Genomic DNA, 54,947 nt, shown 5'->3' on the forward strand with positions numbered 1-54,947 from the left:
TGCTTTCCGACCACAAGATGTACAGAAGCGACTCTTACAGGTAAAGCCTACATATCTGACTTCATTACATGTCGGACAACAAAATTTGCTATATCCTTCACTCATATCTTTACAAGTTAGCATCTTTTTTACTTCTGACAATACTGTTGGCCTAATTGGGTATTTTTCTTTAAACTCTCCCCATTTATCTTCAAATATTTGTTTTATTATTCCAGTAGCCATAAACAACTCACCCCACTACATAATAACATTTATCCACATACCTAGCAATCTATACTTTCCTAAGCAACAAAAAAAGAAGGGAAGCCCCCTTCTTAATTACCACAGATTCTCTTCCACAACTTTTCTAAAGGACTATCCCCTTTAATAGCTACCCCTAACTCTGGATCCTTAGGAATGATCAGTAAACCCAATTGTTTCCTTTTCCCAAAAAGGGGAGCTTGAACATGTCTATGTCTTCCATTGTTATCTATAACTTCGAATTTAATATATGTGGAAACATCTACTAATAGCTCTTTAAAATGTTCTTCATTCTCCACAAAAACTCCATTTACCCTTGTTATGATATAACCAGGCTGGATTCCCATTTTTTCAGCCACCGAATTAGGTAATACCGCCAATACCTTAACACCTTCATCGGGTGCTGTAAATAATGGCTCTCCTTGCAATTCTTTATTTATAGAAGTGACAATAAGAAATTCATGGGCCAATGGTGCAAATAAAACGGGAATAAAGGTAAAATAAGGAAAATATGCCGCCCCTACTGCAAGGATAATTAACATTATACTATAAAATGCTAATTTAAATGCAGTTTTTTTAGATTTTTCCCTAGGATTAGTAGATATGGCAAGATCACTATATCCTAAGGCAGCCATTACCGGTAAAGTGGCATACATTAGTTGATAACCTTGAGGAATAGTTATATTAGCTTTGATAAGGGGCCACCAATCAGGCATTGCTATAGTAGTTCCTGCCACTTCATCAGGTAAGAAACTCATAGCCATTAGGACAACAATCGGAACTGGCCAAAATCTCACTAAACTGTAACCACCGACAAATTGATCTTTAATTTTGACAAATACTGGAGTCGTCCCCTTTGCTCCACTTAAGTAAATCAAGATACTTTCAACAAGGTGTAAAATTCCCACCACTGCCATTAAGGCAGCTAGGTTGATATTAACAAAGGTATTAACAACAGAAGGTAAACTTTCCACAGGGAATATATGCAATATCCCCCGTACAAATAACACTAAGACACCGACGATTCCTCCGGCATAAGAAAAGCACATATAGCGGGGACTGTACAATAGTAACAACAGTGCCACTGGCCAGACAAAAAGGATACCGGTGGAATTTATATCGACACCTACAAAAACCAATATAATACTACCTAACAAACCTCCAATTAAACCATATCCAAAGGATGTTAAAGTCTGCTTAAAAGGTCTAGTAATACTAATCCCAAAGATATTTATTTCCATCATCATTTGTTTTTTATATTGCCTTTTAACTAATAACAGGACAATAAATATCGGTATAAGGAAACCATAGGGAAGACTATTGACCATTGTTTGTAAAATTAATTTAATTATCTCGATAAATGGAAACATTTTCTCTCTCCCATCACCTTTCTTTTCACCCTATACTTCTATTTGAAAAACTCAATTGCTTTTTGCAATTGTAAATCCCTTTCCCTTTGAAGTTCTGCAAAGACAGCATTAATCTTTTCTCCTGTTTGTCTATCTACTATACCTGTAGCTGGAAGGCCGTTAGCCCTTTGGAATTTTATTACCCCTTCTTTAGTTTTCTCTGTGAAATTAGGGTCATCTCTGTCTTCCCCATAACCTAAATAATACAATATTTTATGGAGAATTACCACATCTAAACCGCTGCTCCCTACTTCTAACCGACCTTTATAAACGAAATTTGAAAATCTAGCTTCTGGTGGCTGTTCCACTTCAATATGGGGAGAAACACCAACACCATCAATTACTGCTCCACTTGGGGTAAAATATTTTTGAACAGTAAGTTTTACTGCACTACCATCCCTTAAATCAATCAATGTTTGAACAGAACCTTTTCCAAAGGTCTTCTGACCTATTAAAGTTCCTGCCTCCCTATCCTTTAAAGCTCCTGCTAAGATTTCTGAAGCACTGGCACTAAATTCATCAATTAATACCACTACTTCAAAGTCCCGTTCTTTTAAATTTGAAGTATAAGTGCGAACCCTATTACCATGTTTATCTTCCATATAAACCACTTCACCTTCGGGAACTAAAAGCTGGGCAATATTAACCACAACATTGAGGTATCCTCCAGGGTTGCCCCTTAGATCAATGATTAAGTTTTCCATTCCCTGTTCCCTTAAACTTCTTAAAGCTTTAGCAAAATCTTCATCTGCTCCTTCTGCAAATCTGGTAAGTTTAATATAACCTAATCCTTCTTGAAGAAGTTCATATTTCACCGCTGTAGTTGTAATAATACCCCGAATAATAGAAACTCTGATAATGTCTGGCAACCCTTCTCTAATAATTCCCAATACCACTTCAGTATCAGGCTCACCCCGAATTAAATCCACTGTCTCAGATAAACTTAAGCCTTCGACACTTTTACCATCAACTTCTACAATAATATCACCAGGTAAAAGACCAGCCTTTTGTCCCGGACTTCCATCCATAGGTGTTACAACAGTTACCCTTCCGTTATTCATGGTAACTTCAACACCTATCCCCCCATAACTCCTTCCAGAACGGATCTGCATATCTTCAATATCCCTTGGCGTAAGGTATTCGCTGTAAGGATCCCCTAATGCAGATATAATCTCACGGTAAACATGATTTTCTATCTTTTCCCACTGATAATCATTAAAATAATAATCATTTATTATATGTATTATTCTGTTTAGCTTTTCTACGAATTGGGGACTAGAATTATTCCCGAAATCATCTGCTAAACTTTTTGAACCGATATTATACCCTACTACAAAAAAGAAAAAATTAGTTATAAACAATAACACTACTAATGCTGTTAAAATCCTAGTTTTTTTCACTATTATCACCCCGCCAGATTATTATGCCCTCTAAGACACCTAACTTTTAATATATTATATATTATTATTCGCTAAAGATTAATATTTCCCTTTTTAAAAGAAAAATAAAAAGGCAAGTTTTTGTGATAAATCACAATCCTTGCCCTTATTTATAACTTTAGTAGAAAAGGAGTGGATTAACCCTTTGTCCGTTTACCCTAATCTCAAAGTGTAAATGGGGTCCTGTGGAGTTTCCAGTACTGCCGACAGTACCAATTCTCTGTCCCTTTTGAACAGTATCTCCTGCTTTTACAAATACATCATGGAGGTGGGCATATACAGTGACATGGCCGTTATCATGGTAAATAACTACATATCTACCATATCCGCCACCTTCCCTATTGCCTAAAAATCCTCTATCAGTGGGGGCTCCTGACCTGCCTACAGCTATTATTACCTCTCCTCCATCGGCAGCCACTACATCTGCTGGTCTACCTATGTAGTTAGGAGAAGCTGGCCATCTGTTATGGGGTATACCAATGTCCACTCCCCAGTGCATGCCACCCCATCTAGGACCAAAGTGGGAGGTTATCCAAGCATATCCGAATTCTGGTACTGGCCATGCGTATTTTCCAGTGGTTTGCCCAGTATTTTGCTGTTGTCTCTTTCTTATCTCTTCTTCCATCTTCTTAATTTCTGCTTCTATTTCCTTAAGAGCTTCTTCCATTTGTTTGATATATGAATCTAGTCTATGCATCTGACTCTGTAATTTTCTGGCCAATGCATTTTGTTCTGCCATATTTTTTTCTATTTGAACTTGGACATCAAGGGCTTCTTCTTTTAATATTATAAGCCTTTGTCTCCTATTGACCTGTTCAATTCTCTCTTCTTCTAAAAAAGCTTTTTTCTCCTTAATTTCCTCTACTAAACGGACGTCATCTTCTATCATAGTCCTTAGGAAATTAAATCTTGTAATGAAATCTGAAAAGTTTGTCGCAGAAAGGAGAACTTCTAAATAACCAACACTTCCCCTTTGATAAAGGGCCCTCATCCTAGCTTCAAAATAGGCAGTTTGTTCTTCTAAATATCTTTCTGTTTCAGCAATTTCCTGTTCTTTTAACTGAATAAGAAGTTCAGTATTTTTGATTTCAGTATTAATTGAATCAACCCGTCTTCTTTGCTGGACTAATTCTTCTTCAATTTGGGCAATATTCCTTTGAATTTCCCTGATATTATCTTCTAGCTCTTTCTTTTCCCTTTCAGCCTCATTAATACCCCTCTGGACTTCCTTCAATTCATCCCTTTTTTCATCAAGTTGATTAGCCCAAGCTGGTAAAATAGCTGATAATGTTAGTATTAAAGAAAGTGCGATTATTAATATGACCTTTAGTTTCCCCATAGAAAACAATCTCCTCCTTCCCTTTTTTTATAATTTACACTTTCAAAAATCTCCTTAGTGAAATTCCACTACCTAAAGCACCTAAACCTAAACCAAGAACTGTTAAATACCTCACTAAAATAGGGAAAATTTGGTCAAGGGTAAGCAATGGAATTGTTATCATACTTTCAGGAATATTATTATAAACTGTTTCTAATGCATAGTTGTAGCCATAGTATAGGATTAATAAAGAAATACCTGTTCCAATTGCCCCTAACAATAATCCTTCAATAATAAATGGCCAGCGGATAAACCAATCTGTTGCACCAACGAATTTCATTATTGTGATTTCTTTCCTTCTCGCATAAACTGTAAGTTTAATTGTATTTGAAATTAAAAATACTGCCATAATAAACATAATAGTCATAAAGCTAAAACCAATCCACTGTATTAAATTTAGAGCGGTAAAGAGTTTTTCTACAACTTCTTGGCCATATTGGACATTATCAACAAAAGGTATATTTTCAATCCTTTGAGCAATATCTCCAACCTGTTCAGGATCTTCTAATGCTATCTCAAAACTTGCCGGCAAAGGATTTCTTTCATCAAAACCAGCAGTTATATCTTCATATTCCCCTAATATTTCCCGCAAACGTTGAAGGGCCTCTTCTTTAGAAACATAGCGGATTTCTTTTATACCTCGAATGGTTAACAGTTCATCCCTTACTAAATCTATATGTTGTTCTTCAGCTTCTAAATCCAGGTATGCAACAATTTCAACTTGGGACTTTAATTCATCAATCATCACTTGTAAATTACTATTGAAAATTATAAAAATACCTAAGACTAATAATGTGGCAAAGGTCACTCCTGCAGAAGCTATGGTCATCCAGCGATTTTTGGAAACCCCTAAGACAGCCTCTTTTGTAAAATAGAGGGCATTTCTAAAAATCATTGTTATAACCTCCCTTAACATCATCTCTGACTATTTTTCCATTTTTTACTCCGATTACCCTGTGGCGATATCTATCAACTATATCTCTGGCATGGGTGGCCATAACAATTGTAGTTCCCCTTAAATTAACTTTATTAAGTAAAGACATAATTTCTTCAGATGTTTCAGGGTCGAGATTACCCGTTGGTTCATCACAAACTAGTAAAGAGGGTTGGTTTACCAAAGCTCTGGCAATAGAAACCCGCTGCTGTTCTCCCCCTGATAATTGATGGGGATAATTTTTAATTTTATCTTGTAATCCAACAAATTCTAGGACTTGTAAGACTTTCTTTTTAATTTCCCGGCTCGGTGTATTAATTACCCTTAAGGCAAAGGCAACATTATCATAAACATTTTTTTCTGATAGCAAACGGAAATCTTGGAAAACAACTCCCATCTGCCTTCTCAGATATGGAATTTCCCTGTCTTTCATCATAGTGACATTGCGATTAAACATAAATAGCTGACCTTTTTTAATATCAACTTCTTTATAGATTGCTTTAAGTAAAGAGGATTTCCCTGCACCACTAGGTCCTACAATATATACAAATTCACCTTTATCTATTTTTAAATTAACATCTGTTAATGCATAAGTACCATTGGGATAACATATTGAAACATTTTGAAAAATTATCACAAAATTTCACTCCTCATTCTAAGTATATTTGGTGTAACTAAAAAATTGCTGCGTCAATTAAAGATAGAGGATCAATAAATTCTTTTTGACATTTATTATTTCGACACATTTCCTGTAATTCCTCTATAATAATTTTCAATTCAGCAATTTTTTTCTATATAAATATTAAAGCATTGAATTTCTTCCTTTACAATGGTAAAATCTTCTCAAGATTGTCACCAAAATACTATCTCCTGAGTTGACAATCCACCTTTCATAACTTATACTTTTGATACAATCTTAGTTTTCTTTTATGCTGGAAGTTTTTTTCTGATATATTTTGTGAACAGAGGTGCTATTGATGGATATCACTATAAAAGTACTAAAGATCCTATTAGAAAATCCCCACAAAAGACTATCTGGTCAATACATAAGTGAAAAATTAGGAGTTAGTAGAAACGCCGTTTGGAAAGCTGTAGAAATACTACGTAAAGAAGGTTACCAGATCGATGGGGTAACTAACAAAGGATATTCCTTAAAAAAAATCCCAACTGATATAAACAGCTATTACTTAGAACTTTCTTTAGGTAGTTTTTGGCAAAGGGTTATTGTAGAAAAAGAAGTCGAATCAACTAATAAGTTAATGAAAGAACTAGGAAATTCTTTGCCAGATAAAAGTGTGTTAATTGCCTCAAGACAATGGGGTGGCATCGGAAGATTAGGTAGGTCTTGGTCATCCCCAGAAGGGGGCCTGTGGTTTTCCCTTTTACTGAAACCCCAACTACCAATGGAAGAATTGCCCTTAATAACCTTGACGATGGCTGCTGCTATGTGGGAAGGACTATATAATCATCTAGGTATTGAGGTAAAAATCAAGTGGCCTAATGATATCATCTGGGATGGAAAAAAACTGGCCGGCATTTTAACGGGTGTGAAAGGGGATATGGATAAAGTAGATTACCTCATTGTTGGAATAGGGATAAATGTAAATAACCCTATACATCCTGAACTGAAAGGTATAGGGTTATCTCTAAAGGATGTAGTCAAAAAAGAAGTAAATCTTAACTATTTACTGATAGAAATTTTAAATTGTATCCAAAAATATTACCAGTTATTTTTAACTGACAAAAGGGAAGATATTTTAATCATAAACAAAGAACAGTCCACACTTTTAGGAAAAAGAATTATAATTTCTAGCTTTAAAGGAAAAGAAGAAGGTTTTGCCAAAGATATCGGCAATGATGGCAGCCTAATTATTGAAGATGACAATAAACAGATTAGGAAGGTGTTTAGTGGTGATGTTTCCCTCAAAGAATGGTATAAAAATTCTAATACTAACTAGCTTCTTTGCAATTTTAACGTATATAGGGGCATTAATTCAAGTTCCTATGTATCCTGCTCCCATAAGTTTACAAACCCTTTTTGTAATGTTTGCTGGACTCCTTTTAGGTAGCAAATATGGCGTGTTAAGTCAATTACTCTATATTTTTTTAGGTCTTTTAGGACTTCCTATCTTTACCGGAGGTGGAGGAATAGGCTATGTTCTAACTCCAACCTTTGGGTTTATCATCGGTTTCCTTCCTTTAGCCTATTTTTCAGGATTTGCTAAGGGAAATAATTTTAAGGTTATTTCAATGTTATTATTAGGGAATCTAATTCTCTACTGTATTGGAATTACCTATCTTTGGTTTATATTAAACAAAATAGCTGGTAATGATTTAAGTTTAATCACCCTTTTAAAAGGAATGACCATTTACCTCCCTGGTGACCTATTGAAAATTTTTATTACAATTCCTATAGCATTAAAGATTAGAAAAAGACTTAATATATAAACTAAAGGAGGCGAATCTGCCTCCTTGTCTTATTTTCTACCTATAACTTTTTTTACTTTTTCTACAATATTATCTGGAGTTAAACGGTATTTTTTAAGTAAAGCATCGGGAGTTCCCGATTCACCGAAAGTATCCTCAACTCCGACAAATTCTACTGGTACTGGTTGATGTTGAGCTAATACTTCACAAACAGCACTACCTAATCCACCAAAAATGTTGTGTTCTTCTGCAGTAACAACGGCACCGGTTTTTGCTGCCGATTTAATCAGCAAATCTTTATCAATAGGCTTGATAGTATGGATATTAATTACTTCTACACTAATCCCTTCTTTTTCTAAAATTTCTGCCCCTTCTAAACTTTGACTTACCATTATTCCTGTAGCAACTATTGTTACATCATTACCTTCTTTTAAAACTACACCTTTTCCAATTTGGAAATTATAAGTTTCATCATTGATCACAGGAACTCCAGCTCTACCTAATCTTATGTATACAGGCCCTTCCATTTCTGCAGCAGCTTTTACCGCCTTTTCAGTTTCTGGACCATCGGCTGGAACTATTACAGTCATATTGGGTATAGCTCGCATTAAAGCTATATCTTCTAAAGCTTGATGGGTTGCTCCATCTTCACCAACTGTTAAACCAGCATGGGTAGCAGCTATTTTAACATTTAATTTAGGATAAGCAATTGAATTCCTTATTTGATCATAGGCCCTGCCAGTAGCAAAAATTGCAAAGGTAGAAGTAAAGGGAATTTTACCTGCTGTAGCTAACCCCGCAGCTGTTCCCATTAAATCAGCTTCTGCTATCCCTACGTTAAAAAATCTTTCAGGAAACTCTTTATAAAAATTTGCGGTTTTCGTAGATTTTGATAAATCAGCATCTAATACCACAATATCTTTATTATTCCTTCCTAACTCCACTAAAGCCTTACCATATGCATCCCTAGTAGCTATTTTAGTCATCTATCTTACCTCCTTACTCTAGTTCTTTTAAGGCTTGTTGCAATTGTTCTTCACTAGGTGCTGTGCCATGCCACTCTGCTTTGTTTTCCATAAAGGAAACCCCTTTACCTTTTACAGTTTTAGCAATGATTATTGAAGGTTTGCCTTTAGTATTTTTAGCATTTTCGATAGCTGCCAATATTTCATCATAATTATGGCCATCGATAACCTGTACATGCCAGTTAAAAGCTTCCCATTTTTTATCTAGTGGTGTTACACCCATTACATCTTCAACATCACCATCAATTTGTAGACCATTGTAATCTAAGAAAGCAATAACATTATCTAACTTGTAATGGGCAGCAGTCATGGCAGCTTCCCACACTTGTCCTTCTTGAACTTCTCCATCACCTAGCAATACGTAAACATAATATGGGCTGTTATCTAACTTCCCTGCTAAAGCCATACCATTGGCTACTGATAACCCTTGCCCAAGAGAACCTGAAGTCATATCCACTCCAGGGATAGCTTTCATATCGGGATGACCTTGTAATAATGAATCGATTTTTCTAAAACCTTTCATTTCTTCCTTAGGGAAAAAGCCCCGCTCTGCTAAAACACCATAAAGAACTGGTGAGGCATGGCCTTTACTTAACACAAAGCGATCCCTATCTTTTTTGTGTGGATTTTGAGGATCAATGTTCATTACATGGAAATATAGAGCTGTTAGAATTTCTACAGCTGATAATGAACCTCCTGGATGACCAGATTTCCCTGCAGTAACCATTTCTAAGATATTTCTCCTCACTTGTTTAGCAATTACCTTTAGATTTTCCACAATTTTTACCTCCTTTAAAAATTATTCTATACTGGAAAAACCTTCACCTAAAGCTTCAGTGACATCACTAACAACTACAAATGCTTTCTTATCTACTTCATAGACGATTTCCTTAAGTTTAGCAATTTCCATTTGACTTACTACACAAAAAAGGATATCCCTTTTTTCACCGGTATAAACTCCTTTACCTTTTAAGCTTGTGGCGCCTCGGTTTAATTTATACAAAATAGCTTCACTAATTTCTTGGGGGTTATTAGAAATGATGTAAGCCATCTTAGAAACCCTAAAACCTTGTTGTGTCAAATCAATTACTTTACCGGTTACATAAACAGAAATTAGTGCATACATGGCAAGTTCTGCATTAAATACCATTCCAGCAAAAGCAATTACTAAAAAGTCAATAATTAAAATTGATTGTCCTACAGTGAAACCAAAAAATTTGTTTAATAGCTGCCCAGCTAAAGCCGTTCCCCCTGTAGATCCACCGGCTCTAAATATAATGCCTAAACCTACTCCCATCAATACGCCTCCGAAGATGGTAGCTAATAAAAGGTCTTCGGTAAAAACAGGGGTCCATTCTGTAAAAGCGATCAATGCAGGTAATAAATAAGTTCCCACTAAACTTTTTACACCAAACTTTTTACCTAAATAAACGACCCCAGCAATAAATAGGGGAATATTCACAACTACTATAGTGATACTTACCGGTAAACCGAATAAGTAATAAAGGACTGTTGCTAAACCACTTACTCCCCCTGCAGCTATTTTATTGGGGATAAGTAAACCATTTAAACTTATTGCCATTATAAAGCATCCGATTACTATCATCGTATACTCTTTAATTAAACGCATTATTTCACCCCTTATCTTACTATTTTTCCTGTAATATTTAAGTAACCTTCTTTTACATCAATATTTTCTATTTGAATACTAGTTAATTGTCCAAAATCTAACCTAAATTCATAACCCTTTAGAAAATCTATTACTTGTTGTTCAAATCCAGGTAGGTTAATTATTACCTCTTGAACCTCGAAAAACACTTCATTATTAGCTTTTACTTCAAAAAAACCTTTAATACTAGCTTCTAATGTTATAAAAAAGAGATTTACAGGTAATGAAATACTTCCTTGACCTTCTGAAAGAATAATATTTAATTCGCTACCCCAATTGTTTTTAATATAATAATTTAATTCTTCTTCACTAACTATCCCAGAAAATCTAAAGTCACCGCTATTTAAACCTAAGTCACTGAATGTAATAAATAGTTTTTCAAAGGTTAGGCCTGCATTATATTCCTCAATAACAATATTACCGGTTAATTCCCCTTTAAGCAAGGATAGAATAAAAGGTCTTGGGGAAGTAATAATTATTTGATAATCCTCAACACCTACTTTACCAAGTTCCTTCCCTGTATAAAGGTCCAATAAATAAGGTGTAGCTATTTCTAAAACAACTAGTAATAAAAGACAAAGGATTATTAAACTTAAAAATATTTTTTTATACATTTTTTTCTACCACCAAACTTTTTAAATAACCGTCAATAAACTTATCGATATCTCCATCTAAAACCCCTTGGGCGTTGGCCACTTCAACATTTGTTCTGTGATCTTTAACCAAACTATAGGGATGGAAGACATAAGTTCTTATTTGACTTCCCCAGCCTATTTCCTTTTGCTCTCCCCTTATTTTCTCTAACTCCTTTTGCTGTTCTAACCGCTGCTTTTCCGCCAATTTTGCAGCCAGAATTTTTAAAGCTGCGGCTTTATTGGAGTGTTGGGATCTTTCATTTTGACATTGTACTACTATCCCTGTAGGAAGGTGGGTAATCCTAACGGCAGAGTCAGTTTTATTAACATGCTGACCTCCCGCTCCACTGGCTCTATAAGTATCTACTTTGATTTCATCAGGGGATATCTTTATTTCTTCTCCCTCTTCCATTTCCGGCAAAACATCTACCGAGGCAAAGGAAGTGTGCCTTCTGCCAGAAGAATCAAAGGGAGATATTCTAATTAATCGATGGACACCCTTTTCCCCTTTTAGATATCCAAAGGCATTTTTCCCTTTAACTAATATTGTAACACTTTTAAGTCCAGCTTCTATATCTGGTAAATAATCTAAAATTTCTACGGTATAACCTCTTTTTTCTGCCCATCTCGTATACATCCTATAAAGCATCTGGGCCCAATCATAAGACTCCAATCCACCTGCTCCAGGGTGTAGTGATAAAATAGCATTATTACCGTCATATTTCCCAGACAATAATAGGCTTAATTCTAGATTTTCTAAGTCTTTTTCTAAACCTTGAACACTTTCTTCTAACTCTCTAAGGAGCTGGGGATCTTCTTCTAATTCTAACAAATCTAGGAGTTCTTTACCGGTTGTTAGGATTCCCTCAAGTTTTGTAAATTTATTAACAACATCTTTTAATTCCGATATTTTACTTAATATTTGAGAGGATTTTTCCCTATCTTCCCAAAAATCCGGTCGAGCCATTTCTTCTTCTAAACGGAGAATTTCCTCCTTCTTACCCTCTACATCAAAGGGAAACACCCAATTCTACTAGTCTATTCTCCATTTCCCGAAATTTACTTTTCAGTTCTGGAAACATTTTTATCACACTCCTTAAACAAATTCAGTGGCTAATGGAACCATTAGCCACAGCATTTTTTGTATTTCTTGCCACTTCCACATGGACAAGGATCGTTTCTCCCCACTTTATTAGTTTTAACAGGGGTTTGTTTTACATTACTTTCTGAACCGGCAGCAGAAGTTTCCTTAGCTACTGCCACCGCCCGTCTTACTGGTGTGGAAGTTATCTGAACCCTAAAGATCAATCTAGCCACTTCTTCTTGAATACTTTCTATCATTGCTTGGAACATATTATATGCTTCAAATTTATACTCAATTAACGGATCCTTTTGACCAAAGGCCCGCAAACCAATGCCTTGCCTTAAATCATCCATAGCACTGATTTGGTCCATCCACTTTCTGTCAACTGTCCTTAAGACAATTACCCTTTCTAGCTCTTCCATCAGTTCTTTTAACTCTTCTTTCCGTTTCCGGTAGTTTTCTCTAACCTTTTCTTTAAAGAGTTCTAAAATTTCTTCCCTGTGTAAACCCTGTAAATTCTCTAAAGAAACATCATCTGGAAGTAAATAAGTGGATTCAGCATATTCAAGTAATCCCTTTAAATCGTAGTCTTCAGGGTATAATTCTTCATGGGCAAAAAGATCTACAGATCTTTCGATTACTTTATCGATCATGCCGATAATTTTATCTTCTAATTTCTCTCCAAGGAGTACTTCTTTCCTTTGTCTGTAAATTACTTCCCTTTGTTGATTCATTACATCGTCATATTGAAGAACATGCTTCCTTATATCAAAGTTTCTAGCTTCTACCCTTTTTTGAGCATTTTCAATTGTTTTACTGAGGAGAGGATGTTCAATTGGAGTATTATCATCCATCCCCAATTTATCCATCATCCCCATAATTTTCTCTGAACCAAAAAGTCGCATCAAATCGTCTTCAAGGGAGATATAAAATTGGGATACCCCTGGGTCTCCTTGACGACCAGCCCTACCCCTTAACTGATTGTCAATCCTTCTAGACTCATGCCTTTCGGTACCTATAATGTAAAGTCCACCTAACTCCTTTACACCTTCCCCAAGGACAATATCGGTACCCCTACCAGCCATATTGGTAGCAATAGTGACAGCCCCCCTTTGTCCCGCTTGGGCAACAATTTCCGCTTCCTTTTCATGATATTTTGCATTTAACACAGTATGGGGAATACCCTTCCTCTTTAACATTTCAGAAAGGAGTTCAGACTTTTCTATACTTATGGTACCAACAAGGACAGGCTGTCCTTTGCGATAACATTCTTCAACTTGCCTAATTACAGCTTGAAATTTACCTTTTTCTGTACGATAAACAACATCAGGTAAATCTATTCTAATCATTGGCAAATTAGTAGGAATAACTACTACATCTAAACCGTAAATTTTACGAAACTCTTCTTCTTCTGTTAAAGCAGTACCGGTCATTCCTGCTAGTTTTTTATACATTCTGAAGTAATTTTGATAAGTGATTGAAGCTAAAGTTTGACTTTCCCTTTCAATTTTAACCCCTTCTTTAGCTTCAATAGCTTGGTGTAAACCATTGCTATACCTTCTACCGTGCATTAAACGGCCGGTAAATTCATCGACAATTATAACTTGATTGTTTTGTACTACATAATCCCTATCCCGTTTCATTAATACATGGGCTCTCAGGGCTTGGTTGATATGATGGGATATTTCCATATTTTCATCATCATAAAGGTTTTCAATACCTAACTGTTTTTCTACTTCTCTAATACCCTCTTCAGTGAGGACTACAGTATTAGCCTTTTCATCTACAGAATAATGGACTTCATTTTTTAGTTTAGGTATTAATTTAGCATAACGGTAGTACATACTGATATCTTGTTCTACTTGTCCTGAGATAATTAATGGAGTCCTTGCTTCATCTATTAAGATACTATCTACTTCGTCAATAATTGCATAGTGAAGATCCCTTTGTACAAGGTCTTCTTTGTATAATGCCATATTATCCCTTAAATAATCAAAGCCAAATTCATTATTAGTACCATAGGTAATATCACAGGCATAGGCTTCTCTTCTTTCACTAGAGCTCATGCCATGGACAATTAATCCTACTTTTAGCCCTAAAAATTCATAGATTTTACCCATCCACTGACTGTCCCTAGTGGCAAGGTAGTCATTGACAGTAACTACATGGACACCTTTTCCTTCTAGGGCATTTAAATAGGCCGGTAAAGTGGCAACTAAAGTTTTACCTTCACCGGTTTTCATTTCCGCTATTCTACCTTGATGTAGTACAATACCACCTAGTATTTGTACATCAAAGTGGCGCATACCTAAGGTTCTAACTGCCCCTTCCCTGACTACAGCAAAGGCTTCTGGCAAAATATCATCAAGGGTTTCCCCTTTTGCCAATCTATCTTTAAACTCAGCGGTCTTGTTTCGTAATTGTTCATCAGACAATTTTTTAATCTCTTCTTCAAAGCCATTGACAACATCGACGATTTTACTTAAACGCTTAATTTCTCTATCGTTATATGATCCAAAGATCTTAGATATTAATCCAATCATTTTTCAACCCCCTGAACCTATTCTGTTACTAAGGGAAAGTTTCCCCAAAATTTTCTATTATTTTATTTTAACACTTCCCCATAAAAAAAACAACTAAATTAGTTCTCTATCCCCTTTAGATATTGTTGATAATCGGAAAAGTAATTGAAGTTTTTGATAAACTCTAAATCTGGATCGATTTTTTTAAGTTCTATCTCTGGAATATAGTATGTATTAAATTCATCGAGTATAATTTTAATTTTATGTAAGTCTTGAAGTAAAGTCTCTTTCACTCTAGGGAGAATTTTTTTGCTATATATCCCGTAAAGGGGTTGAAAACGACCATTGGCTATAGGAACTACAATATCCCCTTTATCCCTTTGACTGATTATGTATTCCACCACTTTGGGATTAACTAGGGGGGTATCACAACCTATGATAAAGGTTTGGGGATTTTTACTGTAATATAAAGCACTGTATACCCCTAATAAAGAACTTTTAGTACTGATTTGTAAAGGGTCATTATAGTAATTTACCCCAAAAACTTTGGTATTTTGCAAACCATTATCTATTACATTAATATTGGCAAAGAGTGGACCAATAGTAGAAATAATATGATCTACAAAGGATTTACCTTCTATAGTAAGATTACCTTTATGTAAACCCATTCGGGTAGAACCACCACCAGCTAATATTGCTAAATCTAAGTCTTTGTACATTTTCCATCACCTGATTTTTTTAAATTAATTATATCACAAATTTACCATAAAAAGAATAAAGGCTGTGGTAATTAAACATTCTAACAAAGTTCTGCGTCGAGATTTAAGGCTTCTATCTAAAAGGAAGAAGGAATTTTTCCCCTTCTTCCTTTTATCTAATCAGCTCTTAAATCTATCTCCTCAACTTAATCGTATCTTTGTTTAATTACCACAGCTGATGATGACTTTGTCTATATTTTGTCTTCAGTCTGACATGGTTAAAACTATAACCATGTTTTAGTAGTTTTTACATTTTTGAAGGAATAATAATTGCTGCTATAATATAAGCTATGAGTCCGCCTCCCGCCATTAAGGCGAAAAATACCCACAATAGTCTAACTATTGTAGGGTCGATGTTAAAATACTCTGCAATACCACCACACACCCCTGCTATCATTTTATTGCTTTGGGAACGATAAAGCCTTTTTTCCATATTTTCTCCCTCCTAAAATTTCCTTTAATAATTATTTCTTGCTAAAAATAAGATATACACCTAAAAGGATTAATATACCAGGAAAAGCATATCGGGCATAATAAAAGAATAATCTATAATTTATCCGATATAACCAAGATAAATCTACGAAGTTTTTACTTAGCCAGAAACCTCCGATTAAGATTAACAATAAACCAAAAACTTTAGACCCAGCTGAACTTTTACCCTCTTTTACTTCATAAACTTCTTTTTCCACACATTCAGCACTCTCTACATCTCCAGATTCTTTATACCCTTTAGGTGCCTGGGGCATAATGATGGCAGCAATAATATAAGCTATCAGTCCACCTCCTGAAGTGGTAGCAGCAATTAGTACCCAAAGTAGTCGGATTAACACCGGATCTATTCCTAGATATTCACCGATACCTCCACATACCCCACTTATCACCACATCTTTTCTGGAGCGATACAATTTTTTCTCCATAAATATCACCTTCCTCAAAAAACCCAGTGCCTGAGCACTGGGCAGTTTTTAATATTGAGGCTCAATTAAGCCATAATCCCCATTTTTCCTACGATATACTACGTTAATATCGTCGGTTTCACCATTTACAAAAACGAAGAAATCGTGGCCTAATAAATCCATCTGTAAAATAGCCTCATCTACAACCATGGGTTTCATATTAAATTTTTTCACCCTGACAACCTTTGGTTCATCTAAATCTTCTTCCACTTTTATAGTAGAATCTCCCATAAAGTCTTTAATACTTTCTTGACGGGCTTTTCTGTTTACCCGGGTTTTATATTTCCTAGTTTGCCTTTCTAACTTTTCTATTACCATGTCTATAGAGGCATACATATCTTGTGATTCTTCCTCTGCCCTTAACAATAATCCACCGTTTAGTAACACCGTCACCTCTACGATATGGGAATCTTTTGTTACACTTAAAGTAACTTGAGCTTCTGTATTTTCATCAAAATACTTTTCTAGCTTGCCAATCCTCTTTTCTACATGTTGCCTTAATCCTTCTGTTACTGGAATGTTTTTTCCCCTTGTGATAATCTTCATAGATACCTCAACTCCTTTTGTTAGGTGTTAATTAATAATATTCCCCATTAATTCGAAAAATCCTTCTATTCTTTACAAAATAAAAGGATTTTTCTAAAATATTTTATTCTTCTTTTATAATTTTTAATCCAATTTCTTTTTACTTTGATCTAACATTTCTTTCCATGTATCTCTAAGACCAGTGATAATAGATAGTCCTTCTTTTATCTCCCTTTGATCATATTTAGCACTGCCTGTTATTAACCTATGTATTACAAAATCATATAAAGAGCTCAAGTTTTTTGTAATCTCTCCACCCTCTGGCTTTAAATTTACCATTAACTCAGTTACTATATCCAGTGCTTTATCAATTTTTTGGCGAAACTCTTGTTTCTCCCCTTTATCTAGATGCTCCAACCCATTGTTAATATTTTTGATTGCACCATTGTATAACATTAAAACCAGTTCCCCCGGTGAAGCAGTTTGAATTTGAGTTTGTCGGTATTGTTGATATGGATTGTTAAGCATTTTTACCCCTCCAGTTTTTCTATTATAAAATCATTATACTCTATATATCGGTTGTATGGAAGTAAACTTAATAAGATTTTAATTTTTAATACCTAAAATCATCTTCCATGATGTTTTTGATCATTTCTAGTTTCGCAGATTTATAAAGTTCTTTCCCCACCCCTTTTACAAAGGGATTTACGTAATTAAACTGCCATTCTCGGTAAGCTAAATTGGCAAATAAAATTGTATTGCGAATAGTTCTCTCCCGTTGAATAGTATCTATTTTCTTGCCGTCAACAAGAATGATTTGGGCAAACTTGTCCTTTTCCAAAACATCCTCAATACAAAAGTAGTTAAAATAACCAGTAGCGCAATCCCGAGGTACAACGGGCTTTCTAACCCTAATAGGAACAAACAATAATTCAGGATTCAAGGGCAATGGCACAGTATTTCTAATATTCAATTTAAGTCTGACAAATTTTTTTAATCCCCCCAAATCAACGGCTAAAAGGGCAGCTAAGTCAGCTACTATTTTTTTACTATCCCGTTTATCTAACAATACTTCACCTTTTTTTAAGTGAATTTGACTGGCAATTCCCCTACCTGGTAAATAAATTGGGATAATCGCTGCAATTTCCCTTATTATCTTCCCTAAGTCGTTCTTCTTCATTTTTTTCCTCCTCCCTTATCTCACACACAGCTTATTTTTAATCTTTATAATATATTTTAATCGAACATATGTTCTATTGCAAGGGAAAAATAAAAATCTTCCCCTTTTAGGAAGACTTTTTATTTTAACGTTGATCAGATAAATAATTACCGTGTACATAGGCTACCCTGCCTAGATAGTCAACCCTATACCAACCATTGTTAACTTGACCGGTAATTATTACTTCTTGTCCTGGACTAAAACTACCAACCCTTTCACTATCTGTTGTAGCATCAGCCCTGACGTTTAAAGAGACAGTGGATTTGAGGCATTTCTTCCTCTTCTTCATTTTCTTCATCTATATCATCTGTTTCATCTTCAACAATATCTCCTTTATTCCTTTCAATTGATGGAGGTTCTAAGTGATATTGCCCTGGTTTTACCCTACTACTTTGTACCCATTTTTGATTACCAATAACTATCCCTATTAAGGTGAATACAAGAAATATAATTAAAAAAATCGTAAGTTTAGGACGCTCCACAAATATATCCCTCCAAAACTTAGTAAATAATACTAAACATAATATACTTTATTTCGACAAAGATCTGGATAATCCTTTAAAAAAAAGAAAAAAGACCTCAAAAAAGGTCTAAAAAAGTCTAACTTCCCTTTAAAATATGGATAATATCTTTTACATAATCTTCTATTAATAGTTCTTGATAACCACAATATCCCTTATCCAACATTTCTTTAACCAATGGAGCCAATTCCTTAGAAGTAATTCCCTCTAACTTTTTCCGTCTATTATCGTCATACTTATTGTTTGATATAGAAATTCTATAATTATCTATATCATATCTCCAAAAGACCAGTTTTTCTCCATATCTCTTTTTCAATTTTTCTGCTATTTGTAAGCCCTCTGGATCAAAATCCCCTGCATAATATATCCTTTCAAGATTTGCCACCCCTTTATCTAAAAAGACCAAAGATGCTAATTTTAATTGACCAGATGAACATAATAGTGAGGGTTTAACCTTTTGAGTTTTTACAAAAACTTCACTAAAAACGGAAGGATTTTCAAATACAAAAATAACTTTATTTTGACAATAGATTTCTTCTATCGAAGATAAATTCCAAAGGTTAAGGTGGATAGGTTCGTTATTTTCTACAAAACCGGCTATCCCATGGTGTATTCCATAGGCAGTAATAGCTTGTATGTTCCCACAAACTGTGTAATTTGAAATTTCATCCTTTAGCAATCCAAAACAATACAACAATTCCTTTTTTTCTTCACTATTTTCTGGGAAGGGGACACCCTTAAAATATCCCAAACCATATAGGAGCAATTGGCCTCCCAAAGTATTTTCATCGAAAAAATGGGGATCCTTTGTCAACTTAGAAGAAAAAATCGCCAACCTTTCTAAGCTTCTAAAGTCATGCAAATAATTTAGTCCTTCTATTACTTTTTCTAAAACAATGGTTAAATTGTTCTTATCCCCTTCATATTCCTTTATTATCCTTTGATAACCATAGCCTTTATTTTCTAAGGCTTTAGCCAACCAGTTTCCTCCAGGGGTTTGGGAAAATTTGTCTAAAATCCCTTGAAAAAACCCCTCCTTTTCCTCTAGTTTAAGCCTCTGAATTTCCTTTTTTGTCTGCAAATTATTGTTAAAATACAATTTTAATACTCTCTCAAAATTACAATTACTAAATCTTGTATTACTAAAAACCTTTAAAAACTTCTTAACAGATATTTTAGCGTCTTTAACATCTAAATACTTAATATCTATTTTACACAATAGGTCCTTTTCTTCTTCATTAAGATTATTTAAATAGATACTGCCACCAACTACACCTAAAGACTGATATCTATTTCTTATCTCCTCCATAAATCTAGAATACCTTTTATGATTATTCCGTAAAAAATCCGCCATTTCTTGCTCTAGATCAAGTATTTTTTCTTCATCCATTTAAATCACCTATCATTTTTATAGATTTTTAAGTTCCAATTGGTTTCCTCTCCAAAGGTAATGGGTAACACAAACATATTCAGAGTTATCTGGCCTCTCTATCTGGGCAATAGCTAAATTATCAACAGTATCATAAGTTCCCCATAAAACCTGGGAATTTAAAACATAATCTAATTCCATTTCCTTCAATACCCTGAACATATCCCTAATATTTTCTTCATCTACACCAGCAAAGGCTTCATCTAGTGCCACAATCCTCGGGCAATCCTTTTTAGCCATATCATAACGGGAATAAACAGCAGTAAACAAAGGTACATACATTGCCATCGCCTTTTCTCCACCACTTAATTGATAAAAGGCATTGTTGGTCAGTTCCTTTTCCCTCTCTCCTTCTTTACTACTATAAAGTTTAAATTCATACCACTTCCGGTAATCTAAAATTTCTTTGATAACTGTAAAATAATTTTTCCTTTCACCTTCTTCACTTTCCCGTAGAATTTCCCTTACCCTCGATGAAAAGTGTTTTGACAGGTGTTCAATATCTTTCTGTTCAACTACTTCTTTTTCCAAAATTTCAATCAACCGTTTTGTATCTAACTGAAATTCATTATCAGCCCTTTTAGGTACCCATTTTAAACTTAATTTTAAAGTACTAGAAGTATTCATAGAATCCATAATCCCATTCATTTTTTTAATCCAATTCTTCGATTGACGGATTTTAGCACTAACCTTACGGGAAACGGTTTTAATTAAAATCTCTCTAAAAAATTCCTTCTCTTTATCTTCCAAAAGTAATTTATTTTCTTCTAATTCTTCACTTATCCTTTCTTTCAACAAAAATAGATCTACTTCTTTACCATCAACCCTAAAGCGATAATCCATCCTCTCAGCATCAAAATACAGTTGTTGATATTTAAAATATTGAGAATCTTCGTCAGCTTCTTTGTGGAAAAATTCTATTTTGGTAAGTTTAGGGAAATAATCCCGTAAAACTCCATTATACCTCGAAAAACTTCCATAGAGATTGCTTTCATAATCATTTTTAGATTTTTTAGCAGTAAATTCAAAATTCCTTTCAATTTCCTCTGCTAAATTGTGTATATCTTTGAACCTTTCCTTAGAAAAAATATATCCTAACTCCACTTCTTTTGCGAAAATATCCCGATAAACTTCTAGGATTTTCTCTTCATTGTTCATTTTTACTTTTATCTCTTCAATCCGCCTATAATTATTTTTAACCCTTTCTTCTAACCCGGCAATTTCCCTAGTATACTTTTCAATTTCACTAGGATTTCTTTCTTTTATTTTATAGCACCTGTCTAGTTCTTCTTGTACCTCTTCATAACCTAATTCCCTTAACCGCTCCTCACAAGCCTGTTTTCTGTTTTCCCTATCTTTAATAAACCTGTTTTTTCTATCTAACTCCCCTAAAATCCTGTCTATATCCTCTTCTAAACCCCTTATAGTTTCTTCAGCCATAACTAATAAATCCTCTAAAACCTCTTTATTATTAACTAAAGATTCTAAGCGATTTAAAGCAGAGATATATCTTTCTATTCCCTGTTCTCCCCGAAGATATCCTTCATAGTTTTTTTCTAGTGCTAATCCTTCTGTAGCGGTGTATACTTCTTTTTTAACTTCTTCCAATTCACTTAACAACACTTCTTTTTCTGCCAAAACCTTAGTTAGTTCCCTTTGCAAGTCCCTTAATGCTGCCGTTGCTTCATCGACAATCTCCATTCCTTTTAAAATATCAAGACTTGAAGGGTAATTTTTTAATTCTCTCTCTATCCTTTCTATTTCATATTTTAAAGTCCTGATTTTTTCTTCTTCTTCCAAAATCAATCCTTTTATTTTATCTATTTCCCCTTTTAATAAAGAGATTTTCTCTAAACGATATTTTTTCCTAGCAGATTCCCCTATATATTTTACAGAATAATTTTCTGCAACTTTACCTTTAATAATCCCAATTCCATAGTTACCCTTTTCATCTAAATATGTTGTTCCACTTTCATCTAATTGGATGCTCTGTAACACTAAATCGATATCTTCATAAGTTATTTCTCCAATGGCAGTTTGATCAACCTTTAAATATTGGCTTAAGTTATGACTTAAAAAAGCCGGCTGAGGAAACAAATATTTATCCCTTCCCCCTTTATCGGCAGTTAGGATCTCTTCTTTATATTTTTCTGGAATAATTAAAGCATCTAAAAGCCCCATATCCAAAAGGGCTACTTCTATTTTCCCTCGAACTTCTTCACTAACATTGGGAAGAAAATCCACAGCTTTATACAGTGGCAAATATGGTATATTTAGCCTTTCTAAAAGCTCTCTATTTTTTTCGACTTCTTCATCTTTAGGAAATTCTATTTCTTTAGCTTCTTCAAGTTCTTTAATTTTCCTTTGTAATTCAGAAATATTATTCAAAAACTCCTCAATTTTAAGTTTGCATCCTTCTATTTTCCCTTGTCTTACCCCTTTTAACCTATGGTATAGATTTACTACACCATCTTTTAATGTAGCTAAATCATCTCTTCTTTCTAAAGAAAAAACTAAACTAGAAATACTTTGAAATTCTTTGTCATCTAATATCATATATTCATTGTTTCTACTCCATTTAACAACATTTTCTACGTATTCTTCTTTAATAACTGTTAAATATTCTTCAGATTCCCTGACTTTATTTTGGGCACCTTTAACTTCCCTTTCCAGCTTATCTTCTTTTTGTAAAACCTTTTCTAACTCAGCTTTCTTAAGTTTAAATTTTTCTAAAACTTCTTTACCTTTTTTAATCTTATCCCGGTGTTTTTCTGCCCCTTCTCCCATCAATTTTATATTAAGATCTTCTCTAAAAAGTTGATGCCCTCCATAACAACATTCTTCTGCATAATCATCCATCTCTTGAAGAGTTTTATCTATATCTTCAGCTATTAACTGAAATTTAGCAAAATTTTTTTCCCTTTCACCTTCCTTTTCCTTTAATCTACCTTTTTTTGTATCTAATTCATCATTTTTTACTTTTTTCTCCCGATACCCTTCAGCCAACTCAGCCTTTATCTCCTCTAACTCATCCCGAATATTTTTTATATCACTTCGGGAAAACTCCTTTAACTTCTGTTCTGCCAATTCTAATTGATCTTTTAATTCTTGTAATTTTACCCTAGATACCCTTACTTCCCCTTGTTCTTTTTCTACTAATTCCAAAAGATTCCTTTGTTCCTTTTTTATCTTTTCTATTTCCCGATATTTTTCTAAATACTTTTTCCCTTTATCATAAATAATAAACTGATTATATTTTTCATATGGCTCTCCTAAACTTTTTAAAGCCTTTAAAGCTTCCTCTAAATCTTTAATCCGCCCTTGAATATTATCCATATTTTCCATAGCTTCAGACATTGGTCGTAAATCATCTTCAGTCAGCTGCCTCAAGGAGTTTTCTAAAATACCGTAAATAGTAGTTGGTTTAAAGTCCTTAGAAAGTTTAGGGCTACGGATATTAATCAAAAGATCCATTAACTCATCGAAGTTTTCCAGATCACTATAGCCATACAAAAATTCGTTGACTTTCCTTTTATACTCTGTTTGAGATTCTGTATAAAAATCCCCTTCACTTAAACGATTTCTCAGTTCCCTTTTTGTTAAAGGAATTTTTTCATAACCTTTGTCAATATAAAGATAAAAATCCTTTTTCACCCTTTTACCATCGGTAATAATAAAATACCAAGAATCTAATGGTTTACCTTTAACAGCCTTTAATCCCATGCCAAAGGTTAAGTACCTATCCCCTTTTTTAAACTCGGCATAAAGGTAGGCGGTCCTTTCATTTTCCCCTTCTTTCATTAAAAGATAATTTTCTATCCTCCTTGCAGAAGTCCCAAAGGGGTCAATCCTCTCTGGCCGTTTATTACCATCTAAAAGGAGAGGTATAAAACTTTGCATTGTTACCGATTTCCCTGAACCATTGGCACCTCTTAGGAGGAGTTTGCCATTTTCCAATTCAAATTCCTCTTCGTCATAATACCAAAAGTTTACTAAACCCAATTTATTTAACAACCATCTATCCCCCATTTTTCTACTCCTCCTTTTCCAAATAATCTTCAGGATAATCCCCCATTACCTTACCTATCAAAGGTTTTACATAAATTTTATCCCCTGTTTTTTCCAGCATATTAAATCCCTTCATAAACTCTAAGATTTCACTGACCAAATAATCTAGTTTTCCTTCCCGGTATTCTTTACTCCAACCTCTATCTTTATCTTTTTTTAGCCTTTTGATAATCTCCCAAAATTCTTCCTTGTCAATACAAATCCATGAATTTTCAGCTAAAACTAATTCTCCCCTTTTCAATAATTCCAACAATCTTTTGTTTAGAAGTAGTACTATATCGGAAATCCCAGTAGAGTTGGGAAAACTATCTTTAATCCTCTCTCCTTCATCTAATACCACTAAAGCTCCTTCCCTATGAACATGTAACTTCCAATCTAAATACTTTGCCAAATCTTCCTCTATCCTGGATTTATAGTTTTTAATATAACCAAAGTCTTGATCCTCCGACCCGTAATTATACATAACTGGGTTCAATACCAAAGTTCGGTAAACCCTATGTCTACGGAAAATCCCCCGCTGTTCATCTACCGAATCTGGGGCAAAGTTTAGGAGATCCTCTAAATTTTTAGCAAAGGAAATATCTACAGGAAAGGTTCTGACTATATACTTAGAAATTCCGGTATTTTCATAAAGGACCTCTGCCCCTTCACTATCGGCAAAATCCTGTTCTTGTCCGTCAGTCACTTTGATCAGCTTTAAATTTTGGGCAAACTTTAAGACTCTAATCAACGACCTCCTGTTGGAATAGATCGTCCAATCTATCCTTTCTAAATCAAAATTACCGTTAATATAGTCAATTAAACTGGATAAAACAAACTGTTCCTCTTTCCCTTTATCTTCCAAAAACATCAACAGCAGCATCAATAGGCAATAATCTAGTTTTTCTTTAAAATCCCCTATTCCCATCCAAGGTTCTACTCGGCCAGGGAATTTTTCTAATTTAATAAAGTCTTGGTGGATAATTAGATTATAGCCTAATTTTTCTTCCACAAAGGATTTAAAGGACTTATAACTGTCTTTGATGTCATAATATAAATCCCTATTTTCCCCTTTTAAAATTATATAGTTATCTAACAGTGTTTTTAGTAAATTCACCAAAAATTCCTCCACCTTTTACTTAATTAAAAAGTAAGATATAGTTAGGCATTATTAGAATACCGTCTTGACAGTTTAAAGTGATCTTTTCCCCATCTTGTAGCAAGACTTGGTACTCTCTGCCATACTCAGTTTTACTTTTTTTAGTTTTATTGTTATTTGCCCGGGATAGCCATCTTAATAGAGTATTTCTCTGAAAAGGGGTAAGAGTAGGTAAATCTTTAAAAACTATTTTATTATCAACAATTAACTCTTCTATAACCTTTCTTTCCCTTTCCGCCCGTTCCCTTAGTTCCCTTTTTAACTTTTCCTTTTGCTCCCTTTTATCTTCTATCGGGGTTTTTGTTAACCTTTCCCGATATTTTCTAGTCCTTGGTTTTACCACAACCTGATGGGGCTTTTCTTCAAAGATACTGCTATTTATACTTTCCGTTTCCCTAATAGGGTTCCCTAAAATATGGCGGGTAGAAAAAACTCCTATAGTTACTGCCGATAACTTGTGGGCCTCTTCTAAATCCTTACAGTTGTAAAAGAGTTCTAAAAGTTTTCGATACTCCAACTTTCTGTTGGCACCACTGTTTCGCCGCTCTGATATTTGGGAAGCATAGCGGGTTATTTTCATGATTATTTCATTAGTAATATCTAAAATTGTTTCACAATCACTTTTTCTCTCCTCAGTAGATAAAAACCAATTTTGGATACTCTGCCATCTAGCCAAGTTTGTTCTCATAAATTCCCCTTCATCTAGTTTGTAATTTAACCTAGGGATAGTTTTTTCATGTTCTAATACTTTATTTAAAAGGGCTTTTACCTCATCTTCATCTATTTCACTAAATATTTTTTCTAGATAGATAATATTACCTTGTATTCCTTTAATAAACTCTTTCAGGTATTTGATAAAGTCTTTTTTATACGTTATAAATTCCATTGTCTTCATCAATTCCTCTACCTTAGGGGTATAGAAACTTTTGATATAATCTTGATAGTTTTCATTGATCTTTTTAAAGTAATCACTTATTTCATTCCACCAGCTGTAAACCTTTTTAGGGGGAGCCCCTTTGATTTCCAGAAAACTTTCAAGTTTTTTTCTAAAAGTTTCTACCAAATCTGTGTCTAGAGATCCTTTATTTTCCCCTTGAAGTTTCTCTAGTTCTATAATCATCCGCTCAATTTCTATGGTGTATTGAGAGAGCTGGTACTTAAACTGGCGATTTTTAAATTCCTCTAATGTTTTTGCCTTTTTACTGTCCTGCAGGACCTCTAAATTTTTATTTTCCACTAAATAATCTAAGTCGTTTTTAAGATTATCTAAAGTGTAATCTTTAAATTGGGGATATTTTTTTAGTTCATTGTAAATATCCTCTTTATAATGCCAGTACTTATACCGCAAATGGTTATGATACATTATCCGGATAATAGGACGATACCGCCAAGTATTCTCCATCGCCAAATATTTAACTTGTTCTATTTGCTTAAAGACATCACTATTTATCACTAAAACCACCCTTTAAAATTCAATTTTTTCCCAACTTTTTACCCCTATTTTTTTAAACACATAGAAAAACTGAAAAACAATGGTTAATACAGATAGAATAATTATTATAGGTAAACTAAAATATTTACTAATTAACATAAAAACCTTAATTTCACTAAAATATAGGGCAAACATACCCACCGAAAAAAGTAAATATGCTAGTGGAAGTACAAAGGTTATTATTCCACCAATAAATTTATTTTTAGAATAATATTTTTGATAATATAAAACTTCTACACTCTGATATAGTATGCTATAGCCAATTGTTACTATGCATTGGAATATTATAAGCAGTAAAGTAATAATTACAGAAACTTCTAATAATAAAGCTAACACAGTTAAACCTACAGTTAATACAACTAAAGTAGGAATAGAAATCATTATTATACTAGATAATAAAATTTCCTTTGACGATATAGGTAAATACTTCAAAATAGAATACTGATATTTGGCTAGCATAGGATTCAACATTATTTCACTACTAATAAAAGGTACAGCTACACCTGTGTAAACTAGAAATATGCCTAAAAAAATTATTATTTTTAAAGCAAAAATCGGAGTTTCAGAAAAAAATGTTGCACTTACATATATTAATATTAAATATAATACGATAAAGAAAACTCCACCAACCATTATATCGAAATTTTTAGCAGCTCTTATCCATTGATATATTATTAAATTTATTATTTTTGAATTTTTACTATTTTTCCATAGAGTATTTTTATTAAATTTAGTTTTTCTATATTTTTTAGTATTAGAATCCCAACTTTCAACTACAGAGCTATTCAACCAGCCAATATAAAAGGTTTTTTGAGCAACTTTATAACTTATTGCGATGATTACTATTGGAATTATTAATGTGAAAATTAAAGAAACAAAAATTTTGTTGGAAGACCCTATACCTACTAAAACCAACAGCTCACTTCCTGAATAAGCAGGTATAAGATACAATAACTTTTGATTATCCGATAGACTTCTTAATATTTCAACCACCCAACTAGGAATTGTCATATTAAAAAACAAAAATGCAAAAAACCATAACGATAATAATAAATTTCCTATATTAAAAAAGTAACGAAAAATTTTAATAGAAAAATTCTTTATAAAATAAATACCAAATAAAACACCTAGACTAGTTGAAGTTGTAGCTACAGCTAAATATACTATCGGCAATATTAAATAAAATCCTATTCTTACATTCATTGATAATGATAAGGCTAAAATAAAAGGAAAAAAAAATATAGCTTCTTTGCTAACTGTTTTCAAAATATGATTTATCAACTTATAAATTAAAATAATACCCGGTTGTAAAGGAGTAGACATTAAATAATTTAACTCAGGGGATCTATAAAAATTTTGTACCAAGTGGGATAAACTTGAAAAAAATTGAAACATAAAAATTACCATAAAAGTAACAGTAAATAAAACTATAAGTTGGCTTTCAGGAGTATAAGTTAACCAATCTAATCTATCAAAAAGTCTAACATTTATCCATCGAATAATAGCGAAAAAACAAATTGTTATTATAATAAAATACAGTAATGTTTTAATCTTTTGTTTTAAATTTTTGAATAACCTATTATATAACATTAACCATTGAACTTTGTAAAGAGAAATTAAAGTTTTTATCATAATACCCCTCCTTTATACTATTTACTAAATTCTTCTTTTGTTAATTTTACAAATATTTCTTCTAAATTTGTAGCCATTTTACTTTTTTCTTTAAGTTCTGCTAAAGTTCCTTCTGCTACAATTCTACCCTTGGAGATTAAAGCTATACGATCACAAATACTTTCTGCCATTTCTAATACATGAGTTGTTAACAAAACAGCAGTATTTTTCTTATATGCTAAATCTTTAATTAAGTCCTTGGCTTTTTTTGAACTCAATGCATCCAAGCCTAAGGTCGGTTCATCTAATAATAAAATTTTAGGATTATGAACTACCCCTGCCATTAAAGCAATTTTCCTTTTCATCCCCTTAGAATATGTGCCTATTAAGTCATCCTTTTTTTTCTCTAACTCAAAAATGTTAAACAAGTAATCCAATTGTTCCAATCTCTCACTTTCTTTTAACCCATAAATATCTCCAATGAAATTTAAAAACTGCCAACCTGTTAATTTATCATATAAAAACGGCTCATCTGCTACATATCCTAAGTTTTTTTTAGCTTCTACTGGATTTTTTACAATATCATAGTTGCATAAAGTTACTTTCCCTGATGAGGGTAATAATAAACCACTACAGATTTTAATAGTTGTAGTTTTACCTGCACCGTTAGGTCCTAGAAAACCCAAAATTTCTCCTGGTTTTACTTCAAAACTTATACCTCCTACTCCTTCATTATTGCCATAATACTTTACTAAATTTTCAACCTTTAACATCATTACACCTCCAAATAGTTATATCTTGAACTAAAAAAATAATAAACCTTAAGTCCCACACTTAAAGTTATCTCAGTTTTACTTTTTAAGTTACACTCATAGCTTTTTTAATCTTACTAATTTCTTTAAAAGCAATAAAATTATGTAATATAATAATTTACTATTCTTTCTGCTATCTCTTCAGCTATTTCTTCTTTGTAAACATAGGAAGTTAATTTTCTATCATTTAACGTAACTAACCAAATATTTTCATTTATAATAAATTTTGGGACATAAACTTCTTTAATAACTACCTTTTGAGAATTTTTTTCTACAATCCCGATATCCTCTAAATACTCCTTCATGGTTTTCCATCCAAATTTAGTAGCTATTTTTTATTTGTTCAAATACATAGTCTTCCATTTTTATCTCTACCTTCTATACTAAATTAATTTTTATTCTAATATCAGTATAGCTAATTATTATTAAATAAACAATAAATACCTATTAGTTTTTAAAATTTATACCTTTTATTATCACCTTTTAAAGTGTAAACACCTACCCCAATTAAAATAGCAATACAAACAAGGGCTGTGGTGATAACCACTGGATATTGACCAGCAAAACCCTGTTCAGAAAGGTGTTAATTACAATTCCTGTATAAGCCCAAAGAAAAACTAAACCATAAGGAATATCTTTATTCTTAATTACCACTGAGCTACCAATAATTGTACCTACTAATAAAATAATAACCATCCAAGTTCCTTCTGAAAGGCTAAAACCACCCCAACCAATACTCACTAAAAAGATAGTTAAATTTGCTATTGTGGCGACGGTTATCCAACCATAGTAAACACTAAAGGGAAGGCTCACCATCCAATATTCACCGGTTGTTTCTTTAGAAATTCTTATTAAAGACAAGAGTATTATCAACATCGGTATAACGGTCAAGGAAATCAAGTCATAATGCCATAGGAAAATCCATAGTGTATTAGCAAGGGAAGATATTACAAAGTAAAGGCCTATAGTATTAAATTTTTCTTTACTAATTCTAGAAGAATATTTTCCTATTAAGCCTAGTTGATAAATGAGATATACAAATAATAAAAGATAAATGATTCCCCAAATGCTGAAGGTTATCCCTGCCGGGGCAAATAGGTTAGGATAAGAATCAGAAATATCTTCTGTTCTCATTCCATTGATAAGCAAAATATTAGCTAAACTATTAACGATGACCATCAACAAAAAGGTTATTACTGTAAAGATTTTTATTGGCCTTTAAGCTTCTTTTTTAAACACAAACAACCCCCCTTTATTTTTTATTCCTATTTAAGGAAATCCCTGTATATTTATATAATTTCGATAAATTTAAGCAAATTCCTTTATTTTCTAACTTTTTAAATCAATTAATCAAAGAAAAATAACCTTAAGTCGATTCTGACCTAAGGTTATTTCAGTTCATCGGCTATAAAAGATATTTTTTAAAGCTACCTATGTCTTCTACTTTCATTCGGCAAGCCCCTCCACTCCTTTTTTAATTTTACTTTTTAGTTCAAGTAAAAACTCAAAATTATCTTTATGACTGGAAACATCTGGGTTCTATTTTATAACACTTTGGATTTTCTTCTCCAATCCACCTAAACTTATAACATATGAGGGTTTTACCAATTCTGCGTCCAGTTCCAAATCTATAAATTTCTGCACTAAACTCTTAGGCTTGTTGTCAAAATTAGCTAAAATTTTTTCTTTTAAATCTAAATCATTATATTTTGTAACGGCTTCTTCAAATAGTTCTATTAAAACAGCCTTATATGGTGCCTTGAATACATCCATACATTTTATGATTCTATCGATAAAATCTTCATCATCCAATGAATAGTAATAATCATACAGATTGCCAAAAATCATTTTTGCAGCAAAATAGTCTGCTCTTCTCTCATTTAAATCCATATCAACGGCAATATTATGTGTAGCTTCCCTTAAATTAGGATCATAAAATAAATGATATATTTCATGCCATGCTACAAAATATTGATATACACGGGGCTGGGCTGTATTGATAACTGGTATTTTAATACTTCCCTTTGTAATAATAGCACCGCCCCAATACTCATCATCAATAGGAATCTGGATTAAGTGATTCTCTCTTAATACCGAAAAAGACAGCTTATCCTGTCCCATTACCCTAGACTTATTAAATCTGACTATAAAATCATTTATTAATCTTAAAATGTCATCTTTAATCAGGTTATTTTTTTCAACAACCTGCTCAAGGTTATTACTAGTTATTAATTCTGACATAATATCACCATTCTTAATCGTAATACAGTTCACACATATGAACTATATCTTCTAAAATACCAAACATCTTTTGAGCATTGGGTTTCATGGCATGATTTTTTGGCGCATTGTCAGACAATGCAAAAACAAGTTCCTTCTTTGTATTATACTTTGGAACATAGTCAAGTAGTTGTTGTTCATCTATACCCTGATTTTCTAGTATTTTTCTAATATGAGTCTTAAAAGTAGCAAAGCTATCAACTTCTCCCTTGATTAATTTATCTAAAGTAGGTCTTGAAATATTGATAATCCTAGAAAAAGAGACCTTTGTATACCCATTATCTTTAATATTTTCAAAATATTTTCACCTATTAGCTTTCTATTTTCAAATAATAATTCCATACTCATTTTTTACAGATATGTAAAAAAATTTTTACATATCTGTAATATAGGTAATTAAATTCAATATCAGCTCCCTTTTCAAAGAAAAATAACCTTAAGTCGATTCTGACCTAAGGTTATTTAAATTCATCGGCTATAAAATACTTTTGATCAGCTCCAAGGCTGCATAGGGGGATAAAGTTCCAAAATTAAGGCTATCTGGCTGTTGCTCTAAGTTATTAATTTTATTAAAATCAATAAAAATAATTAAAAAATAATTTAAACAAAATTATTTATCAGTCAACACAACTTATGCTATGTTTACTCTGATTGGGTGTAACCCCACACCCTCTATCCCCTCCAAGTATCTCCCATATAATAGAAAACAACCAACACGAAAGCAGATAGAAAATAGGAAAACTTTTCTTAAGAATCCTTAAATTTAAAAACAGGATCATTATCATGGATTAAATATTTGGGAGTTTTTCCAAAGAGAGTAGCATTTCTAAATTGCTGAGTAAGCCAAAACATATTAGGATTTTTAGTTGTAGCGTAATGTATTATTTTTCTAGATCCATGTTCAATTATAATTAACACATAAAGCACATCAAATTTTAAGGTAGGGATAGTAAAAAAATCAGTAGCCCAAGTAACATCAAGTGGTTCTTTAACATAAAATCAAAGCCTACTTCATTTAGATCCCCTTGGCAAAACCCTTATGCTGAAAAGGTTATTGGGATAATTAGGATTTACTAAATTATATTATCCCTTTTAGTGAAAGACATCTAGATTGGTTACTTAACGAATACATTATTATTACAATACAAGTAGAAACCACCAAGGTATAAATGATAATACCCCTATCAGGAAACCTAAGTATATCCCTGTAGGTGCTAAAGAATTAAAAATAAAAACTACCCCTGTTCTTAATGGTTTATATCATGCTTACAAAAGAGTAGCTTAATTCCAGTAAAAAATGACTAATTTCCCCTTTTCCTTTTTTATAAAGGCTTATTTGTCATGCCTTTATTTTTTTGTACCTTAATTTACATGTTTAATTTTCATAAATAATAGATTTTTTGTAAAATTTACTCAAAATTGGGTCAGACAGACTTTTTGCAGGGGACATCATTTTTTTCACCCTTTTTTAGTTTTATTATATCAGATGGTGTTGATGGGTTAAATACCTGTGGAATAGTTTGGTTTTAGAAATATTTTATTTAGTTTGTTTATTGTTTGAGATATTAAAAAAGAGCCAGAGGTATTCTCTGACCCTTTTGTTTTTATTAGCCAAGTAATTGAAGTACTGATTGTGGAGCCATGTTAGCTTGAGCAAGCATTGCTGTAGCAGCTTGTTGTAGGATGTTTTGCTTAGTAAACTCCATCATTTCTTGAGCCATATCTACATCACGAATACGGGATTCAGCAGCTTGTAAGTTTTCAGCAGCATTATCTAAGTTCTTAATAGTATGTTCTAAGCGATTTTGCCAAGCACCTAATGTCGATCTTTCTGAAGACAAACTTTCGATAGCATCATTTATTACAGTTATAGCGTCATCGGCACCAGTTTGAGTAGAAATATCAACACCATCAACACCTAAACCAGAAGCAGTCATATCTTGAATATCAATTGTTAAAGTTTGACCTGCATTTGCCCCAATGTGAATCTCCTTACCTGTAAAGGTTCCATCTAATAAATTTTGAGTGTTAAACTCAGTATTGCTACCAATTCTATCCAATTCTTCTATAAGAGCAGCTACTTCTTTTTGTAATTCAAGACGATCTTCATCGGTGTTTGTATCGTTTGCAGATTGTACTGCAAGTTCTCTCATCCTTTGAAGTATAGCATGGGATTCATTTAATGCACCTTCAGCAGTTTGAATTAAAGAAATGCCGTCTTGTGCATTTCTAGATGCTTGCCTTAAACCTCTGATTTGGCCTCTCATTTTTTCAGAGATAGCAAGACCTGCTGCGTCATCTCCAGCTCTGTTGATTCTAAAACCAGAAGATAATTTCTCCATTGATCTAGCACCAGCAGCATTGTTAATAGATAATTGTCTGTGAGCATTCATAGCCATTAAGTTGTTGTTAATACGCATTTTTACATTCCTCCTTGAATTTGTTTTTAGAAGCATCCATGCTTCATATTTTTATGGGTACTGTTAGGCCGCGGCTCCTTTTAGTACCTTATGAATATATTATCGGTGAAATTTAAAATAACTTAAGAGGTTTTAATAAAATTTTTTATTTTTTTCGATCTAAAAATAGAGAATGGTTTGGGTTTTGGTTGTATGCTTGATAAAGTTTTTTCCCTTTGTTAATTTCTCCCCTTTTTTGTTTACTTTCCTTTAATCTTTCTTCCATCTCTGTTTGTAATTGTGTATGGAGCTCTAGAGTTTTTTGAAGTATTTCTTTGATTTCTCCTTGGCTTTCTTCAGGTACAGTCTTTCCTTCCAAGTCCTTCATTAAACTATCCCGTTTGTTTAGGATCTCCTCTAACTTTTCCCAATCCTCTTGTTCTAGTGCCTGTTGTTGTTCTAAGTAGGTGTGGTAAATTTTTTGGTACTGCTCAATCAAATTCATACAATCCCCCATCTTTAATATTCATTATCGGAACATTCCCATTAACTGTTGATTTAACCACATAGATTGACTGTACATTTGATCTAATGCTTTTTCCATAGCGACAAATTGCTTCCAGTACCTTTCCTCTACCCTCTCTAACCTTTCTTCAAAGGTCTCTATTTGCCGGTCTAATCTTTGAATACTCCGGCCAATAAAGCTTTGATCTACGATATTGGAACTCCGACCCGCTTCACTGGCGATCCGGTTGATAGAACGGTCTAAGGTTCTAGTCAGCCTTTGGGATAATCCTTCTATCCCTTGATTAGGATCACCAGCAAAAAGCCTGTAAATCTTTTCTCCATCTTCTTCAATAGCTTGACGGAGCTTATTTTCATCAATTGTCAAAATACCCCTATCGGTGTAGTGGCGGGAACTAATTCCTATTTGGGACAACATATTGACATCTAATCCCGGTATTGCACCGGTTATGGTAGTTCTAAGGTCAGATAAGGCACTTTGTAGCAATCTATCATTCCTCAGGTGTCCTGTTCTAGATCGCTCTTCCCACCGCTTTATCTCCCACTCCGATAATTTTTCCCGTTGTTCATCGGTCAGTGGAGGATAATCCCGGTGTCGCTCTTCATAGAGTTTTTCATTGATGGCAGTTACCAATTCATTGTATTTATCCACAAATTCCTTTATGTTATTGAAAATCATTGAATGGTCTTGATTTACCGTTAAAGTTGTAGCTCCTGTTTCTCTAATATTAAAGTTAATTCCAGCAAAGGAAAACTGGTTGCTCTCCCTTTCTAAAGTATAGCCATTAACTTTTACTTTGGCTTTTTGCCCTTCTTGGTATTTGGATTCCGGATTTGTTAAATCTAATTTTAAGATATCTTCCAAAAAGTTTCCCTCTAAATTAAGGCTTTTGCCTGTTTCTTTTGTTGAAATAAAGATTTTATCTTCAGTGCTGTCGTAAAAGAGTTGGACACCGGCTGGAGAGTTGTTGATGGTATTTAAAGTTGCCGTTAAGTTACGGCGAGGATCTAAATAAACCCATTGTTCTCCACTTTCTTTTTTTTCATTATAAACAGTTTCATCAAAAGTAAATTTCACTTCGTTGATGGTAAAGGTATGGTTTCCTTCTTCATTAAAATTAAATCCTTCAAACAACTCTGTTAAAGATTTGCCGGCTCCGGCGTTTTTGACACCTATCTCCCCTGCACTATTGGCAGTACTTCTAGTAGCAACACTAATTACCTCTATAGTGTAGTTACCACTTAAGGCACTGGAAGTCGGTGTCGCTGTTAATACATTGGGATTAGTTGCTGTAGCGGAGCGGACGGTGTATTTGCTAGATAATCTCATGTCGAAGGCAGTATTCCTGAAGTTTAATAATTTTGTATTGATAGTCCGGTAATCTTCTTGTCGCCACTGGAGAATCTGCCGCTGTTGTTTTAGACGGTCTAAGGGCATCCTTTCAGCCTTCATTATCTGTTCTAACATCCCTTGGGTGTCCATTCCACTTCCTAATCCGCCGATTCTAAAACTCATCTTCTCACCTCCTAGATTACACCCGCTTGTCCATTAAAATTCCTACCATTTCTGTAATTTTACCTACTAGATCAAGAATTTCTTCTGGGGGTATTTCCCTGATCACTTCTTCCGTTTCCCTATTAATTACTTTGACCATAGTTCTATTGGTAGTTTCATGGATTTCAAACTGAAGCTTTTTGTCTATAAAGTTAACCGCTTCATTTAGCACATCTACTGCCCGTTCTAAGAATTCTGGAGTGAACTTTTCCTTATCTTTACCGTAACTTTTATTTAGATTTGGGTTTTGCATATCCTTTTGTCCTGTGGTCAAATTATCAGTTTTTATCTGCTCCACTGGTTTAGTTTTGGTTACTGAAAGGGTATCGATTTTCAACTTTCCTCTCCTCCTACTCCCTTTTGGTAATATAGCTGGCTAGTTTTTTAAGGTCCCCAGTAGGTTTAGCCCCCATTTTATTTAAGTTTTCCACATCTTGATAAAGTTCTTCCCGACAGATATTGACCCACTTCGGTGCTTCTATCCCCAATTTTACTAAATCACCCTTAACTTCTAAGACAGTAACTTTAATATCCTTACCGATGACTATCCCTTCATCTTTTTTCCTAGTTAAAACTAACATCTTTATCTACCACCTTCTGCCCTTTTCTCTCCTGAGAATAATGGATATTTGATAGGCCAGTTTGTTTCTGTTAGTATAACCTGTTTTCCTTCCATAGTTTCACTATTTAAAATAATCGGTGCCATGAGGTTAGTGGTAGCCTTGTGAAAGTCATCGGGGACATTAACTACTGTAAAAACTTCACCTTGCCCCTCTTCCTTTATCCCGATATCTTCCAATAACTCTCTATCTAACTGGACTTTATAATCGGTAAAAAGGTAGGGGCGGGTTAATAATAAACTTATATCTCCATCTTCTACTGACTGTAGCCAATAAAAGGCTTCATTGGTATCTGGCTCTTCTAAAAGAATGTACTTGGTTAGGTGTTCAAATCCCGGTATCCCTTGGGGAAAGGTAATGATCTTTTCTTCCTTAACTTCTAAGACTCCAAAACGGGCTGTTTTTAATTCCATTTAATCACTCCCTTCCCTATCTTAGGTAGTCTACCAATGTCGGTTGAATTATCCTAGCTGTTACATTTAAACTAGCTTGATGTAAAGCTTCAATATCCTTTAGTTTCATTACAGCTTCGTACATATCCACATCTTCTACCTCTATTTGTAACCTTATAAGATTAAATTCCGCTGCTGCCATCCGCTCAGAAGTCAACTCCAATTGATTAAGCCTAGCTCCTAAAGCTGCCCGCTCCATTAGGAGATTTTCAAAGGCCTTTTTAACATCAGTATAACCTTCTTCTATAGCATTACGATCACCGCTATTCAAACCATCCCTTAAAGACATTAGACCTTGAAAAACAGGATTAAATATGTCTTCCCCTTTCATGCCGGTATCCATTGTTTGCCCTATTCCCATTTCAAAGGGTTTAGGATCTTGATTTCCGTGGAAAATAATTTCAGTTATTAAACCACCATCCCTAACAGCCTCAAAGGGAGGCTCGGTATAAGTCCCTGCAAAAATATAGCGGTTAGCAAAGGTAGAATTAGAGTTTATTAACATATCTTCTAAAATACCATTGACTTCTTTAGCCATCATCTTCCTTTGACTTCCATCATAGGTATCGTTTAATGCCTGAACAGAAAGTTCCATAGCCCTGTGGATAGCATGACCGATTTTATCTAATAGCTCATCGGAATACTCTAAAATACTCCTGGCAGTATCGATATTTTTCCGATATTGTTTTATTTCATTAACCTCTGTCCTAACTCTTAAGCTCCTAACTACATCTCCAGGATCGTCGGAAGGTTTGTTGATCCTTTTTCCTGTAGCTAATTGTTGACTAACATGGGCGAGCCTTTGGTTATTTCTAGATAGGTTGTTTAACATATTTTGCATTAACATTCTACTGGTTATCCGCATTTAATCCCCTCCTACCTTCCAACTATTCCTAATCTGTTGACAATTAAATCTATCATTTCATCAATGGTAGTTGTTAAACGTGCGGCGGCAGCATAGCTGTGCTGATACTGTACCATTTTGGTCATTTCTTCATCTAAAGAAACTCCCCGGAAAACCTCTTGCCTTAATTCAAATTGTTGAGCTAATGCCCTTTGGTTTTCCGTCATTTGGATAGTTTCATTTGTTTCTATACCTAAATCGGCAATAACTGCTCTATAGTATTGGTCAAAGGTCACTTCTTTACCGGCATAAGATAAATTACCGCTATGTCTAAGTTCTGCCATCTTTACGGCATTAGAGCCATCACCTAAGTTAGCATCAGGATTTTCTGGGTCAAAATTCTCTCTAGCAGCTATTTTAGTTAAGTTTTTCATTATCTCCGGGTTGACTTCTAACTTTTTAATTAACTGGATTTTTTCATCTATGCCTAATCCAGCAATATCTATTTCTTCTCCATCAAAGACAAAGAAAGCTACACCATTTTCTCCACTTAAATCAAATCCTTCGTTATGCTGTTTATTTATAGCATCGACATAACCTAAGGCGTATTCTGCCAAATGACCTCGATATCTATGTACTGCATCTTTGGCATCTAAAATTCCCTTCACTTTACCGTGGAGGATGTTGCCGAATACATCAACTTCATCGCCTTCTTCATCGGTTACTTTATCGCCATTACTATTAACTAAAATAATTGCCCCATTTTCTTCTTTAAAGCGGGCTACTTCTGTACCTAATCCTACAAAATCAACTAGTGTTACTCCAGCGAAGGATAGTTTTAAGTCTCCTCTACTGTTTTCCTCCATATCTACATTGATTAGTTCTGTTAATTTATCTAACATTAAATCCCGCTGGTCTAAAAGGTCGTTAGGGTAATCCCCCATAGCTGTAACCTTTACTATCCTTCTATTGATATCGGTAATTTGATTAAGTAAAGAATTAATCTCCGCCACTGCACCCTTTAGTAATTCATCATAATCCCTATCTACCTGTTCTAGTTGGCGATCCATTGTTTTAAAGGCATCTACCATTGTTATCCCTGCCTGCCTTACCAAAGCCCTAGAGGATAGTTCTGTAGGTTCTATCGCTAATTGTTGGAGGGCAGACCAAAATTCATCTACTGCCCGGCGAACACTACCTTCCGACGGTTCATTGAATATCGCTTCAATTTGTTCCATCCCTAATTTTTTTTGGCTCCATTGGGCTAATAAGGAATTTTCTAATCTCCATTGGTTGGCGGTATATTTATCAAATTGCCGTTGGATTGCTACGACACTGACCCCTGTTCCTATTTGCCCAGCCTTCATCGGCCTGATATTGGAAGGGCTGGTATAAGGTCCTGTCGCCGAAGTTATCACTTCTTGACGGGAATATCCTTTAGTATTGGCATTAGCTATATTGTGTCCAACAGTATTTAAAGCTACTTGTTGGGTCTGCAAAGCCCTACGGGCTAATTCTAATCCTGAAAATGTCGAACGCATATTATCCCTCCTATGCTTTGATATCTAGGAAACTTCCACCTTTTCCTTTAGGTTTAGGTTCTTTGCTATATATTTTTTCATCTTCCCCTGCTATGGTGTTGAGGGAAAGCTGGACCATTTTCAAAGACTGATCTAACAGCTTTTTATTTAAGCTATTGATGTCAGAAAGTTTTTCAATAACCTTTTTTAGTTCTAAAGTTATCCCCGCCAATACCTCTTCTTCCTCTTTTTTTAATACATTTCTTAAACTATCCCAATTAAGATCTTGATGTGGTAAATTTAAAGCTTCAGCTAAACTTTTTTGAATTTCTAACCGTTCTAATTCAAAGGCACCTAGTTTTTTAATTAGCTCTTCTTCCTGCTGAATAATAGAGTCTAGTTTTTCCATTTTTGCCAGGACTAAAGCTGCTTTTTTCTCTTCACTGTATTTTAATAGCTCTTTATATCCCTTTGTTTGCTCTTTGAGATTTTCCGCCATTTTTTTAATATATATTTCCCGCATAGCTACCTCCTACTTAACATTTTTACAGCGATTTGGGCAGGATCTATTGTGTATGTTCCTTCTTCAATTTTTTTCTTAATTCCTTCAACTTTATCCATCCGTACATCCGGTGTTTCTGCCAATGCCTTCTTAGCAATGGCAATTTCTTTCGCCCGTTGGGATATTTCAAATTTATCTTCTAATTTATGCTCCCTTTTAATGTCGATATTTTTTTCTTTATTGGTCAAGTTATAACTTTTGATTATTCCCGTTAAATTGTTAATTTTCAAAGGTACCGCCTCCTAAACAATTCAATTGTTAATATATATATCGGAAATTTTTCTTAAAGCTTAAATAAAAAGAAGGGATACCCCTTCTTTTCCGTCAAAATATTCCTTTACCTATCCCTTTTAACTAACCGATCCCGCATAAAATGGAAACTGGCTTTTTTATCACTTTTAGGAAGGTTTAAGCCATCTTTTTTAGTGTTTAAACTAGAAAACTCTTTTTCTAATTTTTCCCCACATTCTTTACAAAAACGGCCACTAGGGATAGGGGAACCACAAAGTTCACAATCTAATAATAAAGCTTCTGAGACGTTAATCAACCTATTTTCCCGCAAAAATTTCAAAATAGTTTCTACTGCTACCCCTGTCTCCTCGGAAACTGTTTGAACATCAGAATTAGGGTTATCATAGATGTAATCCCTAACTATTTCATATTCCTTATCTTCTTGCTGGGCACAAGCAGGGCAGATATCCCTCCTAAGTCTTTGAAAAAGCTTTCCACATTTTGGGCAATTCCTTACATCCATCTTTTTCCCTCCTCTTTAATTTGCTAAAACTAGGGCGATAATTTCACTACAACGGGTTTTCTCCAACTCTTTACTAGCATGTAACAGGGTGTTTCCTGTAGTTGATATATCGTCAATTAATAAAATCCTTTTTCCTTGTAACTTAAGTTTAGGGTTTAAGATAAATTCCCCTTCCCAATCTTGGCTCCGCTTTACCAGATCTAAAGTGTGCTGTGGGGGACGCTTTCCCCTTTTAGTCAAGGTCTTTACTAAAGGTCTTTCCATCAACTTTGCCAATTCATTAGCTAAAAGGTAACTTTGATCAAAACCCCTAGCTTTCAAAACCTTTTTACTGGCAGGAATGTAAGTTACTATATCAAATTCTTCCGGCAAATAGTCTTTTTTAAGCCTATCTAACATGGCTTTTGTAAAACCTTTTTTTAAATACTGATGGTTATTAAATTTAAATCTATGGATCAGTTCTTTCCAATTCCCTTCATAAAGGGCTACTGCCATTATTTTTAAACTTTTATTGCAATAGGGTCCATGATAAAACCCTCCACAATTTTTACAGGTGTTATAATCTTTGTAGTAGGTTATATCTTTTTCACAATCTAGACAAATTGGAAGGGTGTTTTTTACTCTCTTTCCACAGGAAATACATTTAACTATATCAGGAAAGATGAAAGTTGAAATGGCATATAAGATTTCCATTATCTATCTTTACCCCTTCCTTTGCTAGCTTTATTAAAGGATTCGACATTTTCCCCTTGTTATCCTGCATTTAATTTAGTAAATAGGTCCTATTTTCCCTTAAATATATTGCATCAATCTCCCAACAGCTCTGCTACTGTTACGAAGGTGTACCCTTCCTCTGTCAGCCACTCTAAAATTTCAGGCAATGCCTTTAAAGTCAATTCCTTCCCTTCATGGAAAAGAATAATACTTCCTGCCTTTGTTTTTTCCTTAACCCTCCTGACTATTTCTTCAGAGCTTGTCGCCATCCAATCCCTTGTATCTACATCCCAAAGGATTATCCGATACTCTAATTTATAGGCTAATTCTAAGGTTTGCCGATTATAATCGCCGTAGGGAGGCCTAAAATAGCGATAAGTCATATAATCACCTAATATCCTTTCAGTTTTAGTTATTTCCTGTTCCCCCCTATCCCTACTTAATTTAGTAAAATAAGGGTGAGAATAGGAGTGATTAGCTATTTGGTGCCCCCTATCATAAATTTTCTTGACTAAATCCTCCCTTCCCTGTGCCCTTTGACCAATAAGGAAAAAAGTAGCTTTAACATCATATTGATCTAAAATCTCTAAAAGGGGAGATAATGTTGTAGCATTGGGACCATCATCAAAGGTTATTGCCACCCTTTTTTCCCTATTACTACCGGCATATATCACAGGTACTATAGGAGTTGGTGGTTTAGGAGGTCGTGGCGGAAGAGGTGGTGGCGGAAGGGGTGGTGGAGGTGGTTGTGGTATATAGATGGGAGGGGGGGCTATAGAAACACCTTCAATAGTATCTAAAGTTATAACTCCAACTACCCAATCTTCCCCTATCTTATATAGTATCTCTTGAACTGTTTCTCCTGGGGGTTCTATTGGAATTGGAGGGAGTGGCTTTTCTTCCATCGATCCTAACAAAATACCTATCATTAAAATATTCAAGAGGATAAATACCCGGTTAATGACAGAATAATCTTTGTCCAAAAAAATTCCCCCTTTACCTTTCATACTATTCAACATATGAAAAGTTAAGGGGTTTAGAACCTAAAAATCGACAATTTATCTAATTTTATTTAATCGATGCTATAGTTTCTGCTAAACGGTAAATACTGTTGGTTAGCTGTTCTAATCGGCTTTCTACCCGGACCAGTAAATATACCGTCACTGCAATAGGAAAGCCGAAATTAGCCACAGCATTTAGTATATTTTCCACAATCCCACCTCCTTTCACTTCATAAATAGACTTATCTATTTTTCGAAAAGGAAGAAGGGGAGAAACCTTCTTCCAAACTGAAGACAAACTATAGACAATACTACCATCAGCTGTGGTAATTAAACAAAGATACGATTAAGTTGAGGAGATAGATTTAAGAGCTGATTAGATAAAAGGAAGAAGGGGGAAAATCCCTTCTTCCTTTAAAAAATTTCTGTAACTTCTCTAGCCACTAAGCGGGCTGTTACCTTTTCCACTAAACTTCCGCCCGTTGAAGTAAAGACATCTTTAGCTATAATAGTATCCATAACACTCTGGACTTCACCACTATCTATTGGCTCTATTGGATCATTAAGGGATAAAGTTACTGTCCTTCCTTCTTGATTTCTAAAAACTAATTGTAAAGTTTTGCTCATCTAACTCCCCTCCTTTTCTAAATAATAGATTTAACAAACTAAACCAACTTACTTTGATCTATCCTCATCACATCTAAAAGAGGATAAATCTGTAATGAAGCTAAAGCTTCTGCCACTTCTTTTAGGGCTTCATTACTGGCATCTGTTTTAACTCTGTTAAAGGTACGGTTAATTTTAATACTGTTGCCTTCATCATCTACATCCCTTTCTAAAACCAGTATCAACCTAGAGTTTTCAATAATAGCCTGTGCCATACCTATCACCTCCTTTTCACACTACATAATGCATAGGGATAAGAAAATTACCACAGGAAAAATAAAAAAAACAAGATTTTATCCCCCGTTTAGGATAAATCTTGTTTTTTTATGTATTAATTAAGCAAATCCCTTTTATTATAAACTGAGACTTTATTTTTCCCAGTTTCTTTAGAGCCAACATACATAGTTCGGTCAGCTTTTCTCATTAAATCTAAATGGTCATCGGCATCGGTAGGATATTCTGCTATCCCAGCACTAAAACTTAAGAATTCCTCAATCCCTTCTTCGATAATTAGAGGGGTATTAGCTACTTCTTTTAAAATCCTTTTAGCCACCTTTTCAGCGGTAACTTTATCGGTATCGGGGAAAAGTATGACAAACTCATCTCCACCATACCTAAAGAGTACATCATATTTTCTTATATATTTTCTAAAAATAGATGCTAAGTCAATGAGAACTCTATTGCCCACTGTATGCCCATATGTATCGTTAATCCTTTTAAAATCATCTAAATCAATTACCATTAAACTGACCTTTGACCCTTCTAAAGCTGCCTTTTCTACTTCTTGCTGGATCCGCTGTTGAAAATAGCGGTAATTATATACTTTCGTTAAATCATCGATAATAGCTTTAGTTTCCATATCTTTAAAGGTTTTAGCATTAGCAAGGGCAACTGCCGCCTGGTTAGCCAATATTTCTAAAAGGAGTACTTCTGTTTTATTAAATGCCTTTTTCTTGTATTTAATTCCCGTTATAACTCCAATTAAATTTTCTCCTCTAATCATTGGAACAGCTAACAATGAATAAGACTGATCTAATGCATTGTTAAATATCCGGGAATCTTTGGCTGTATCCTCCACCAATACCGTTTGCTTACTTTGGGCACAATAACCAGTGGCTCCTTGACCTAGTTTTAAATTAGTTTTCTCCAAATAGTCCTTCATATCTCCTTTGCAATATACTGCTTTAAGTTCTTCATCTCCCTCTAACAAAAAAATATAAAGGGAGTTTAGTTCTAGCACTTGACTACAATGTTCTCCTACCTTTGATAAAGTTTTTTCAATATCTAAACTGGCATTAATTTCTGTAGTTATAGTATAAATACCATGAAGCTGTTCATTTAATCGGGCAACTTTTTTATATAACCGGAAAACATATGAAGAAGTAACTAAAGGAACAAAAATAATTACTATTGAAATGGGATCATAATTATACAGTCCCGCCATTATAATCCCTAAAGGTACTGTAATAAAATATGTTAATAAATCCCATTGAATATCGTGGAGTAAAATTTTAACAGTATAATTTCTATCTAACAAATGATAAAAGGTAGCTAAAATTACGTGGTTAATTACTATAATAGTAAATACCATTAGAAATAAAGGAATAATAGAATAATTATCAAATGCTTCCCAAGTTCCTCCAGAAATACTGAAAACATAGCCTCCAACTATAGTAGATGTAGAAACAATTCCCACATTAAATAAGGCATCAATTACTTTTCGTTTATCAAAAATAAGTTGAGTTAAGAGTATACCTAATGAAACAATCAAAACTGGTAAAAAAAGGTCTTGGAAAACATAAAAGGCACAGAGAATAAAGGCAAAAGCTAAAGACAAATGACCTTTAGCAAGGGGTATTGTCATTCTCTCTAATAAAGAAGACAATACTAAAAATAAAAGGATGAGACCAAAATTATCACTAGTAAATAGTTCTCTACTAGATATACCCCCTAAAGACAGTAAAATAATCCCTAAACCTGCCACCGCTCCTTTAAAAACTTTTTGTTTTCCCATAAAGCCCCCTCCAAAGTAAAGAAAAAACTAAAATATATTAAATTTTAGCATAAATTTTGCAAAATTACCATATCTTTTTTTCAAAAAAAAAAGACCCTGCTGAGGGGGGGGCAGGGCCGAGGGGTAGTGTATCACTTCAAGTAATATATTAGCAAAATTTGTCGAAAAAACAAGTATTTTGGGTACTATTTTTATTAAATTTTATTTAGTACTTTAGGACTAGCCGTTATATCTGAAAAATAAAACTTTATTGTTTTCTCTAATTCTGATAAAGTCAATTTATTTGTATCTAAGAGAATAATAACATCTCCATTACAGCTTTTTAGGAAATATTCTATAACGGAATTCCTTGAACTATCTAAAACTTTTAGAAAATAAAATTGTCTTGCTAATTTCCTTCCGATGTTTAAGGTTTGATCGGTAGAACCAAGATCGAAAATCACCACATCTACAGGACAAAGTAAATTTTCATCAAAATAACAAAGTGAAGCAATATATCTAATTATTTTCTCTAAATTTTCTTCCCAATTATAAACAAAAAGAACCATTGAGGTTTTAGGTCTAGTAATCTTTTTCCCCTTTATTAAACCAAAACTCCATTTTAATAAACTGAATAATCCAATTATAACCAACATCCATAGAATACTTTCTTTCATAAACAAATCACCCCTGCTTTACTATATGCAAGGGGTGGGCAAGTGTACCAAAAATTTATTATAAATGTACAAAACCTTCTTTTATTCCCTTTACCACTGCTTGCGTTCTATCGTAAACTCCAAGCTTTTTAAATACTCTACTGACATGATTTTTAACTGTTTTTTCACTGATGTTTAATTGATCACCAATTTCCTTGTTACTCCTTCCCTCTGCCATTAGTTGATAAACAACTAATTCCCTGTCAGTTAAATCATAAACATTTTCCACTATTACTTTACCATTACTTGAAGATTTTTTCCCTTTTTGTAGTTCTTTAAATAATTTTATAGTTAAAGATGGATGAATAAATGCATCTCCTGTGTAAACATTACGGATCCCTTCAACAATCTTTTCACCTTCTAAATCCTTTAACATATAGCCTTCAGCCCCAAATTTAATAGCCTCTAATATGTACTCATCCCCATCGTGGATTGTTAACATAATTACTTTTGTGCTAGGATAATTAGTTTTAATCCACTTTGTCGCTTCTATACCATTCATTTTAGGCATATTTATATCCATTAAAACAATATCCGGTCGGTATTTTTCCACCAATTTACAACCTTCTTCTCCATTTTCACCTTGACCTACTACTTCAAAATCCCTTTCAAAATCTAAGATTTTAATAATCCCTTGCCGTAAAAGTTTATGATCTTCCACCACTACAATTCTAATCTTCTCCATCTATATCCCCTCCACCTTTTTTACACATATGTAACCATGTGCTAAAATTTTTGTTAGTATTATTGTGAGTCTTTGTTATAAGGGATTTCCACAATAATCATTGTCCCTTGTCCTAAACCAGTCTTTATTTGGAATTTGCCTTTCAATAAACCAACCCTTTCTTTTATACCAATAATTCCATAACATTCAAGGGTAGGGTCAGCTAGATTTTCCTTTAATTCAAAACCAACTCCATTGTCTTTTATAATAATTTTAATATTGTTATTATCTACTTCCATTTTAACCATAGCTAAGGAAGCTTTACTATGTTTATATATATTTTGTAAAGCTTCTTGGATTATACGAAAAATAGTTACTTCTATCTCACTATCAAATCTCTGCTCTTTCCCAAATAACACAAATTCAACACGGATATTGTTTTTTTCACTAAAATCTTCACAATACCTTTTTAATGTAGTTATTAGCCCCAAATCATCTAATACCATAGGTCGCAATTGGTGAATTATCCGGCGAATTTCACCTAAGGTATCTCTAACTTTATTCTTTATATCGGTTAATTCTTCTTTAGCTTTTTGAGGATCAATACCTAACATCTTCTCAGCTATTTCGGTGCTTAAAATGATATCCGCTAAACTTTGTGCCGGCCCATCATGGATTTCTCTAGCCAACCTTTTCCTTTCTATCTCTTGAGCTTGAATAATTTTATATCCAATATCTTTTTGTTGCTTATATTCAGCGGCCTGTTGTGACATATTCTTAATATTTACCAACAAATAATCAAGGGCTACAGAAACGTGATTAATTAAATGTTCCGCCTTTTCCACCATTTTTTCTAAACTCCTAAGACGAATTTGTAGTTCATTCCTTTTTTCCAAAAGGTCTTTTTCCTTTTGTCGATATAAAATTAAGTCTAATTTTAATTGATGGGCATATTCATAGGCTTCTTGGATAGCTTTTTGATCATATATATTAAAATTTTTGCTAACCTCCATCAATCTAATCCTTGCTTTTTTTTCCTTTACTTCAGTTTCATCAACCAATTTTACTATTTTTTTTGCCTCTATTTCCATTTCCGAAAGGTTAGTTTTAACTTTATTCAATTCCATCCTTGCAGATTCAGAAATATCAAATATTGCTTCTTTACCTTGGGTAATACTTTCTATAATCTTGTCAGTTACATTATCTAGTAACTTTATATCTAAATTATCCAATTAAAACACCTCATTAAAAGGAAGTCTAAAGTTTATAATTCTACATTTTTCTACAATTTCCTGCATAAAACTTCTGAATAATTAGTTGTAAGGACTTATTTACTAATTAATGGTATCAAAAAAGCACATCTTATTGAATCAATATCCTAAATATAGATCATTATCTACCTAATTAGGAAAAGATCAAAAAAGATGTGCTTTAATTTCAAGTATTATTTAACTTTTTGAGCTAAAATTTCCGCCTTATCTGTTTGTTCCCATGGTACCTGGATGTCAGTTCTTCCAAAGTGACCATAAGCTGCAACTTGTTTATATATAGGTCTTCTCAAACCTAAATCCCTAATTATGGCACCAGGTCTTAAGTCAAAGGTTTCTTTAACAGCCTTCTCAATTTTCTCTACAGGCACTTTTTCTGTACCAAAGGTTTCCACCATTATTGAAACAGGTTTTGCTACACCAATGGCATATGCCAATTGTACTTCACACTTATCAGCTAAACCGGCTGCTACTACGTTTTTAGCTACATAACGGGCAGCGTAAGCAGCTGAGCGGTCTACTTTTGTTGGGTCTTTTCCAGAGAAAGCTCCTCCACCGTGTCTAGCATAACCACCATAGGTATCAACAATAATTTTTCTACCGGTTAACCCTGCATCCCCTTGTGGACCACCGATAACAAATCTACCGGTAGGGTTAATTAAAAATTTAGTATTTTCATCTAAAAACTCTGTAGGAATTACAGGTTTAACAACATGTTCAATGATATCTTTTTTTAGAGTTTCTAAAGAAACTTCAGGACTATGTTGAGTAGAGACAACTACAGTAGTAACTTTAGTTGGTTTACCATCAACATATTCCACTGTTACTTGAGTTTTTCCATCAGGACGTAAATAAGGTAATATATCAGATTTTCTCACTTCAGAAAGTCTTCTTGACATTTTATGGGCTAAAGAGATAGGCAATGGCATAAGCTCTGGAGTTTCATTACATGCAAACCCGAACATCATCCCTTGGTCTCCAGCCCCTATAGCATCGATATCTTCCATTTCACCTTCTTTTGCTTCTAAAGCTTTATCTACACCCATAGCTATATCTGGAGATTGCTCATCAATGGCAGTCAATACTGCACAAGTTTCAGAGTCAAAACCAAATTTTGCCCTTGTATAACCTATTTCCTTCACCGTTTCCCTTACAATTTTCGGAATATCCACATAGCACTCTGTGGTTATTTCTCCCGAAACCAATACTAATCCTGTTGAAACCATAGTTTCAGCTGCAACCCTCGCATTGGGGTCTTTTTCTAAAATGGCATCTAAGATAGCATCAGATATTTGGTCAGCAATTTTATCAGGATGCCCCTCAGTTACCGATTCAGAAGTAAATAAAAATCTGCGGCTCATATTGTTAACCTCCTTATATGTATAGAGTGGATTTTGTGCAATAAAAAACCCCTTCAATTTTAAATGAAGAGGGCTCAGCCTCTCTCATCTGCGGGAATTAGCACCGTGCTAAATTTTAGCCGGTTGCCGGGGTTCTTCGGGCCCGTCCCTCCACCTCTCTTGATAAGAGTTTTCTATTGTCATAACTAGTTTAATTAAAGATAACCCATTAGTCAAGCCCTTTTAAATATTTATTTTTTATAAATAAATTCACAAAAAATTAACATAATGATATAATAAATTTAAAATCTAAACATTAGGTGATGAAAATGTATAAAATGGCTGTATTTGATATTGATGGAACATTATTAAATTCCCAATCCCAAATCTCCAAGGAAAATTTAGAAGCTGTAAAAAAAGCTAAGGAATTAGGAATAAAAATAATATTGGCAACAGGAAAACACCATCTATCTGCCCAACCCCTTTATCAACTATTGGACTTAACAGATCCCCAAGTAAGTTGTAATGGTGCAATTATATATTGCCCTGAAAGTAAAAAAATTATTAAAACAAATCCTATCGATAAGGAAACATATTTAAGTACCTTAGAAAAATTAAAAGAATTTCCTTTTCCTTCCGTTGTTTATACTGCAAAAGGTTTTTATAGTACTTATTCACCAGAAGATCTAACGAAGATAATCCGAGTAGGTGAAAATAAAATAGAATATATTACCGATTATAGTAATTTAGAAGATGTAGCTAAAATACTCTTGGTATTGCCATATCACCTGAAAAGGGAAGAAAAATTAATTAGAGATATGGCTAATGAAAATATTTCCGTAGTTAGAACTTCAGAACATTTTTTAGAATTTGTCGCCCCTGCTAGTAATAAAGCTTTGGCAGTAAAATACATAGCTGATATGTATAATATATCAGAAAAAGAAATTATCGCCTTTGGAGATAGTGAAAATGATGTGGAAATGTTGAAAATGGCCGGGTTAGGGGTATGTATGGGAAATGGCAGTAAAATAGCCAAAGAAAATGCAGATGTAATAGTCAGTGATAATGATAAAAATGGTGTTAAAGAAGGCCTTTATAGGTTTGTAATCAATCGGTAGTTGGAGGTGGAATTAATGCCGGCAAATTTAACTCCCCAGTACTACGAAGCAGAAGAAGCCTATAAAAAAGCAACTACTATAGAAGAAAAAATTAGGGCATTACAAGAAATGTTAGCAGTTATTCCGAAACACAAGGGTACTGATAAGCTGCAAGGAGATATTAAGAAAAAAATCTCTAAACTTAAAAAGGAAGCAGAAAATAATTCAAAGGGGAAAAAGTCTGGCTTTGATCCCTTTAATATCGAAAAACAAGGGGCAGGGCAAGTTTTCGTATTAGGTTATCCCAATTGTGGTAAATCCGCCTTTGTCGGTGCATTAACCAATGCAAAAACCAATGTACAAGACTTTCCCTTCGCTACTCAACAACCTGTGGTAGGAATGATCCCCTTTGAAGAAGTCTATATTCAACTTATAGATACTCCACCTATAACGGAAGAGGGAATTCCAGGTAATTTTAGCAACGCCTTAAGACACTGTGATCTTATATTAGCTTTGGTAGATTTAAGTAGTGATAACTGTGTAGAGCAGCTACAAGGTATAATTGACAATTTAAAAAAGCGGAATTTATTAGTAGAAAACAAGTCACCTAAAACTTTTACTTTAGATGATATTATCTTTTTAGGGACAAAGTCTGACCACCCCACTTCTGCCGATAATCTTCAAATTATTTACGAGTTGATTTCCAATTGCCCTAAAATATTACCTATATCTATTTACTCAGAAGAACTAAAATCTTTACCAAAAGTCATATATGAAAAATTAAATGTTGTTAGAATATATACCAAAGCCCCAGGAAAAAAACCAGATTTTGAACGACCTTATATACTCAAAAAAGGGTCGACAGTAATGGATTTAGCCCTAGAAATCCACAAAGATATAGCCGCAAATTTAAAATCTGCTAGGGTTTGGGGTTCTGCAAAATTTCCTGGACAAAGTGTTGAACACACATACCTTTTAGCTGATAAAGATATTGTTGAATTATTAACATAATAAAGCATTAAAGCCGTCTAGGTTGCTAGACGGCTTAATTTATCTAACTGAAAACTCAATTATACTCCTTAACCTTAGTCCACTTTCATCTTCAATTCCATGTAATTCTATTTTATAATTTCCAGCTGCCCTTAAAGGAGGTATTTCTAAATTATAACTTTCACCTGATTCTAAGATAAAATCAACTCCATCACTATGCAAAGGGTCAGGCAATTGCATCCAATGGCCATTTTCATTTTTAATATATAATTTTAAACCTAATGTTTTATTAGTAAAAATCAAATTGTTCCAACGATCATTAGTTACTAAAATTTCAATTTTATCATTTGATCTAGGATGTTTTGTTAATAACTCAGTTTTAAAAGTTGGGTAGGGATAAATATAGAAAGTAGATTCTCCTTTAATCAAATTAACGTAATCTTCTCTATACCAGCCTTCAAAAACCACTTTATATTCCCCTTCTGTCAACAAATCATGATTTATCTTTATTTCAGTTTCTTCTTCTGGCAACAACATATGAATAGCAGGAATAAAATCTAGGGGAAGAATAATTTGCTGCCACATCCCGTTTCCTTCCCGCTTAAAGATATTTATACCATAATAGTTGTCAGGAAAAAGCAAATTTTGATTAGATTGATTTGTTAATTTAAAAACAATAGTTTCTTCTTTACCATAACGCCTTAATAAACTTTCTACTTTTAATTTAGGTTCCTCTACATTGGGGACATTAGAGGATAATTGAATTTTAGCAATAGTAAATACCGATATTGTAACTATGATTAATGTTGTAATCACTATTTTTTTATTCATTATAATCCTCCTTCCCCATTTTAGTTATACATTATATTAGACTTTATTTCTTACAAAAAGTTTCATTTTTCTACAAATTTGTTTCTAAAATTAGCTTACAAAAAGCTGCCGTTCCTTCCCACAATACTCCTTCATCAATATTGAATTTGGGATGGTGGTGGGGATAAACTATCCCTTTTTCTTCATTACCAGCCCCTAAGAAGAAAAAACAACCCGGTGCTTTGTTTAAAAAATAAGCCATATCCTCTCCACCCATAGTAGGTTTTTTCAAATTTATTATATCTTCTCTAGAAAATATTTCTATTAATTTTTTATTAACAAATTCTGTGACTTCTTTGTTATTTACCAGTGGTGGATAACCTGAAATAATTTCCACTTTAGCATAGCCACCATAACTTTTAGCTATTCCTTCCACTAACAATTCCAAACGGCTGAAGATTTCCTTTCCTGCTGCTTCTTCTAGGTATCTAATTGTCCCTGTCAAAAGAACCTCTTCTGGAATTATGTTAAAGGCAGTTCCTCCTTGAATTTTACCAAAGGAAATTACTGCAGTATCAGTAGGTGCTAAATTTCTACTTACTATGGACTGTACAGAAGTTATAATATTGCCGGCAATTAAGATAGGGTCAACAGCTTTTTGGGGCATTGCTCCATGTCCACCTCTACCCTTTATAGTAATTTTAAATTCTACTGTAGCAGCCATAATTGGATTATAGCTTAGCCCTATTTGCCCACCCTTTAATTCAGGAAAAATCAGTCCTATATGACAGCCATATATCCTTTGAAAAGGGTAATCCCTATATAAGCCATCGTCTAACATCCTTTTTGCTCCACCATAACCCTCTTCCCCAGGCTGAAAGATCAATAATAAATTATTTTTTAATTTATCTTTGTTATTGTATAAATATTTAGCTGCTCCTAATACCATGGCAATATGGGCATCATGGCCACAAGCATGGTTTTTCCCAGGATAAATAGATTTATATGGCAAGTCATTTTCTTCTTCCATCGGTAAACCATCGATATCAGCCCTCAAAGCTACTATAGGGTAATCAGAATCTACTTCCAAATATGCAATTACACCGGTTTTAGCATAACGCCTTAATTCTGAATAACCAATTTCCTTTAATATTTCCTCTATTTTAACAGCTGTTTCTTCTACATCAAATCCTACCCCAGGGTGTTGGTGAAACCACCTTCTCCAAGAAATTATTTCTTTTTCCAAAGCCTTAATTTCCTTTATTAAATCCATATAACCCCTCCATCAATGTTTATCAATAATTTAAATTTTACCATTAATTTATTATAAGAAAAATAAATCTTTAGTATCAAACTTCATCTTTAAATACAAAAAAGTGGCCTAGTGCCACTTTTTTAACCCCATTTACCTTTGTTAATATGGTTTTCTATTTCAGCTAATGCCGTTTGTTTGATAAATTCTGCCATTTCTAAGGTCTCAGTAAAGAGTTTTTTACAACCAGGATCTAAATTATCATCGATTCCTGCTTGGGCTAAATCTTGTAAGTCTTCCATAGTATTAACAAGTTCCCTTAATAATGAGTTAGTAAATCTTGATCTTTCTACCTTTTCTCTACTTTCTTCTACTAATTGGACAAATTTCTCTTGAGGAGCTCCGCATTTAGGACATTTTTCTGGTGCACCTTCACCATTATGAATATAGTTACATACTCCACATTTCCACATCATTAACCTCTCCTTTTCATTTTTATCTTCCTTTAGCAAGAAAGTTACTACTAATTATCAGCAACTAATAATTATTACTGATATTTGTATTATATAAAAAATCTGACAGATTTGCAAGGGATTTATAAAATATTTTTTAGAGAGAATTTTATATAGTTATTGTTTTATCATCGGTTAGGTTTTCCACTATATCATACATATTAGTAATCGTCCCTACTGCCAGCTGCTCTTTGACATTATAAAAGTCTAAACAAGTACCACAACTTAAAATTTCTGTTCCTTTACCTTCCATTATTTTTAAATCCTCAACTGTTTGAGAGCCTTTTAAGGCTAAAAAGACGCCGCTGTTTACCAACATAATTCTCTTAGGAGCTACTTCCCTTTGAGCTAATGTATAAATAAAAGCTTTCATCAGTCCTTCCCCTAACTTATCATCACCATATCCTAAATACCTAGTCTTAATTAAATAAGTACCTTGTAAATCTCCCCCCTTTATTTGCAATTCTTCTCCCCCTTTGCTAATAATAATTTCAAATTTACCGCCACTTTCTATAACTTCCGTTTGTAAACCTAATTTACTACATAATTTTAAAACATTTTCCTTAGCCACATCATTATCTACTATTGATTTAACAGGTAGCCCTTGCTCTATGGCTTTTTTAGTGTTAATTACCGGTTGTGGACAGGTTAATTTTGAATTGTCTACTATCTGCATAAAAAAACCTCCTAACTCAAAATTAGTAATTAACAATATTTTACCATAACATGCGTTTTAATCTTCATTCTGAAGTATAACATTATCTTATAAGATAACAGTTTGTAGACAAAGTCATTTTTTAAATGCTGTGGTAATTAAACATTCTAACAAAGTTTTGCGTCGAGATTTAAGGCTTCTATCTAAAAGGAAGAAGGGTACCGCTCTAATTCGCCATCCATGGCTCAATAGAGCTTTCGGAACGTCCTGTTCCTCACCCCTTCTTCCTTTTATCTAATCAGCTCTTAAATCTATCTCCTCGACTTAATCGTATCTTTGTTTAATTACCACAGCTGATGATGACTTTGTCTATAGTTTGTCTTCAGTTTGAAGGAAGAAGGGATAGCCCTTCTTCCTTTACTATTAATTTTTACCTATATAACCGTATTTCTTTCCAAAGACAAAGG

60 protein-coding genes and 1 riboswitch are annotated in these 54,947 nt (G+C 33.7%); of the genes, 4 read left to right on the plus strand and 56 right to left on the minus strand.

Annotated features, from left to right (window positions below):
- From BMX60_RS04020 to ftsE, 6 genes are all read right to left on the minus strand, one after another.
- Nucleotides 1-222, minus strand: a 222-nt coding sequence (locus BMX60_RS04020; RefSeq protein ID WP_177159688.1) for a transposase zinc-binding domain-containing protein, incomplete at its 3' end; no start/stop codon positions are given.
- Nucleotides 223-314: 92 nt separating this feature from the next.
- Entirely contained in the window at nucleotides 315-1,610 is a 1,296-nt protein-coding gene (locus tag BMX60_RS04025) for a PDZ domain-containing protein (protein WP_091349441.1), read from the minus strand.
- 38 nt (nucleotides 1,611-1,648) lie between these two features.
- The gene (locus BMX60_RS04030; protein WP_177159689.1) at nucleotides 1,649-3,049 is read right to left on the minus strand and encodes a S41 family peptidase; all 1,401 of its coding nucleotides are present in this window, start codon (nucleotides 3,047-3,049) and stop codon (nucleotides 1,649-1,651) included.
- Between the two features lie 157 nt (nucleotides 3,050-3,206).
- Nucleotides 3,207-4,427 carry a murein hydrolase activator EnvC family protein gene (locus BMX60_RS04035; RefSeq protein WP_091349444.1) on the minus strand — a complete coding sequence of 407 codons (1,221 nt, stop codon included), beginning with the start codon at nucleotides 4,425-4,427 and terminating at the stop codon, nucleotides 3,207-3,209.
- Nucleotides 4,428-4,461: 34 nt separating this feature from the next.
- Nucleotides 4,462-5,361, minus strand: coding sequence for a permease-like cell division protein FtsX (ftsX, locus tag BMX60_RS04040; protein WP_177159690.1), 900 nt, complete (start codon nucleotides 5,359-5,361; stop codon nucleotides 4,462-4,464).
- The gene (gene ftsE / locus BMX60_RS04045; RefSeq protein WP_091349447.1) at nucleotides 5,351-6,037 is read right to left on the minus strand and encodes a cell division ATP-binding protein FtsE; all 687 of its coding nucleotides are present in this window, start codon (nucleotides 6,035-6,037) and stop codon (nucleotides 5,351-5,353) included. Before ftsE ends, ftsX begins: the two co-directional genes overlap by 11 nt.
- Before the next feature lie 340 nt (nucleotides 6,038-6,377).
- Here ftsE and BMX60_RS04050 point away from each other — a divergent pair, with 340 nt between their 5' ends.
- Nucleotides 6,378-7,358 (plus strand): biotin--[acetyl-CoA-carboxylase] ligase, encoded by a 981-nt coding sequence (locus tag BMX60_RS04050; RefSeq protein WP_091349449.1) that lies wholly within the window; start codon nucleotides 6,378-6,380, stop codon nucleotides 7,356-7,358.
- On the plus strand, nucleotides 7,315-7,848 hold the full coding sequence (locus tag BMX60_RS04055; RefSeq protein ID WP_207648389.1) for a biotin transporter BioY: 534 nt from the start codon (nucleotides 7,315-7,317) through the stop codon (nucleotides 7,846-7,848). Before BMX60_RS04050 ends, BMX60_RS04055 begins: the two co-directional genes overlap by 44 nt.
- Before the next feature lie 29 nt (nucleotides 7,849-7,877).
- On the opposite strand, the gene BMX60_RS04060 is transcribed toward BMX60_RS04055, so the two are convergent.
- The 46 genes from BMX60_RS04060 to metK all read right to left on the minus strand — a co-directional run bounded on the left by BMX60_RS04060 (nucleotide 7,878) and on the right by metK (nucleotide 49,185).
- Nucleotides 7,878-8,813, minus strand: a complete 936-nt coding sequence (locus BMX60_RS04060; RefSeq protein ID WP_091349452.1) for a transketolase family protein — start codon at nucleotides 8,811-8,813, stop codon at nucleotides 7,878-7,880.
- A gap of 13 nt (nucleotides 8,814-8,826) precedes the next feature.
- Nucleotides 8,827-9,633, minus strand: a complete 807-nt coding sequence (locus BMX60_RS04065) for a transketolase (RefSeq protein ID WP_091349454.1) — start codon at nucleotides 9,631-9,633, stop codon at nucleotides 8,827-8,829.
- A gap of 18 nt (nucleotides 9,634-9,651) precedes the next feature.
- A complete protein-coding gene (locus BMX60_RS04070; protein ID WP_091349455.1) occupies nucleotides 9,652-10,482 on the minus strand; it encodes a YitT family protein in 831 nt (276 codons plus the stop codon).
- Nucleotides 10,483-10,493: 11 nt separating this feature from the next.
- Nucleotides 10,494-11,135: a hypothetical protein gene (locus tag BMX60_RS04075; RefSeq protein WP_091349457.1), complete on the minus strand. Its 642-nt coding sequence runs from the start codon at nucleotides 11,133-11,135 to the stop codon at nucleotides 10,494-10,496.
- A protein-coding gene (gene prfB / locus BMX60_RS04080) for a peptide chain release factor 2 (protein ID WP_177159692.1) occupies nucleotides 11,128-12,238 on the minus strand; the annotation gives its coding sequence in 2 pieces (ribosomal slippage) (nucleotides 11,128-12,168 and nucleotides 12,170-12,238; 1,110 coding nt in all). Before prfB ends, BMX60_RS04075 begins: the two co-directional genes overlap by 8 nt.
- Nucleotides 12,239-12,281: 43 nt before the next feature.
- Entirely contained in the window at nucleotides 12,282-14,783 is a 2,502-nt protein-coding gene (gene secA / locus BMX60_RS04085) for a preprotein translocase subunit SecA (protein WP_091349460.1), read from the minus strand.
- Nucleotides 14,784-14,881: 98 nt separating this feature from the next.
- Nucleotides 14,882-15,481, minus strand: a complete 600-nt coding sequence (locus tag BMX60_RS04090) for a molybdenum cofactor guanylyltransferase (RefSeq protein WP_091349462.1) — start codon at nucleotides 15,479-15,481, stop codon at nucleotides 14,882-14,884.
- Nucleotides 15,482-15,767: 286 nt separating this feature from the next.
- Nucleotides 15,768-15,953 carry a PspC domain-containing protein gene (locus tag BMX60_RS04095; protein WP_091349464.1) on the minus strand — a complete coding sequence of 62 codons (186 nt, stop codon included), beginning with the start codon at nucleotides 15,951-15,953 and terminating at the stop codon, nucleotides 15,768-15,770.
- Nucleotides 15,954-15,984: 31 nt separating this feature from the next.
- Nucleotides 15,985-16,437 (minus strand): PspC domain-containing protein, encoded by a 453-nt coding sequence (locus tag BMX60_RS12415; protein ID WP_091349465.1) that lies wholly within the window; start codon nucleotides 16,435-16,437, stop codon nucleotides 15,985-15,987.
- 48 nt (nucleotides 16,438-16,485) lie between these two features.
- A complete protein-coding gene (gene hpf, locus BMX60_RS04105) occupies nucleotides 16,486-17,022 on the minus strand; it encodes a ribosome hibernation-promoting factor, HPF/YfiA family (RefSeq protein WP_091349467.1) in 537 nt (178 codons plus the stop codon).
- Nucleotides 17,023-17,145: 123 nt separating this feature from the next.
- On the minus strand, nucleotides 17,146-17,529 hold the full coding sequence (gene fliS, locus BMX60_RS04110; RefSeq protein WP_091349468.1) for a flagellar export chaperone FliS: 384 nt from the start codon (nucleotides 17,527-17,529) through the stop codon (nucleotides 17,146-17,148).
- An 85-nt stretch (nucleotides 17,530-17,614) separates the two neighbouring features.
- Nucleotides 17,615-18,181, minus strand: coding sequence for a hypothetical protein (locus BMX60_RS04115; protein WP_091349470.1), 567 nt, complete (start codon nucleotides 18,179-18,181; stop codon nucleotides 17,615-17,617).
- Nucleotides 18,182-18,305: 124 nt separating this feature from the next.
- Complete coding sequence (locus BMX60_RS04120) at nucleotides 18,306-18,509, minus strand: SH3 domain-containing protein (RefSeq protein ID WP_177159693.1); 204 nt, start codon at nucleotides 18,507-18,509, stop codon at nucleotides 18,306-18,308.
- On the minus strand, nucleotides 18,454-18,702 hold the full coding sequence (locus tag BMX60_RS04125; protein WP_091349473.1) for a hypothetical protein: 249 nt from the start codon (nucleotides 18,700-18,702) through the stop codon (nucleotides 18,454-18,456). Before BMX60_RS04125 ends, BMX60_RS04120 begins: the two co-directional genes overlap by 56 nt.
- 118 nt (nucleotides 18,703-18,820) lie before the next feature.
- Nucleotides 18,821-20,131 (minus strand): TIGR02679 domain-containing protein, encoded by a 1,311-nt coding sequence (locus BMX60_RS04130; RefSeq protein WP_091349475.1) that lies wholly within the window; start codon nucleotides 20,129-20,131, stop codon nucleotides 18,821-18,823.
- Between the two features lie 18 nt (nucleotides 20,132-20,149).
- Nucleotides 20,150-24,184 (minus strand): SbcC/MukB-like Walker B domain-containing protein, encoded by a 4,035-nt coding sequence (locus BMX60_RS04135; RefSeq protein WP_207648390.1) that lies wholly within the window; start codon nucleotides 24,182-24,184, stop codon nucleotides 20,150-20,152.
- Between the two features lie 19 nt (nucleotides 24,185-24,203).
- Nucleotides 24,204-25,334, minus strand: coding sequence for a TIGR02678 family protein (locus BMX60_RS04140; protein WP_177159694.1), 1,131 nt, complete (start codon nucleotides 25,332-25,334; stop codon nucleotides 24,204-24,206).
- A gap of 22 nt (nucleotides 25,335-25,356) precedes the next feature.
- Nucleotides 25,357-26,829, minus strand: coding sequence for a TIGR02677 family protein (locus tag BMX60_RS04145; protein ID WP_091349481.1), 1,473 nt, complete (start codon nucleotides 26,827-26,829; stop codon nucleotides 25,357-25,359).
- 12 nt (nucleotides 26,830-26,841) lie between these two features.
- Nucleotides 26,842-28,500, minus strand: a complete 1,659-nt coding sequence (locus tag BMX60_RS04150) for an ABC transporter permease (RefSeq protein ID WP_091349482.1) — start codon at nucleotides 28,498-28,500, stop codon at nucleotides 26,842-26,844.
- A gap of 17 nt (nucleotides 28,501-28,517) precedes the next feature.
- Nucleotides 28,518-29,252, minus strand: a complete 735-nt coding sequence (locus tag BMX60_RS04155; RefSeq protein ID WP_091349484.1) for an ABC transporter ATP-binding protein — start codon at nucleotides 29,250-29,252, stop codon at nucleotides 28,518-28,520.
- 140 nt (nucleotides 29,253-29,392) lie between these two features.
- Nucleotides 29,393-29,623 (minus strand): nucleotidyltransferase substrate binding protein, encoded by a 231-nt coding sequence (locus BMX60_RS04160; protein WP_278276542.1) that lies wholly within the window; start codon nucleotides 29,621-29,623, stop codon nucleotides 29,393-29,395.
- 175 nt (nucleotides 29,624-29,798) lie between these two features.
- Nucleotides 29,799-30,476: a tryptophan-rich sensory protein gene (locus BMX60_RS04165; protein WP_207648391.1), complete on the minus strand. Its 678-nt coding sequence runs from the start codon at nucleotides 30,474-30,476 to the stop codon at nucleotides 29,799-29,801.
- Nucleotides 30,477-30,830: 354 nt separating this feature from the next.
- Nucleotides 30,831-31,532: an ImmA/IrrE family metallo-endopeptidase gene (locus BMX60_RS04170; protein WP_242945705.1), complete on the minus strand. Its 702-nt coding sequence runs from the start codon at nucleotides 31,530-31,532 to the stop codon at nucleotides 30,831-30,833.
- A gap of 13 nt (nucleotides 31,533-31,545) precedes the next feature.
- The gene (locus BMX60_RS04175; RefSeq protein WP_341422928.1) at nucleotides 31,546-31,860 is read right to left on the minus strand and encodes a helix-turn-helix domain-containing protein; all 315 of its coding nucleotides are present in this window, start codon (nucleotides 31,858-31,860) and stop codon (nucleotides 31,546-31,548) included.
- A 458-nt stretch (nucleotides 31,861-32,318) separates the two neighbouring features.
- Nucleotides 32,319-32,489 (minus strand): hypothetical protein, encoded by a 171-nt coding sequence (locus BMX60_RS12010; protein WP_177159695.1) that lies wholly within the window; start codon nucleotides 32,487-32,489, stop codon nucleotides 32,319-32,321.
- A 689-nt stretch (nucleotides 32,490-33,178) separates the two neighbouring features.
- Complete coding sequence (locus BMX60_RS04180) at nucleotides 33,179-33,991, minus strand: flagellin N-terminal helical domain-containing protein (RefSeq protein WP_091349488.1); 813 nt, start codon at nucleotides 33,989-33,991, stop codon at nucleotides 33,179-33,181.
- Between the two features lie 145 nt (nucleotides 33,992-34,136).
- Nucleotides 34,137-34,475 (minus strand): flagellar protein FliT, encoded by a 339-nt coding sequence (locus tag BMX60_RS04185; RefSeq protein ID WP_177159696.1) that lies wholly within the window; start codon nucleotides 34,473-34,475, stop codon nucleotides 34,137-34,139.
- A gap of 24 nt (nucleotides 34,476-34,499) precedes the next feature.
- Nucleotides 34,500-36,011 carry a flagellar filament capping protein FliD gene (fliD, locus tag BMX60_RS04190; RefSeq protein WP_091349492.1) on the minus strand — a complete coding sequence of 504 codons (1,512 nt, stop codon included), beginning with the start codon at nucleotides 36,009-36,011 and terminating at the stop codon, nucleotides 34,500-34,502.
- 16 nt (nucleotides 36,012-36,027) lie between these two features.
- Nucleotides 36,028-36,387 carry a flagellar protein FlaG gene (locus tag BMX60_RS04195; protein ID WP_091349494.1) on the minus strand — a complete coding sequence of 120 codons (360 nt, stop codon included), beginning with the start codon at nucleotides 36,385-36,387 and terminating at the stop codon, nucleotides 36,028-36,030.
- Between the two features lie 13 nt (nucleotides 36,388-36,400).
- On the minus strand, nucleotides 36,401-36,631 hold the full coding sequence (gene csrA / locus BMX60_RS04200) for a carbon storage regulator CsrA (RefSeq protein WP_091349495.1): 231 nt from the start codon (nucleotides 36,629-36,631) through the stop codon (nucleotides 36,401-36,403).
- A gap of 2 nt (nucleotides 36,632-36,633) precedes the next feature.
- Nucleotides 36,634-37,083 (minus strand): flagellar assembly protein FliW, encoded by a 450-nt coding sequence (fliW, locus tag BMX60_RS04205; protein ID WP_091349497.1) that lies wholly within the window; start codon nucleotides 37,081-37,083, stop codon nucleotides 36,634-36,636.
- 16 nt (nucleotides 37,084-37,099) lie between these two features.
- Nucleotides 37,100-37,987, minus strand: coding sequence for a flagellar hook-associated protein FlgL (gene flgL, locus BMX60_RS04210; protein ID WP_091349499.1), 888 nt, complete (start codon nucleotides 37,985-37,987; stop codon nucleotides 37,100-37,102).
- Between the two features lie 11 nt (nucleotides 37,988-37,998).
- Nucleotides 37,999-39,507 carry a flagellar hook-associated protein FlgK gene (gene flgK, locus BMX60_RS04215; RefSeq protein ID WP_091349500.1) on the minus strand — a complete coding sequence of 503 codons (1,509 nt, stop codon included), beginning with the start codon at nucleotides 39,505-39,507 and terminating at the stop codon, nucleotides 37,999-38,001.
- Between the two features lie 10 nt (nucleotides 39,508-39,517).
- The gene (locus BMX60_RS04220; protein WP_091349502.1) at nucleotides 39,518-40,009 is read right to left on the minus strand and encodes a flagellar protein FlgN; all 492 of its coding nucleotides are present in this window, start codon (nucleotides 40,007-40,009) and stop codon (nucleotides 39,518-39,520) included.
- Nucleotides 40,010-40,011: 2 nt separating this feature from the next.
- Complete coding sequence (flgM, locus tag BMX60_RS04225; RefSeq protein ID WP_091349503.1) at nucleotides 40,012-40,278, minus strand: flagellar biosynthesis anti-sigma factor FlgM; 267 nt, start codon at nucleotides 40,276-40,278, stop codon at nucleotides 40,012-40,014.
- 107 nt (nucleotides 40,279-40,385) lie between these two features.
- Nucleotides 40,386-40,802: a TIGR03826 family flagellar region protein gene (locus BMX60_RS04230; RefSeq protein ID WP_091349505.1), complete on the minus strand. Its 417-nt coding sequence runs from the start codon at nucleotides 40,800-40,802 to the stop codon at nucleotides 40,386-40,388.
- Nucleotides 40,803-40,817: 15 nt separating this feature from the next.
- Nucleotides 40,818-41,495, minus strand: a complete 678-nt coding sequence (locus BMX60_RS04235; RefSeq protein ID WP_091349506.1) for a ComF family protein — start codon at nucleotides 41,493-41,495, stop codon at nucleotides 40,818-40,820.
- A gap of 113 nt (nucleotides 41,496-41,608) precedes the next feature.
- Nucleotides 41,609-42,499 (minus strand): polysaccharide deacetylase family protein, encoded by an 891-nt coding sequence (locus tag BMX60_RS04240; protein WP_177159697.1) that lies wholly within the window; start codon nucleotides 42,497-42,499, stop codon nucleotides 41,609-41,611.
- Nucleotides 42,500-42,584: 85 nt separating this feature from the next.
- A complete protein-coding gene (locus BMX60_RS04245; protein ID WP_072907785.1) occupies nucleotides 42,585-42,728 on the minus strand; it encodes a YvrJ family protein in 144 nt (47 codons plus the stop codon).
- Between the two features lie 203 nt (nucleotides 42,729-42,931).
- On the minus strand, nucleotides 42,932-43,144 hold the full coding sequence (locus tag BMX60_RS04250) for a DUF2922 domain-containing protein (RefSeq protein ID WP_091349510.1): 213 nt from the start codon (nucleotides 43,142-43,144) through the stop codon (nucleotides 42,932-42,934).
- A gap of 38 nt (nucleotides 43,145-43,182) precedes the next feature.
- Nucleotides 43,183-43,398 carry a DUF1659 domain-containing protein gene (locus BMX60_RS04255; RefSeq protein ID WP_091349511.1) on the minus strand — a complete coding sequence of 72 codons (216 nt, stop codon included), beginning with the start codon at nucleotides 43,396-43,398 and terminating at the stop codon, nucleotides 43,183-43,185.
- A 116-nt stretch (nucleotides 43,399-43,514) separates the two neighbouring features.
- Nucleotides 43,515-45,197: a sensor domain-containing diguanylate cyclase gene (locus BMX60_RS04260; RefSeq protein WP_091349513.1), complete on the minus strand. Its 1,683-nt coding sequence runs from the start codon at nucleotides 45,195-45,197 to the stop codon at nucleotides 43,515-43,517.
- A 194-nt stretch (nucleotides 45,198-45,391) separates the two neighbouring features.
- A complete protein-coding gene (locus BMX60_RS04265) occupies nucleotides 45,392-45,853 on the minus strand; it encodes a glycosyltransferase family 2 protein (RefSeq protein ID WP_091349514.1) in 462 nt (153 codons plus the stop codon).
- A gap of 58 nt (nucleotides 45,854-45,911) precedes the next feature.
- Nucleotides 45,912-46,577, minus strand: a complete 666-nt coding sequence (locus BMX60_RS04270) for a response regulator (protein WP_091349516.1) — start codon at nucleotides 46,575-46,577, stop codon at nucleotides 45,912-45,914.
- Between the two features lie 59 nt (nucleotides 46,578-46,636).
- Nucleotides 46,637-47,788, minus strand: coding sequence for a sensor histidine kinase (locus tag BMX60_RS04275; protein ID WP_091349518.1), 1,152 nt, complete (start codon nucleotides 47,786-47,788; stop codon nucleotides 46,637-46,639).
- Nucleotides 47,789-48,000: 212 nt separating this feature from the next.
- Complete coding sequence (gene metK / locus BMX60_RS04280) at nucleotides 48,001-49,185, minus strand: methionine adenosyltransferase (RefSeq protein ID WP_091349520.1); 1,185 nt, start codon at nucleotides 49,183-49,185, stop codon at nucleotides 48,001-48,003.
- 81 nt (nucleotides 49,186-49,266) lie between these two features.
- Nucleotides 49,267-49,354, minus strand: a riboswitch (SAM riboswitch).
- A 139-nt stretch (nucleotides 49,355-49,493) separates the two neighbouring features.
- Between metK and BMX60_RS04285 the strand changes: the two genes are divergently transcribed.
- Both BMX60_RS04285 and BMX60_RS04290 read left to right on the plus strand, forming a co-directional pair.
- Nucleotides 49,494-50,282 (plus strand): Cof-type HAD-IIB family hydrolase, encoded by a 789-nt coding sequence (locus BMX60_RS04285; RefSeq protein ID WP_177159698.1) that lies wholly within the window; start codon nucleotides 49,494-49,496, stop codon nucleotides 50,280-50,282.
- 15 nt (nucleotides 50,283-50,297) lie between these two features.
- A complete protein-coding gene (locus BMX60_RS04290) occupies nucleotides 50,298-51,272 on the plus strand; it encodes a GTPase (RefSeq protein WP_091349524.1) in 975 nt (324 codons plus the stop codon).
- Nucleotides 51,273-51,311: 39 nt separating this feature from the next.
- Here BMX60_RS04290 and BMX60_RS04295 read toward each other — a convergent pair whose 3' ends face one another.
- The 4 genes from BMX60_RS04295 to yedF all read right to left on the minus strand — a co-directional run bounded on the left by BMX60_RS04295 (nucleotide 51,312) and on the right by yedF (nucleotide 54,501).
- Nucleotides 51,312-52,082, minus strand: coding sequence for a hypothetical protein (locus BMX60_RS04295; protein ID WP_091349527.1), 771 nt, complete (start codon nucleotides 52,080-52,082; stop codon nucleotides 51,312-51,314).
- Between the two features lie 70 nt (nucleotides 52,083-52,152).
- Entirely contained in the window at nucleotides 52,153-53,334 is a 1,182-nt protein-coding gene (locus BMX60_RS04300; protein ID WP_091349529.1) for a M20 metallopeptidase family protein, read from the minus strand.
- A gap of 122 nt (nucleotides 53,335-53,456) precedes the next feature.
- Entirely contained in the window at nucleotides 53,457-53,789 is a 333-nt protein-coding gene (locus BMX60_RS04305; protein WP_091349531.1) for a rubredoxin-like domain-containing protein, read from the minus strand.
- Between the two features lie 145 nt (nucleotides 53,790-53,934).
- Nucleotides 53,935-54,501 (minus strand): sulfurtransferase-like selenium metabolism protein YedF, encoded by a 567-nt coding sequence (gene yedF, locus BMX60_RS04310; protein ID WP_091349533.1) that lies wholly within the window; start codon nucleotides 54,499-54,501, stop codon nucleotides 53,935-53,937.
- Nucleotides 54,502-54,947 lie beyond the last annotated feature (446 nt).

It is taken from the genome of Anaerobranca gottschalkii DSM 13577, assembly GCF_900111575.1.
In the GTDB taxonomy this organism is placed as follows: domain Bacteria; phylum Bacillota; class Proteinivoracia; order Proteinivoracales; family Proteinivoracaceae; genus Anaerobranca; species Anaerobranca gottschalkii.

What these genes read in the sequence shown, in the direction of transcription:
- BMX60_RS04290 (WP_091349524.1), top strand. Translation starts at nt 50,298, where the DNA reads ATGCCGGCAAATTTAACTCCCCAGTACTACGAAGCAGAAGAAGCCTAT.
- fliS (WP_091349468.1), bottom strand. Translation starts at nt 17,529, where the DNA reads ATGCTTAACAATCCATATCAACAATACCGACAAACTCAAATTCAAACT.
- secA (WP_091349460.1), bottom strand. Translation starts at nt 14,783, where the DNA reads ATGATTGGATTAATATCTAAGATCTTTGGATCATATAACGATAGAGAA.
- BMX60_RS04305 (WP_091349531.1), bottom strand. Translation starts at nt 53,789, where the DNA reads ATGATGTGGAAATGTGGAGTATGTAACTATATTCATAATGGTGAAGGT.
- BMX60_RS04120 (WP_177159693.1), bottom strand. Translation starts at nt 18,509, where the DNA reads ATGAAGAAGAGGAAGAAATGCCTCAAATCCACTGTCTCTTTAAACGTC.
- BMX60_RS04185 (WP_177159696.1), bottom strand. Translation starts at nt 34,475, where the DNA reads ATGAATTTGATTGAGCAGTACCAAAAAATTTACCACACCTACTTAGAA.
- BMX60_RS04250 (WP_091349510.1), bottom strand. Translation starts at nt 43,144, where the DNA reads ATGAGCAAAACTTTACAATTAGTTTTTAGAAATCAAGAAGGAAGGACA.
- BMX60_RS04095 (WP_091349464.1), bottom strand. Translation starts at nt 15,953, where the DNA reads ATGGAAAAAAGGCTTTATCGTTCCCAAAGCAATAAAATGATAGCAGGG.
- BMX60_RS04260 (WP_091349513.1), bottom strand. Translation starts at nt 45,197, where the DNA reads ATGGGAAAACAAAAAGTTTTTAAAGGAGCGGTGGCAGGTTTAGGGATT.
- BMX60_RS04035 (WP_091349444.1), bottom strand. Translation starts at nt 4,427, where the DNA reads ATGGGGAAACTAAAGGTCATATTAATAATCGCACTTTCTTTAATACTA.
- BMX60_RS04295 (WP_091349527.1), bottom strand. Translation starts at nt 52,082, where the DNA reads ATGAATAAAAAAATAGTGATTACAACATTAATCATAGTTACAATATCG.
- BMX60_RS04220 (WP_091349502.1), bottom strand. Translation starts at nt 40,009, where the DNA reads ATGCGGGAAATATATATTAAAAAAATGGCGGAAAATCTCAAAGAGCAA.
- BMX60_RS04155 (WP_091349484.1), bottom strand. Translation starts at nt 29,252, where the DNA reads ATGTTAAAGGTTGAAAATTTAGTAAAGTATTATGGCAATAATGAAGGA.
- BMX60_RS04180 (WP_091349488.1), bottom strand. Translation starts at nt 33,991, where the DNA reads ATGCGTATTAACAACAACTTAATGGCTATGAATGCTCACAGACAATTA.
- BMX60_RS12415 (WP_091349465.1), bottom strand. Translation starts at nt 16,437, where the DNA reads ATGGAGAAAAAATTGTATCGCTCCAGAAAAGATGTGGTGATAAGTGGG.
- csrA (WP_091349495.1), bottom strand. Translation starts at nt 36,631, where the DNA reads ATGTTAGTTTTAACTAGGAAAAAAGATGAAGGGATAGTCATCGGTAAG.
- BMX60_RS04115 (WP_091349470.1), bottom strand. Translation starts at nt 18,181, where the DNA reads ATGAAGAAGAACGACTTAGGGAAGATAATAAGGGAAATTGCAGCGATT.
- BMX60_RS04300 (WP_091349529.1), bottom strand. Translation starts at nt 53,334, where the DNA reads ATGGATTTAATAAAGGAAATTAAGGCTTTGGAAAAAGAAATAATTTCT.
- BMX60_RS04025 (WP_091349441.1), bottom strand. Translation starts at nt 1,610, where the DNA reads ATGTTTCCATTTATCGAGATAATTAAATTAATTTTACAAACAATGGTC.
- BMX60_RS04270 (WP_091349516.1), bottom strand. Translation starts at nt 46,577, where the DNA reads ATGGAGAAGATTAGAATTGTAGTGGTGGAAGATCATAAACTTTTACGG.
- metK (WP_091349520.1), bottom strand. Translation starts at nt 49,185, where the DNA reads ATGAGCCGCAGATTTTTATTTACTTCTGAATCGGTAACTGAGGGGCAT.
- fliW (WP_091349497.1), bottom strand. Translation starts at nt 37,083, where the DNA reads ATGGAATTAAAAACAGCCCGTTTTGGAGTCTTAGAAGTTAAGGAAGAA.
- BMX60_RS04265 (WP_091349514.1), bottom strand. Translation starts at nt 45,853, where the DNA reads ATGAAAGAAAGTATTCTATGGATGTTGGTTATAATTGGATTATTCAGT.
- BMX60_RS04090 (WP_091349462.1), bottom strand. Translation starts at nt 15,481, where the DNA reads ATGTACAAAGACTTAGATTTAGCAATATTAGCTGGTGGTGGTTCTACC.
- BMX60_RS04170 (WP_242945705.1), bottom strand. Translation starts at nt 31,532, where the DNA reads ATGTCAGAATTAATAACTAGTAATAACCTTGAGCAGGTTGTTGAAAAA.
- BMX60_RS04255 (WP_091349511.1), bottom strand. Translation starts at nt 43,398, where the DNA reads ATGGCACAGGCTATTATTGAAAACTCTAGGTTGATACTGGTTTTAGAA.
- BMX60_RS04055 (WP_207648389.1), top strand. Translation starts at nt 7,315, where the DNA reads ATGTTTCCCTCAAAGAATGGTATAAAAATTCTAATACTAACTAGCTTC.
- BMX60_RS04130 (WP_091349475.1), bottom strand. Translation starts at nt 20,131, where the DNA reads ATGGATGAAGAAAAAATACTTGATCTAGAGCAAGAAATGGCGGATTTT.
- fliD (WP_091349492.1), bottom strand. Translation starts at nt 36,011, where the DNA reads ATGAGTTTTAGAATCGGCGGATTAGGAAGTGGAATGGACACCCAAGGG.
- flgL (WP_091349499.1), bottom strand. Translation starts at nt 37,987, where the DNA reads ATGCGGATAACCAGTAGAATGTTAATGCAAAATATGTTAAACAACCTA.
- BMX60_RS04285 (WP_177159698.1), top strand. Translation starts at nt 49,494, where the DNA reads ATGTATAAAATGGCTGTATTTGATATTGATGGAACATTATTAAATTCC.
- BMX60_RS04075 (WP_091349457.1), bottom strand. Translation starts at nt 11,135, where the DNA reads ATGTATAAAAAAATATTTTTAAGTTTAATAATCCTTTGTCTTTTATTA.
- flgK (WP_091349500.1), bottom strand. Translation starts at nt 39,507, where the DNA reads ATGCGTTCGACATTTTCAGGATTAGAATTAGCCCGTAGGGCTTTGCAG.
- ftsX (WP_177159690.1), bottom strand. Translation starts at nt 5,361, where the DNA reads ATGATTTTTAGAAATGCCCTCTATTTTACAAAAGAGGCTGTCTTAGGG.
- BMX60_RS04235 (WP_091349506.1), bottom strand. Translation starts at nt 41,495, where the DNA reads ATGGAAATCTTATATGCCATTTCAACTTTCATCTTTCCTGATATAGTT.
- hpf (WP_091349467.1), bottom strand. Translation starts at nt 17,022, where the DNA reads ATGAAGATTATCACAAGGGGAAAAAACATTCCAGTAACAGAAGGATTA.
- BMX60_RS04060 (WP_091349452.1), bottom strand. Translation starts at nt 8,813, where the DNA reads ATGACTAAAATAGCTACTAGGGATGCATATGGTAAGGCTTTAGTGGAG.
- BMX60_RS04150 (WP_091349482.1), bottom strand. Translation starts at nt 28,500, where the DNA reads ATGATAAAAACTTTAATTTCTCTTTACAAAGTTCAATGGTTAATGTTA.
- BMX60_RS04070 (WP_091349455.1), bottom strand. Translation starts at nt 10,482, where the DNA reads ATGCGTTTAATTAAAGAGTATACGATGATAGTAATCGGATGCTTTATA.
- yedF (WP_091349533.1), bottom strand. Translation starts at nt 54,501, where the DNA reads ATGCAGATAGTAGACAATTCAAAATTAACCTGTCCACAACCGGTAATT.
- BMX60_RS04230 (WP_091349505.1), bottom strand. Translation starts at nt 40,802, where the DNA reads ATGGATGTAAGGAATTGCCCAAAATGTGGAAAGCTTTTTCAAAGACTT.
- BMX60_RS04050 (WP_091349449.1), top strand. Translation starts at nt 6,378, where the DNA reads ATGGATATCACTATAAAAGTACTAAAGATCCTATTAGAAAATCCCCAC.